The following is a 57671-nucleotide window of genomic DNA, read 5'->3' on the forward strand; positions in this document are numbered from 1 at the left end:
GTCCGGCCCCGTTGCGGGGGGCGGCGGGGGGGGCCCCGGGCCCCGGGTCGCGGGGCCGCGGGCCCGGCCGGACGGGGCCGGGCGTACCGGTCCGGTGCGGCCCGGTCCCGCCGGGCCGGGGCCGGTGCGGGCCGCGCCGCCCGCCGAGCGCGGGCAGGTCGAGCTGGCCTGGTTCGCCGCGGACGACGTGCTGCCGTTCCTCGCGATGATCGCGGCCTTCCTGGGGCGCGGCGCGGGCAAGGGGGCGCGCGGGGCATGGAACGCGCTGAGCGGTGTCCCCGCACGCGGGCGGCGCACGGCGCGTGCGGTGGCCCGCGCGCCCCGTCAGCGCGGCGGCCCCGACCTGCTGTCCCCGGCGTCCGCGCCGGGTCTGCCCGCACCTCCGGGGCCCGATGCCGAGGCCGGCACCACCGAACCGGCCGAATCGGCCGAGCCGGGCGGGCTGGTGACGCGGTGACAGGCCGGACCGGGCGGATGCGCTGACCCGGTGGGCCCGGTGGACCCGGCGGCACCGGAGATCCCGGTCCGCCCCACCTCGCTGTAACCGGCCCCGGGATTCCGGGGCCGGTCGTATGAGCCACGTATGACACCGGTTTGAGACTGGAGGACAGCGGTGACGCGCATGGACGATCTCGTGGTGGTCGGTGCCGGCCCGTACGGGCTGTCGGTCGCCGCCCACGCCGCGGCGGCCGGGCTCGACGTACGGGTGCTCGGCCGCCCGATGGCCTCCTGGCGGGACCACATGCCCGAGGGCATGTACCTGAAGTCGGAGCCGTGGTCCTCGAACCTCTCGGCGCCGGACGGGCGCCACACCCTGGCCGACTACTGCGCCACGCGCGGCACGGTGGCGGAGCACGGCACTCCGCTGCCCATCGGGACGTTCAGTGAGTACGGGCTCTGGTTCGCCCGGAACGCCGCGCCCCCGGTGGAGGAGGTGACGGTCACCGCCGTCACCCCGCAGGGCAGCGGATTCCGGATCACCACGGACGGGGGCGAGCCGCTGCTGGCCCGGACCGTGGTCCTCGCGGTCGGCGTGATGCCCTTCGTGAACCACCCGCCCGCCCTGCGCGAGCTGCCCCCGACCCACTACTCGCACAGCAGCGGCCACCGCGACCTGACGCGTTTCGCGGGCCAGGAGGTCGCGGTGCTCGGCGCGGGCCAGGCCGCGCTGGAGACGGCCGCGCTGCTCGCCGAGGCGGGCGCCCGGCCCTGCCTGGTGGCCCGGCGCTCCCGGCTGAACTGGAACACCCTCCCGCAGCCGCTGGAGCGCCCGCTGCCGCGCGCGCTGCGGGACCCGCACAGCGGGCTCGGCACGGGCTGGCGCAGCTGGGCCTGGTCGGAGCTGCCCTGGGCGGTGCGCCGGCTGCCCGCCGCGACCCGGACGCGGATCGCGGCCACGGAGCTGGGGCCGGCCGGGGCGTGGTGGCTGCGGGACCGCTTCGAGCGGCAGGTGCCCGCGCTGATGGGCCACGCCCTGCACCGGGCGGTGCCGGTCGGCGCGCGGACCCGGCTGGGCCTGACCACCGCCGCCGGGGAATCGGTGGTCCTGGACGTCGCCCATGTGGTCGCGGCCACCGGCTTCCGCCCGGGGCTGGGGCGGCTGGAGCTGCTGGACGCCGGGCTGCGGACGGCGCTGGCCACGGCCGGGGAGGGGGGCACGCCCGAGCTGAGCCCGTTCTTCGAGTCCTCGTGGCCGGGGCTGTTCTTCGCGGGGCTGCTCACGGCTCCCTCATTCGGTCCTTCCATGCGATTCGTGCACGGAGCGGGCTTCACGGCGGGGAGACTGGTGAGAGGAGTCCGCAGGCGCTTGCGCGCCCAGGGCCCGCTGCCCGGCTCCGCCGGTGGCGGCGGTGCCCTGCGGGGCCTCGGCGCCGGGCGGCAGAAGTCCTATCCGGTGTGAGTCCCGTCCGGGGTGAGAGGGGTCCGCGATGAGCCCGGAAAGAGCACAGGGTGGCCGGGGCTGGGTCCGCATTCCCGCGAGCCGCGCGGAACAGCCCGCCGGGCCGGCACAGGCCCCGTACCCGGCACAGGCCGCGTACCCGGCACAGGCCCCGTACCCGGCACAGGCCCCGTACGCGGGGGCAGGCCCGGGCCCGTACCCGCCCCACGGAGCCCACGCGGCCAGGGCGCCGCAATCCGCGCACGCCGATCAGCCGATGATCTACCGCTCCCTCGTCACGCGCTGGCGGGAGGCCGGACGCACCCTTCCGGGGCATCCTGACGAGGAGTGGGAGAGGCTGATCTCCCAGCCGTGCTGGCCCGGCCGATAGGTGGTGTGACGCGTGGCAGCGGCGGAGCACGACGCACCGGGACCGGGCGTGACCAGCGCCTCGGACCGGCTCGCCCTGAACGGCATGGGCAGCTTCGAGTGGGACCTGCGCGCCGGCACCGTCGATCTGGATCCGGCCGCGATGGGGGTCTTCGACCTGGAGCCGGAGGTTTTCGACCACACCCCGGAGGGGCTGGGCGTCCGGATCCCGGCCGATGACAGCGCCCGCCTGCGCGACGCGATCCTGGCGGCCCTGGAGGGCGGCGGGCACACGTACGGCTCGTACTTCACGGTGCAGCGGCGCGACGGCCACGATCAGTGGACCCACACCCAGGGCCGGGTGCTGCGCGATCCGGACGGGCGCGCCCGGCGGATCGTGGGGATCGTCCGCGACGCGACCGCCGAGCTGGCCCACGCCACGCTGCTGCGCAAGCTGGAGTCGGCGCGCGCCCAGCAGGCCACGATCGTCCAGCGGACCACGGAGGCGCTGTCGCGGGCGGTGACGGTGGACGACGTGACGGCGGCCCTGACCGGCGCGGGTGCGCTGGAGCGGCTCGGCGCGGACGGCCTGGCCCTGGGGCTGGTCGAGAACGGCGCCATGAAGATCATCGCGCTGAGCGGGGAGTCGCTGGAGATCCTCAGCGAGCGGAAGTTCACCCGGTTGGACGGATCGCTGCCGCTCTCGCAGACGGTCCTCACCCGCAAGGCGCGCTTCGTCACGGACCTGGGCGCGCTGGCGGCCGAGTTCCCGCTGCTCGCGTCCTACCTCGGGCGGATCAAGTTCAACGCGGCCGCCTACCTGCCCCTGATCGCGCAGGCCCAGGCGATCGGCGGGCTGGTGCTCTTCTACCGGCGGCGCAGCGAGTTCAGCCCCGAGGAGCGGAACCTGTCCCTGGGCCTGGCGGGCATCGTCGCCCAGTCGCTCCAGCGGGCCCTGCTCTTCGACCAGGAGCGGGAGTTCGCCACCGGGCTGCAGGCCGCCATGCTGCCCCGCCGGATCCCGGAGATCACCGGCGGCGAGATCGCGGTGCGCTACCACTCCGCCTGGAGCGGCCGCGAGGTCGGCGGCGACTGGTACGACGTGATCGCGTTGCCCCGGGACCGGGTCGGGATCGTGGTCGGCGACGTCCAGGGCCACGACACGCACGCGGCCGCGATCATGGGCCAGCTGCGGATCGCGCTGCGGGCGTACGCGGGGGAGGGCCACCCGCCCTCCACGGTCCTCGCCCGGGCCTCGCGCTTCCTGGCCGAGCTGGACACGGAACGCTTCGCGACCTGCACCTACGCCCAGGTGGACTTGGAGACGGGCGGCGTACGGGCGGTGCGCGCCGGGCACCTGGGCCCGCTGATCCGGCACACCGACGGCCGGACCGGCTGGCCGAACCTGCGCGGTGGGCTGCCGCTGGGCCTTGCCTCGGTCTTCGAGCAGGAGGACTTCCCCGAGACCCGGCTCGACCTGGTCCCCGGCGAGACCCTGGTGCTCTGCACGGACGGGCTGGTGGAGGAGCCCGGTACGACGATCACCACCGGGATGGACGCGCTGGCACACGCGGTGCGCACCGGACCCCAGGAGTCGGGGGCGCTCGCCGACCACCTGCTGGACCGGCTGTGGGAGCGCTGGGGCTCGGGCGACGACGTGGCCCTGCTGGTGCTGCGCCGGGCACCGGACCCGGGCACGCACCGGGCGCCGCGGATCCACCAGTACGTCCACCAGGCCGACCCCGAGGGTCTCTCCGAGGCCCGCTACGCGCTGCGCCAGGCGCTGCGCGACTGGGGGGTGCCGAGCCTCGCCGACGACGTGGAGCTGGCGGCGGGCGAGCTGCTGGTCAACGCCCTGCTGCACACCGACGGCGGCGCCGTGCTGACCATGGAGGTGCTGCCGGAGCCGGTCCGCCGGATCCGGCTGTGGGTCAAGGACCGTTCCAGCGTCTGGCCGCGCAGGCGCAGTCCCGGGGAGGCGGCGACCACGGGGCGCGGGCTGCTGCTGGTGGACGCGCTGGCCACGCACTGGGGCGTGGAGTCCCGGGGTGACGGCAAGGCGGTGTGGTGCGAGTTCGACGCCCCCGTCCCGATGTGACCGCGAGTGACCAGGTCGTCGCGCCAGGTTGTGGTGCCGGGTGGCCGGGGTGATGATCCGGGCATGGAGAGGATGCGGTCGTGGGGGCTCGTACTGCTGGGGGCGCTGGTGATCGCGGTGATCGCGGCCGGCGCGCCGAGGGTCGCCCACGGGGCGTCGGGGCGCGCGCACGCGGCGCCGGAGTGCCGGTCGGTGGCCTTCATGTCGATGACGGGCGCGGCGCCTGACTGCCGGTAGCGGCGGCTACCGGGCGGACCGGGGCCGTGGGCGGGCCGATGGGGCCCGGGCCCGTCAGTGGCCCTTGATCATGACGTGCTGCTCGTCCTGGGCCAGGGTGGCCTGCGAGACCGCGGTCGGCACCAGGGAAGCGCCGTGGATCCGGGCGACGGTCAGCCGGGACGCGGCCGTGGCCTCGCCGGGGTGGAAGCCGGGCATGACCCCCATCGTGCCGGTCACGGACCACTCGTGGACCGCGCCGTCGCATTCGGCGGTGCCCGCGCTCATGCCGAGCTTGTTGCCGTCCTGGCGGAGCTCGGTCTGGATCTGCACTCCCTCGGGTGACCCGGGCGCGCAGCGGTAGACCCCGGAAAGGGTGACGCGGCCGTCGTGCCGGATCGGCGCCTCGTCCTGCATGGAAATCATATCGCGGCCGGAATCGGCGCTCGCGGGCACCGCGCAGGCGCCGGCGGCGGCCAGTGCGGACAGCGCCGCGACGGCGATTCGGGATCCGGTCGTACTCATCGTTCCTCCAGGTGGATGCAGGCGGTACATTCCGCCGGAACGCATTGTGCAGGTCACCCGGCGGTATCTCGTTCCGCCGAATCGTGTCGGTGTGTGCAATTGCCCGCTCGGGCGCGTGAGACTGGCCGAAATACATCCCCGAAGGGATCCCGCATGCGCCAGTCCGCTCCTGTCCTCGCCCTCGCCCTGCTCCCGCTCCTGCTGTTCGGTTCCACCGGCTGCGAGAGCGCCCATGAGGGGGCGGCCCTCGCGCCGGCCGCCGCCCCGGCCGTCCCGGTCGACGACGGCGCCCCGGGCGGCGCCGACGAGGACGCTCCGGCCCCGGCCCCGGGGCAGGCCGCCGGGGCCGCCGTCAAGGACTCCCGGGTGGGTGACCCCGTACGGGTGCGGGGCCGCCAGGTGGGCCGTCACCTGCAGGCCGTCCTCACCGCGTACGTCGATCCGGCGATCAGCGTGGACGCGGCCTTCGCCCCGGCCGCGGGCAAGCGCTGGGTGGGCGCCGGGATGTCCTTCGTCAACGTGGGCGGGGCGACGTACGGGGCGCTCGGGCGCATGTGGGCGTACGACGGCGCGGGGCAGCGCTATCCGGCGGTGAAGACGGGGGAACTGACGACCGGGAAACCACTCGTCTTCGATTCCCTCTCCGTCGGTGACCGGGCCGAAGGATGGGTCGTGTTCGAAATTCCGGAAAACGCGCGGATCGTACGCCTCCAGTACCAGGACGCGAACACGCAGACGAATTCCGGAGAAGGATTCTGGGCGGTCTGACCCAGCCGGGTGAAGGGCCGGGAAAGGGTGCGGTGAAAGAGCACTAAGGTGCGGCCCATGACTTCGACTCACACCGAAATCGACCGGTCCCACCTCGGCACTCTTTCGGTGCTCGCGTGGATCGGCGATCCCGAGGACGGGCACAACATTCCGTACCTCATCGCCTACACCCTGGGCGACTGCCCGCACGGCCACGAGGCCGGCTCGGCGTCCGCGCGCGGGCTGCTGGAGCACCTGGGGCTGCGGATCGGCGACGAGGTACTGGACGGCACCACTCACCCGCACAAGTTCCCGGTGAAGATCCTCGTCGAGGGCGACCAGGTCGCGCTGACCGTGGAGGGCGAGGAGATCGGCCTCAACGCGCGGTGCACCGCCCCGCCGGAGTGGGTGGCCGCGGCCGCCGACAGCGACCAGGTCTACTTCCTCTTCGCCACCCGCCCCTGGCCCGAGGCCGTGCCCGGCGAGCCGGTCGACGCGGAGACGCTGAAGAAGTTCGTGGGCGACGAAGAGGTCCTGACCAGCAGCGTGCACGCGGTGCTGCGGGTGCAGCGGCTCAAGAAGTAACCACCGGGCGCGGGGCGCCGACCGCCGGGCTCCCAGCCTGCCCGGTGGCCGGCCCGCGCGTGCGGGCGTACGGACGGATCCGCGACGGGAACCGCGACCGCCAGGCCGCCGCGCCCGCGCCGGTCACCGGAGGCCGCCGCGCCCGCGCCGCTCAGGTGTCGAAGGCGAACCGCAGGGCCCGGACCCGGTTGTCGAAGTTCGACCCGGCGAGCTCCGGCAGCCCGACCGCCCGCAGGCCGACCGGCCGGGTCAGCAGCTCGCGGAACAGCGCCTTCATCTCCACCCGGGCCAGATGCGCGCCCAGGCAGAAGTGCGGGCCGCCGCCCCCGAAGCCCAGGTGCGGATTGGGCGAGCGGGTGATGTCGAAGGCGTCCGGAGCGGGGAAGACCGCCTCGTCGCGGTTGGCGGACGCGTAGTACAGCACCACCTTGTCGCCGGGCATGAACAGGTGCCCGCCGAGGGTGTGTTCGGCGACCACCGTCCGGCGGAACTGGATGATCGGCGTCGAGTGCCGGATCATCTCGTCCACCGCACCGTCGGCGTACTTCTCGAAATCCCCCAGCAGCAGCTCGCGCTGCTCCGGGTGATCGGTCAGCAGCGCCAGGCCGTGGGTGATCGCATTGCGGGTGGTCTCCACCCCGGCCACCATCAGCAGCGAGAAGAACGCGCCCAGTTGCCGCACGCCCAGGGCCTCGCCGTCCACGTTCGCGCGGACCAGCGCCGAGATCAGGTCGTCGGTGGGGTTCTTCCGCCGCTCCTCGGCGATCCCCGCGACCATCCGCTGCATCCGGGCCAGCGCCCGCAGCCCGCGCCCCGGCATCCGCAGCCGCGCTGCCAGGCCGCGCTCCACGCCGATGTTCTCCGAGGCGTGGTTGACCCGGTCGGCGATCTCCGCCCGGTACTCCCCGGGGATTCCCATCATGTTGCAGATGACGTCCAGCGGGAGCCGTGAGGAGACCGCCGAGACGAACTCCCCGGGCCGCTCCGCCAGTACGTCGTCCACGATCCGCGCCGCCACCGCGTGGATGTCGGCCTCGGCGGCCGCCAGCAGCCGCGGGGTGAACGCCCGCTGCACGATCTTGCGCAGCTGCGCGTGGTCCGCCCCGTCCAGATTGACCATCGAGTCCCCGAACAGCGCCCGCACCCAGCGGGCCGGCTCGGGCGTGGTCACCCCCGGCGCGCTCGCGAACACCTTCGGGAGCCTGCTCGCCTCCTGCACGTCCGCGTGCCGTACGAGCGCCCAGTGACCGCGCTCGGGACCGCGCCAGGAGGCCGGGCGCTCGGTGAACCAGCGCGGGCCGTCCAGCGCCCGCAGCCGGGCGAAGGCCGCCAGCCGGGCCTGCGGAGGCAGCTGCCAGAACGCCGGGTCGGCGAGATCGATGTCGGACGGATGCCGCTGTGCCGGGACCGTCATGGCCCGCACCTTCTTCCAGATGGTCAGGGTGTCCAGGGCGCCCTGGACCCGCGTGTCCCCCCGCCGCCCCCCACGGCCCCCGCTCACGCTGCTGAACGCGCCCGGTGCGCCAAGGTCACGCCCACCGCGACGGTGGCCGCCGCCACCAGTCCCGCCCACAGCACCGCGTGCTCCCCGGTCCAGGCACAGCCCAGGACCGCCGGCGCCGCCACCGGCAGGGTCAGCTGCTGGGCCGCGCCCCGCTTGAAGTGCCGCGCGTGCAGCAGCCACACCATCGCCAGGAACAGCGCGGCGGGCACGCACACCCCGAGGTTGGCGGCCAGTACGGACACGTGGGCCTTGCCGACCGCCTGCTCCACGGCCACCTCGATGCCCGCCCCGATCGCCGCCGCCGACCCGAGGATCAGGAAGTGCCCGTACCCCCAGGGCAGCGCCGAGCGGTTGCCCGTCACCCGTTCGTGCGCGGGCACCGCGAAGTAGATCCACCAGGCGGCGAACACCAGCAGCAGGCCGCCCGCGGCGATCGGCAGCAGCTCGCCCAGCGCGTCGTGCTCGTCCAGCGCCGACTGCACCGCGATCGTGCTGGCGGAGATCGTCTCGCCGAGCACGATCAGCGTGAACAGCCCGTACCGCTCCACGATGTGGTGGGCGTGCCACGGGGTCTGGTACGAGCGCTCGGCGATCAGCGGCACCGACAGCTCGGCCACCACCATCACCAGGAACAGCCAGCGCCGCATCCCCTCCGGAGCCAGCAGCAGCGCCACCCAGCCCGCCTGGCACACCACGAGCCCGGCCGCGTACGTCAGGGCCGACGTCCGGCCCGCACCGCTCTCCCCGGCGGCGGCCCGCAGCCACTGCACGGTCAGCGCCACCCGCATCACGAGGTAGCCGATGACCGCGATGGTCCAGTCGTCGGCGTCGAAGGCCCGCGGCACCCCGGCCGCGTAGATCAGCACGCCGGAGATCTGCACCAGCACCGCGATCCGGTACGGCACGTCGTCGGTGTCGTAGGCGGACGCGAACCACGAGAAGTTGACCCAGGCCCAGAACACGCCGAAGAACACGAACAGATAGCCGCTGATCCCGGCGGCCACGTGCCCCTCGGCGAGCGCGTGCACCAGGCGGGCCCCCGCCTGCGCCACCGCGACGACGAAACACAGGTCGAAGAACAGTTCCAGCGGGGTCGCGGCCCGGTGGCCCTCGTCGGGGCTGCGCGCGGTCATCGGTACGTATGCCATACCGGCCAGCACAGCAGCGCCCGGCCCCCTAACAGGCCAGGCGCGCGGCCCGCAGCGCCCGGGTACCCCGGGCGGACTCGTACCGGTCGACCACCAGGCGGGCGACGCCCGGATCGTCGGCCAGCGGCTCCGACACCGTCCAGGCCCCGGCCCCCGCGAGGGCGCGGCTGAACCGGCCCGGGGCCAGCAGGTGCGCGCCGAGCGCCACCCGCCGGTAGCCGGCGCCCCGCAGCGAGGCCAGCGCCTCGGCGACGGTGGGCCCGGCCGAGGTCAGACAGGCGGGCACGACCGGGACCGGCTCGGGGCCCGCATCGCCGTCGCGGTCCAGCAGCGCGGCCAGCTGGGCCGCGCAGGTCCGGGTCCCGTCGTTGCCGCCGGGGCGGGAGGAGCCCGCCCTGGCCACGACCACCGCGTCCGCCCGGGTGTAGGGGCCGCGGCGCCGCTCCGCCTCGCGCAGCCTGCTCCGCAGGGCCCGGGCCACCTCCCACGCGCCGCTCAGCCCCTCGGTGAGGACGCAGCCGGTGCCCTCCAGGACGGCGGGGAGGTCGACGCGGCGGTGGTAGCCGTCGCCGAGCAGCAGCGGGACCACCACCGCGCGCGGGTGCGCCCGTACCGCGTCGGCGAGCGAGGGGCGCTGCACGTCGAGGTGGCCCACGGCCGCGTGGACCCCGCTCAGCGCCTCGATCGTCGCCACCAGCCGGGAGACCGTCCGCGCGGCGGCCGGGACGGCGCTGCCGTGCACGGCGAGTACGAGCATGGCGCTGCCCTCCAAGGAATCCCGCATCGGTGCCTTCGCCCCCCGGCTTCCACGCTAGGCGCGGGCCGCGCCCGCCACACGCACCCCAAAGGCCTTCGCCGCAGGTCACAGGTCCCGCGCGGAAGAGGTCCGGCGACCCGCGCCGACGGGCCCTTCACCGCCGTCGGGGGCCGCGGCGCGGACCTACCGTCAGAAGGCCGCCAGTGGTGGCGGCAGGCGCGCGACGCGGCGCGCCGCCCCGGGAACGGACGGAGTGGGACCATGGCGCAGACGCTGGTCGTCATCGGCCACGGCATGGTGGGACACCGCCTACTGGAGGCACTCGCCGAGCGCGGCGCGCTGGCGGGCCCCGGCGCGGGCGGCGCGGGCGGCTGGCACGTCGTCGTCCTCGCCGAGGAACGGCGGCCCGCCTACGACCGCGTGCACCTGTCCGCCGCCTTCACCGGAGCGAGCGGCGCGGAACTGGCCCTGGCCGAGCCCGGCTTCGTCGCACGGCACGCCATCGACCTGCGCCTCGGCGACCCCGCCACGCAGATCGACCCCGCCGCCCGTACGGTGACCAGCGCCTCCGGCGCGGTGATCGGCTACGACGCCCTGGTGCTCGCCACCGGCTCCTCCCCCTTCGTGCCCCCGATCGACGGCGCCGACGCCGGGGGCTGCTTCACGTACCGCACCCTCGACGACGTCGAAGCGCTCACCGCCTACGCGGCGGGACCCGGCGTCCGTACGGGCGTGGTCATCGGCGGCGGACTGCTCGGCCTGGAGGCGGCGGGCGCGCTGCGCACCCTCGGACTGACCACGCACGTCGTGGAGTTCGCGCCGCGGCTGATGCCCCTCCAGGTCGACGACGGCGGCGCGGCCGCGCTGCGCGCCACCATCGAGTCGATGGGCGTCGCGGTGCACACGGGCGTCGGCGCGGGCGGGGTGCGGGTCCACGCGGACGGGCGGGCGCGGGCGCTGCGGCTGACCAACGGCGAGGAGATCGGCGCGGACGTCGTGGTGTTCTCCGCCGGAGTGCGCCCGCGCGACCGCCTGGCCCGCGCGTGCGGGCTCGCCGTCGGCGACCGCGGCGGTGTGGTCGTCGACGCGCACTGCCGCACCAGCGACCCGTGCGTCTACGCGATCGGCGAGTGCGCGCAGACCGTCGACGGCAGGGTCTACGGGCTGGTCGCCCCCGGCTACCAGATGGCGGAGACGGTCGCCGAGGCGCTGGCCGGCGCCGGGAAGCTGACCTTCACCGGGGCCGACACCTCCACCAAGCTCAAGCTGATGGGCGCCGACGTGGCCTCCTTCGGGGACCCCTTCGCCCCCGAGGGGCAGGGCGCCGCGGTCTCCGTGGTCTTCTCCAACGCCCGCGAGGGCGTGTACAAGAAGCTGCTGCTCGGCCCCGACGGGGCGCTGCTCGGCGGGATCCTGGTCGGCGACGCGCAGGCGTACGGGTCGCTCAAGCCGCACGCCGGCCGCCTGCTGCCCGGCCCGGCGGAAGCCTTCATCCTGCCGTCCGCGGAGGGCGCCGGACCGCCCGGAGCGGACGCCCTGCCCGACGACGCGGTGGTGTGCAGCTGCCACAACGTCACCAAGGGCCAGGTCCGTACGGCCGTGACCGCACAGTCGCCGGCCGACCTCGGCGGGATCAAGAAGTGCACCAAGGCGGGCACCGGCTGTGGCGGCTGCCTCGGCACGCTGCAGGGCGTACTGGACGCCGAGCTGGCGGCGGCGGGCGTCGAGAAGGCGCGCGGCCTGTGCGAACACTTCGCGCTGACCCGCGCCGAGATCTACGCGAAGGTGGCCGCCGAGCACATCCGCAGCTTCACCGAGCTCCTGGAGCGGTACGGCGCGGGCGGCGAGGGCTGCGCGGTCTGCAAGCCGGTCGTGGCGAACGTACTGGGCACCCTCGCCCCGGACCTCGGGCTCGGGCACGTCCTGGAGGGCGAGCAGGCGGCGCTCCAGGACTCCAACGACCTCTTCCTCGCCAACCTCCAGAAGGACGGCACCTACTCGGTCGTCCCGCGGGTCGCGGGCGGCGAGATCACCGCCGACCAGGTCATCGCGATCGGCGAGGTCGCCCGGGACTACGGCCTCTACACGAAGATCACCGGGGCCCAGCGGATCGGCCTCTTCGGCGCCCGCGCGGAGCAGCTCCCCGACATCTGGCGGCGCCTCGGCGGGGCAGGCTTCGAGTCCGGCCAGGCGTATGGAAAGTCCCTGCGCGCGGTCAAGTCCTGTGTGGGCGCCCGCTTCTGCCGCTTCGGGCAGGGCGATTCGATCCAGCTCGCCATCGACCTGGAGCTGCGCTACCGGGGCCTGCGGACGCCCCACAAGTTCAAGGGCGGGGTGTCGGGCTGCGTGCGCGAATGCGCGGAGGCCCGCGGCAAGGACGTCGGGATCATCGCCACCAGCAAGGGGTGGAACCTGTACGTCGGCGGCAACGGCGGGGCCGTCCCGCGCCACGCGGACCTGCTGGCCGCGGACCTGACGAGCGGGGAACTCTTCGCGCTGGTGGACCGGTTCCTCATGTACTACGTCCGCACCGGGGAGCGGCTGGAGCGGACGGCGGCCTGGGTCGAGCGCCTGGGCGGCGGTTCGGCGGGGCTGGAGCACCTCCGGGCGGTGCTGATCGGGGATTCGCTGGGGATCTGCGCGGAGCTGGAGGCGCAGATGGAGCGGCATGTGGCGGCGTACCAGGACGAGTGGCAGGCGGTGCTGGAGGACCCGGTGGCGCTGGCGCGCTTCGGGGGCGTGGGTTCCGGGGGCGTCGGCTCCGGTGGCGTGGGCTTCGATGGCGTCGGCTCCGGTGGCGTCGGCTTCGGCGCGGCGGAGGCCTTGGAGCCGGGCCGCGGGCGCGCGGTGGTGCTGCCCGACGGCAGCCGGGCGGCGCTCTTCAAGGACCGCTCGGGCGAGGTCTACGCGGTCGGCGACCGGGACCCCTTCTCGGGGGCCGACGTGATGGCGAACGGCATCATGGGTACCCGCGACGGCGTCCCGGTGGTGACCTCGCCGATGCACAAGCAGGTCTTCGACCTGCGGACCGGCGTCTGCCTCGACGACCCGGAGGTCTCGCTGCCGGTCCTGGAGATCCAGCGGCGGCCGTAGCGGCAGCCGGAAGCGGAGGCCGTAGCGGCATCCGGAAGCGGCGGCGGCCGTAGCGGCAGCCTCAAGGCACCGCGGGAGCGCGACCAACGCCCTGTGGGCGGCAGGACCTTGTCCTGTCGCCCACACGACGTTCTCCCCTGACGCGCGGCGGGTCCGCGGGCGGAACCTGAAGGGGTCAGGACCCTCAGCACCCGTTCTCAACGTTCAGGACACGCCATGAGTTCCGTCATCCAGGACGCGCCCCCGGCGACAGGCCGTGCGCAGGCGCCCGACCCGGCGCAGCACCGGCCCGGCCGCACCATCACCGAATGGACCCCGGAGGATCCGTCCTTCTGGAGCTCCACGGGTAAGAAGGTCGCCACCCGCAACCTCTGGATCGCGGTTCCGGCGCTGCTGGTCGCCTTCGTCGTCTGGCAGGTGTGGAGCATCACGGCCACCAACCTCAAGGACGTCGGCTTCGGCTTCAGCCAGTCGCAGCTGTTCTGGCTGACGGCCGTCCCGGGCATCACCGGCGGCACGGCCCGCATCTTCTACACCTTCCTCGGCCCGATGGTCGGCCAGCGCCGCTTCACCGCGGTCTCCACGCTCGTCCTGATCGTGCCGCTGCTCTGGCTGGGCTTCGCGGTCCAGGACCCGCGGACCTCGTACACGACGATGGCCCTGATCGCCGCCCTCTGCGGCATCGGCGGCGCCAACTTCTCCTCCTCGCTGGCCAACATCGGCTTCTTCTACCCGAAGCGCGAGAAGGGCAACGCGACCGGCATCAACGGCGGCCTGGGCAACCTGGGCGTGTCCGTGGTGCAGCTGCTGACCCCGATCCTGATCACCTCCTCGGTGCTGGCGATCGGCGCGGGGCAGCGGAAGGCGAACGGATCGGAGATCTACCTCCAGAACGCCGCCTTCGTCTGGGTGCCGGTGCTCGTGGTGCTGGCCGTGGTGGCCTGGTTCGGCCAGAACGACCTGAAGGTCGCCTCCACCCCGTTCAGCCAGCAGAAGGTCATCTTCAAGCGCAAGCACAACTGGGTGATGACCTGGCTCTACGTCGGCACCTTCGGCTCCTTCATCGGCTTCGCGGCGGCCCTGCCGCTGCTGATCAAGACGACCTTCCCGGCGTACTCCGTCGCCACCTACGCCTGGATGGGCCCGGCGCTGGGCGCGCTGGCCCGGTGGGCGGGCGGCTGGATCGCCGACAAGCTGGGCGGCGCGCGGGTCACGATCCTGTCGTTCGTGGGCATGGCCGCGTCGATCATCGGCGTGATCACCTTCCTGCCCGCGGGCTCCGGCTCCGGGTCCTTCTACGGCTTCTTCTGCTGCTTCCTGTCGGCGTTCTTCTTCTCCGGCATCGGCAACGGCTCGACCTTCCGCCAGATCCCGGTCATCTTCCGCGGCCTGCACCTGAAGGGCCTGGAGGAGGGCACCCCGCGGTACGCGGCCGCGCTGAAGGAGGCGGAGATCGAGTCGGGCGCGGTCACCGGTTTCACCGCCGCGATCGCCGCATATGGCTTCTTCTTCATCCCGGCGATGTTCGCGAACTTCGCGGTCACCAGCGCGATGTGGGGCTTCGTGGCCTTCTACGCGAGCTGCGTGGTCGTGGCCTGGTACTTCTACGCCCGCAAGGGCGCCGAGGCCCCCAGCTAGGTCCCTTCCGCGCGGATATTTGTGAATGGTTTCACAAGCGCGCGAAGGGCTTAAGGCCTGCTCGAAATGCCAGGTCAGCGGGTGTGTGGGGCGACCCGGGCCGGAAGCGGGGGGACCTTCGGGCCCCGGTTCGGGACCAACGCGGCCGCAAATGATCGATCAAATGGCGTGCAATGGATACAAGCAATGAGGCGACTCGGAAGGTGCGGGCGATGACTGTCACCCCTGCGGACACCACGAAGAACGGCGGAGCCTGGAACGGCTTCAAGGGCGGCCTGTGGCGCGACGCCATCGACGTCCGCGACTTCATCCAGCAGAACTACACGCCGTACGAGGGCGACGACTCCTTCCTCGCCGGCCCGACCGAGCGCACCACCGCCGTGTGGAAGGCGATCACGGACAGGTTCCCCGAGGAGCGCGCGAAGGGCGTCTACGACGTCGCCCACGACATCCCCTCCACGATCACCGCGCACGCCCCCGGCTACATCGACCGCGACAAGGACCTGATCGTCGGCCTCCAGACGGACGCCCCGCTCAAGCGCGCGATCATGCCGTACGGCGGCTGGCGCATGGTCGCCGGCGCCCTGGAGACGTACGGCTACCCGGTCTCCGAGGACCTGGAGCAGGTCTTCACGCAGTACCGCAAGACCCACAACGCCGGTGTCTTCGACGCCTACACCCCCGAGATCCGCGCCGCCCGCAAGGCGGGCATCGTCACCGGTCTGCCCGACGCCTACGGCCGCGGCCGCATCATCGGCGACTACCGCCGCGTGGCCCTCTACGGTGTCGACCGCCTCATCGCCGTGAAGAAGGAGGAGAAGGAGGAGCTGAACGCCCTCCCCGCGGGCAACCGCTCGCTGGAGGAGACGATCCGCCTGCGCGAGGAGCTCGCCGAGCAGATCCGCGCCCTCGCCGAACTGAAGGCGATGGCGGCCTCCTACGGCCACGACATCTCCGGGCCGGCCACCACCGGCCGCGAGGCCGTCCAGTGGCTGTACTTCGCCTACCTCGCCGCCGTGAAGGAGCAGAACGGCGCGGCCATGTCGCTCGGCCGCACCTCCACCTTCATCGACGTCTACCTCCAGCGCGACATCGACGCCGATCTCCTGACGGAGGAGCAGGCGCAGGAGCTGATCGACGACTTCATCATCAAGCTCCGCATCGTGCGCTTCCTGCGCACCCCGGACTACGACGAGCTGTTCTCCGGCGACCCGACCTGGGTCACCGAGTCGATCGCGGGCATGGGCGAGGACGGCCGGCCGCTGGTCACCAAGTCCTCCTTCCGCTACCTCCAGACCCTGTACAACCTCGGCCCGGCGCCCGAGCCGAACATGACGGTCTTCTGGTCGCCCCGGCTGCCGCAGGGCTTCAAGGAGTTCTGCGCGCGGGTCTCCATCGACACCTCGTCGGTCCAGTACGAGTCGGACGAGCTGATGCGCCCGCGCTTCGGCGACGACACCGCCATCGCGTGCTGCGTCTCGGCGATGCCCGTCGGCAAGCAGATGCAGTACTTCGGCGCCCGCGTGAACGTCGCCAAGACCCTGCTCTACGCGATCAACGGCGGCCGGGACGAGAAGTCCGGCGCCCAGGTCGGGCCCGCGACCGGCGCGCTGACCTCCGAGGTGCTCGACTACGACGAGGTCATGGCCAAGTTCGGCGAGCAGATGGAATGGCTGGCGGACACCTACGTCCACGCGCTGAACGTCATCCACTACATGCACGACAAGTACGCCTACGAGCGCATCGAGATGGCGCTCCACGACCGCGACGTGCGCCGCACGATGGCCTGCGGGATCGCCGGACTCTCGGTCGCAGCGGACTCGCTGGCCGCGATCAAGTACGCGAGGGTCACCCCGGTGCGCGACGAGACCGGCCTGGTCACGGACTACGTGATCGAGGGCGAGTACCCGGCGTACGGCAACAACGACGACCGGGTCGACGACATCGCGGTGTGGCTGGTCGAGGAGTTCATGAAGAAGGTGCGCAGGCACCCGACCTACCGCGGCGCCGAGCACACCCAGTCGGTGCTGACCATCACCTCGAACGTCGTCTACGGCAAGAAGACCGGCAACACGCCGGACGGACGCCGCGCGGGCGAGCCGTTCTCCCCGGGTGCCAACCCGATGAACGGCCGTGACACCCACGGGTACGTGACCTCCGCGCTGTCGGTCGCGAAGCTGCCGTACGAGGACGCCGAGGACGGCATCTCGCTGACCAACACGGTCACCCCCGACGGCCTGGGCCGCACCCCCGAGGAGCGGATCAGGAACCTGGCGGGCGTGCTCGACGGGTACATGGCCAGCGACGGCTTCCACATGAACGTGAACGTGCTCAACCGCGACACGCTCATGGACGCCATGGAGCACCCGGAGAACTACCCGCAGCTCACCATCCGCGTCAGCGGGTACGCGGTGAACTTCGTCCGGCTGACCCGCGCACAGCAGATGGACGTGCTGAACCGCACGTTCCACGGCTCCCTCTAGAGGCGGGGGGCCGCCCGGATCCCTCCGCGCTCCGGGCGGCCCCCGTCCCGGCCCCCGTCCCGGCCTCCCACCAGATCAGCCCCTCGCATCTGGAGCACCTGCCATGACCGTCCTGTTCGGTACGACCATCCCCGTCGGCGCCGCCCACGCCGTCCCCGTGGGCCCGGGGCGGAGCCCCCGGACCCCCGCCGCCGCCGCGACCCAGCGGCCGAGCGAGGGCTCCGTGCACTCCTGGGACCTGTCGACGGGCGTGGACGGTCCCGGCACCCGGTTCGTCACCTTCCTCGCGGGCTGCCCGCTGAGCTGCCTGTACTGCCACAACCCCGACACCATGCGAATGCGCAGCGGCAAGCGGACCTCGGCCGATGACGTGATCGCCGAGGCGCGCAAGTACACCCGCTTCATCACCGCCTCCGGCGGCGGCGCCACGGTCTCCGGCGGCGAGCCGCTGCTCCAGCCGGTCTTCGCGGGCGAGCTGCTGCACCGGATGAAGCACGACCTCGGGCTGCACACCGCCCTGGACACCTCCGGGTTCCTCGGGGCCCGCGCCACCGACGCGCTGCTGCGCGATGTGGACCTGGTGCTGCTGGACATCAAGTCCTGGGACCGGGAGACGTACCAGAAGGTCACCGGCCGCCCGCTGGAGCCCACCCTCGACTTCGCCCGCCGCCTGGCCGGCCTCGGCAACGACGTGCACCTGCGCTTCGTGCTGGTGCCGGGGCTGACCGACGCCCGGGAGAACATCGAGGGCGTCGCCGACTTCGCGGCCGGGCTCGGCAACGTCTCGCGGGTCGACGTACTGCCCTTCCACAAGCTAGGGGAGAGCAAGTGGGAGGCCCTGGACATGGAGTTCTCCCTGCATGACACGCCGTCGCCGACCGCCGGGCAGATCGCGGAGGCCAAGGCGGTCTTCGCGGCGCGGGGCCTGACGGCGGTCTGAGACGTGCTTCCCTTTCGTACGCGCCTTCAGTACTTCCCCCTCGCTTCCCTCCAATGGCCTAGCGACAATGCCCGCGTAGCAGGCTGAAACGGGACATAAGACCTAGCGTGGTCCTGTGCCCGAGCCCTCAGAAGTACTCGACGCAGCGCCACCCCCCGACGAGGCGCCCCCGCCGCGGACGCGGCCGGGGACGCGGCCGGGGGCGCGGCCGGGGGCGGGGCGGTCCGTCACCGCCCGGGCCAGCCTGGCGGGCGCCGTGGTCTCCCTGCTCCTGATCGCCGCGATCGTGCTCGGCAGCAGGCTGCTGCGCGACTTCGACTCCGCCCTGCTCCCGTACGCCGTCGCCACCGTCTTCCTGGCCTTCGGCGTCGCCTACCGCTACACGGTCTGGGTCTCGGCCCCCGGCGCGCGCCGCCTTTTCAAGAAGGGCTTCGGCAGCCTCTTCTCGGGCGCCAACTTCCGCAAGGCCCCCACCGCCCTGCCGAAGATGATCGCCACCTACCTGGGCTTCCAGAAGTTCCTGGGCGCCCGCTCGCACGCCCGCTGGGCCGCCCACCAGCTGATCTTCTGGGGCTGCGTCCTGGCCGCGCTGATCACCTTCCCGCTGACCTGGGGATGGTTCACCTTCACCTCGGGCAGCGCCTCGGGACCCGGCTACGAGATGCGGATCTGGGGCATCAAGGTGCTCGGCTTCGACGCGCTGAGCATCCCGGGCTGGCTGATGTTCCACGGCCTGGACATCGCCGCCGTCCTCGTCATCCCCGGCGCCTCGTACTTCCTGTGGCGGCGGATGAAGGACCGCGGAGCCATCACCGGGCAGCGCTTCGCCTACGACCTGCTCCCGCTGATCCTGCTGATCGTCATCTCCGTGACCGGGCTGCTGCTCACCTTCTCCTCGATCTTCCTGCACGGCGGCGGGTACGAGTTCCTGGCGATCCTGCACATGGTCTCGGTGGTCTTCACCCTCATCTACATCCCCTTCGGGAAGTTCTTCCACATCGTGCAGCGGCCGGCCGCCGTCGGGATGCAGCTCTTCAAGTACACCGCCCGCCAGGACGAGCAGGTCTTCGCCTGCAAGCGGTGCGGGGAGCCCGTGGACACGGCCCCGTACGTCGAGAACCTGCGCGGCACCATGCGCGACCTGAAGCTCGACTTCGACGCCTGGGCGGAGTACTGCCCGCGCTGCAAGCGGGTGCTGCGCGGCGGCGCGTACCTCGACCACGTCAAGAAGGGCTTCAAGTGAGCCGGCAGCCCCTCCCCCTCGACCCTTCGCTCTCCCCGCCCGGCACCCGCGACTTCCGGGACGCGGGCGGGATCCCGGCGGACCAGTGGCATGCGGACCAGAACGGCGAGACGCTCGTCCCCACCCACTGCTGCTTCTGCGGGGTGCAGTGCGGGATGTACCTGCGCGTCGACAAGGGCGGCAAGGTCTTCGGCGTCGAACCGCGCAACCACGACATCAACCGGATGCGCCTGTGCCCCAAGGGCATCAACGCCTACCAGCAGGTCAACCACCCCGACCGGCTGACCGCGCCGCTGCTGCGCCGCTCCCGGGACGAGCCCTTCAAGGAGGTCTCCTGGGACGAGGCGCTGGACCACACCGTCGCCGAGATCCGGCGCATCCAGGGCGCCCACGGCAACGACGCCTTCGGCCTGCTCGGCGGCGCGAGCCTGTACTCCGAGAAGACCTACCTGGTCGGCAAGTTCGCCCGGGTCGCGCTCAAGACCCGGCACGTCGACTACAACGGGCGGCTGTGCATGGTCAGCGCCGCCGGGGCCAACAAGCTGGCCTTCGGCATCGACCGGGCGGGCAACCCCTTCTCCGACATCCTCCTCACCGACTGCCTGCTGATCGCCGGGTCGAACGTGGGGGAGTGCTTCCCCGTGATGACCCAGTACGTGTGGGGCGCCCGCGACCGGGGCGCGAGCCTGATCGTGGTCGACCCGCGCGAGACGGCGATCGCGCGCACCGCCGACGTCCACGTCGCCCTCAAGCCCGGCACCGACTCGGCCTTCTTCAACGCCGTCCTCGGCGTGGTGATCGAGGAAGGGCTGACCGACGAGGCCTTCCTCGCCGAGCACACCACCGGCTGGGAGGAGGTCAAGGCGACCGCCGCGCAGTACTCCCCGGTCCGCGCCGCCGAGATCTGCGGGATCCCCTCCTCCCAGGTCGTCCAGGTCGCCCGGATGTTCGCGGGCGCCGGGAACGCCATGGCGATGCACGCGCGGGGCGTGGAACACCACTCCCAGGGCGTCGAGAACTGCCTGTCGATCATCAACCTCTGCACCGCCACCGGAAACCTCGGCAAGCCGGGCGCCGGATACGGCACCATCACCGGCCAGGGCAACGGTCAGGGCGGCCGCGAACACGGCCAGAAGTCCGACCTCCTCCCCGGCGGCCGCTCCATCCTGAACGAGGAACACCGCCGCCAGATCTGCGAGATCTGGGGCATCGAGGAGTCCGAGCTCCCGCTCGCCGGCACCTCCATGATGGAGATGGTCTGGCAGATGCAGCGGCGCGAGATCCGCGGTCTGATCGGCATCTGCAACAACCCCTTCGTCTCGCTCCCGAACTACGGCACGGTCAAGGAGGGCTACGACACCCTCGAGTTCCACGCACAGTTCGACTTCTTCCTCTCCGAGACCGCCACCAACGCGCATGTGGTCTTCCCGGTCACCGTCTGGGCCGAGGACGAGGGCGTCATGGCCAACACCGAGGCCCGCGTCGTCAAGCACAACAAGGCCCAGGAGCCGCCCGCCGGGGTCCGCACCGACACCTGGGTGATGTGCGAGCTGGCGCGGCGCCTCGGAGTGGGCGACAAATTCGACTTCCCCGGCTCCCGCGAGGTGTTCGAGGAGCTGCGCGTCGCCTCAGCGGGCACGGTCAACGACTACTACGGGATCACCTACGAACGCCTGGAGGAGACCGGCGGCATCGCCTGGCCCTGTCCCTCCACCGACCACCCGGGCACCCCCCGGCTGTTCGAGGGCGGCACGACCTTCCACCCCGACGGGAAGGTCCACCTGCAGGTCGTCGAATGGCATCCGCCGATGGACGCCTACACCGAGGAGTACCCCCTCTCCCTCACCACCGGGCGCACCGTCGCGCACTTCCTCTCCGGCAACCAGACCCGCCGTCTGGGCGCCCTGGTCGAGCAGACCCCGCGCCCGTGGGTGGAGGTCCACCCCTCGCACGGCTTCCGCAACGGCGATCCGGTCCGGGTGGTCACCCGCCGGGGCAGCGAGGTCTTCCCGGCCCTGGTCACCGAGGCGATCCGCCCGGACACCGTCTTCATCCCCTACCACTGGCCCGTCCCGACGGCAGCGAACGCCCTGACCATCGACGCCCTGGACCCGCGCTCCAAGATCCCCGAGTACAAGGTCTGCGCCGCCCGGATCGAGGCCGCCGAGCGCGTCGACGAGGTGCCCGCCCCGCCCACGGCCCCCGGCCACGAGGCCTATCCGGAAACCCAGGTGTCCCGCACCGACCCCCTGCCCCCCACGTCCCCCCAGGGCCGCGGCACGGCGGAGAGGAGCTGATCGCGCCATGATGGGCAGAACGATCTTCATCGACCCGGGACGCTGCATCGGCTGCCAGGCCTGTGTCTCCGCCTGCCGCGAATGCGACTCGCACCGCGGCAAATCGATGATCCACCTGGACTACACCGATCCCGGCATGTCCGTCGCCTCCCTTCCCACGGTCTGCATGCACTGCGAGGACCCGGTCGCGCCCTGCGCCGAGGTGTGTCCCGCCGACGCGATCCTGGTGACCGCCGACGGCGTGGTGCAGCAGGCCGACACCACCCGCTGCATCGGCTGCTCCAACTGCGTCAACGCCTGCCCCTTCGGCGTCCCGAAGATCGACCTTCAGGCGAAGCTGCAGATGAAGTGCAACCTCTGCTACGACCGCACCTCCTACGGCCTGGCCCCCATGTGCGCCACGGTCTGCCCCACCGGCGCCCTGTTCTACGGCACCCTCGAGGAACTCCAGGCCGAGCGCCCCGGCGTCCAGGTCGCCGACTCCTTCGTCTTCGGCGACGTGGTCGTGCAGACCGGTGTGGCGATGGTCGTTCCCGCCGACAAGGTGCAGTGGCCCGTCCCGGGCGGGCTCCCCGTCGTCGAGATCAACGGAGTGGATGTCCGATGAGCGTCACCGAACAGCCCGCTCCCGGCCCGGGCGGCGAACACGGCCCCGGCCCGGACGCGGACACGGGGGTGGGCGCGGGCGCCGACACGGGGGTGGACGCCGCCGCCGTGCAGCTCAGGGACCGGATCAGCGCCGATTCCCTGACCACCCGGCGCGACTACCTGCGGATCGTCGCCACGGTCTCCGGCGGGCTGGCCATCGGAGGCGTGGGCGTGGCCGCCGGCATCCTGCACCGGCACGGGGACAACGAGACCCTGCCCAAGCCCAAGAAGGTCGCCGACCTGCTCCCTCCGGGGCACTCCGTGGCCTTCCGGTTCCCCGGCGAGGAGGACCGCGCCCTGGCCGTACGCCTCCAGGACGGCTCCCTCGTCGGCTACTCCGCCGTCTGCACCCACCTGGCCTGCGCGGTGCTCTGGCGCGAGGACCGCGGCCCGGACGGGGAGCTGTACTGCCCCTGCCACGAGGGAGTCTTCGACGCCCGCACCGGCGAGGTCACCGCGGGCCCGCCACCCCGCCCGCTCCCCAAGGTCTTCCTGAGCGAGCAGGTGGACGGAAGCGTCTGGGCCGTGGCCACCGCCCGGTCCGGAGAGCCGGCCAAGGAAGCCCTGTGCCGGCAGTTCAGCGACGCCCGCCCCGAGATGGCCGCCCGCCTGGGCTGCCCGGGCGCGGCCCGCGCCACCGAGAGCAGGCGGACATGAGCGACCCCCGGGTTCCTCCCCGGCCCGCCTACCGGCCGGGCAGCGCCCAGCCCCGGCTGAACCGGCCGGTCCGGGAGCGCTACCCCCAGATCCGCCCGACCAGCGGCTACGGCGACCCCCGGATCCGGCACACGGGCCCCGGCCCGGGGGCCGGTACCGAGCAGGAACCGGAGCGTTCCTCGAAGCTCAACGCCCGTCTGGCCCTGGCCCTCACCGTCGTGATCGGCCAGCTCTGGGCGCTGACCGTGACCGTCAACGAGTGGATGAAGGGCAATGCCCACACGGCCTGGTGGGGGGCGGGATTCCTCTTCCTGTCCTTCCTCGTCGTGCTGGCTCTGTGGTTCCTCGACCCGAAGGACCGGTGACCATGTCGATACCCACCCCCACCCCCACCCCCACGTCCACGAAGCCGCGATCGCACCGCGCCGAGACCTACAAACCCGGCGCCACCATCGGGGACTGGCGCCCCGAGGACGACGGTTTCTGGCAGTCCACCGGCCGCACGGTGGCCCAGCGCAACCTCTGGATCTCGATCCCCGCGCTGATGCTCGGCTTCGTGGTCTGGCAGGTCTGGTCCGTCACCGTGGTCAAACTGAACGACGTCGGCTTCGGCTTCTCCAAGTCGCAGCTGTTCTGGCTGACCGCCATCCCGGGCATCACCGGCGGCACCTTCCGGATCCTGTACACCTTCATCGGGCCGATCTTCGGCGAGCGGAAGTTCACCGCGCTCAGCACCCTGGTCCTGGTGGCGCCGATGCTCTGGCTGGGCTTCGCCCTCCAGGACACGGGCACGCCGTACTGGGAGCTGGCCCTGATCGCGGCCGTCTGCGGGATCGGCGGCGCCAACTTCGCCTCCTCGATGGCCAACATCGGCTTCTTCTTCCCCAAACGGGAGAAGGGCAGCGCCAACGGCCTCAACGGCGGTCTCGGCAACCTCGGCGTCAGCGTGGTCCAGCTGGTCGCGCCGCTGGTGGTCACCGCGGCCGTCCTCGGCGCGCCGGCGGGCGGTCCGCAGCACGACGCCAAGAAGAACACCGACATCTGGCTCCAGAACGGCGCGTTCCTCTGGGTGCCGCTGCTGGTCATCATGGCGCTGCTCGCGTGGTTCCTGATGAACGACCTCAAGGTGGCCGCGGCCCCCTTCAGCGAGCAGAAGATCATCTTCAAGCGCAAGCACAACTGGCTGATGACCTGGCTCTACGTCGGCACCTTCGGCTCCTTCATCGGCTTCGCCGCGGGTCTGCCGCTGCTCATCAAGAACAACTTCGAGACCCAGGGCTACCAGGCCACCACATATGCCTGGATCGGCCCCTTCATCGGCGCGCTCATGCGCTGGGCCGGCGGCTGGCTCTCCGACAAGATCGGCGGGGCCAGGGTCACCATGCTGTCCTTCGTGGGCATGGCGGCCGCACTGGTCGTGGTGATCTTCGCGCTGCCGTCCGGCGGTGACCGGGGAAGCTTCTGGACCTTCTTCATCGGCTTCCTGGCGGCCTTCTTCTTCTCCGGTCTCGGCAACGGCTCGACCTTCCGGCAGATTCCGGTGATCTTCCGGGACCAGCACGCGAAGCGCGCCGAGGGCCAGGGACCCGAGGCGCAGGCCGCCGCCCTCAAGCAGTCCGAGATGGAGGCGGGCGCCGTCACCGGCTTCTCCTCGGCGATCGCCGCCTACGGCTTCTTCTTCATCCCGGCGATGTTCGCCGCGATGGCGGTCACCAACGCGCTGTGGATGTTCATCGGCTTCTATGCGACCTGCCTGGCCGTCTGCTGGTGGTTCTACGCCCGCAAGGGCGCCGAGGCTCCCAGCTGATCCGCCGCGGGGGCGGCCGTACCCTTGAGGCATGAGTACCGCCCCCGCCTCCGGACCGCAGTCACCCCAGCCCGCCGGGCCCCGGCCGAAGCCGAAGCTGGACTTCGACGACCCGCTGGACCGGCAGTCCACGGACGACACGGACCGGGGCTGGGGAGAACGGCCGCCCGCCGCGGACAGCGCGGCCGACCTGGCCCGCTTCCTCGACGAGAAGCCGCCGCACCACGTCTGAGTCAGGCCGAGGCGTCCCGCCCCTGGCCGCCCGGGCCCGCGTTGCGCTGGGCGACGAGGGTGTCGCGGATCTCCTTGAGGACCTCCAGCTCGGTGATCTCCATCGTCTCCTGGACGCCTTCCCTGGCCCTGCGCCGCTGCTCCACCTTGGCCAGGTACTTCGCCATCGGCAGCACCATCAGGAAGTAGACGACGGCGGCGGTGATCACGAAGCTCAGCGTCGCGTTCAGCACCGTGCCCCACATGATCGGGATGCCGGAAACGACCTCGCCCGTCGCGTTCGTCTCGCACGGGCTCTTCAGGCAGGACGAGTACCTGTCCAGGTCCTTCGTGCCGATCGCGCCGACCAGCGGGCTGATGATCCCCTTGACCACCGAGTTCACGATGTTCGTGAACGCCGCGCCGATGACCACGGCCACCGCGAGGTCGACCACGTTGCCCCGCATCAGGAAGGCCTTGAAGCCTGCCAGCAGGCCGGTCTTCTTCTCGCTCACCACTGCATCTCATTTCGCTCGTACTGCACTCGGAGTCAACGGTTCCGAAAACTACGGCAGTCCGGGCACGGCGTGTCCAATCGAGGCCCACCTTCAGGTGACTTGTCCGCGCGCGCGTACGGCTCAGCACAACGTCACCGCCAAGCGCGTCACGCTACCCGCCCCCACCAGAGCCCGCGCGGTGTCCCGGGGCACCGACAGGACCACCAGCGCCCCACCGTCCCCGACACCCTTGTCCGCGACGGGCACTTCGGCAACCCGGGCCCCCTCGGCCAGCACCCGCGGCGGGCCGTCCCGCTCGGCCGCCACCACGTCCACCCGGTCCCCGGGCCGCAGCAGCCGGACCGTCGCCGGGTCGGCGATCCGCACCGGCGCCGACACCATCGGGACGGGCGCCGCGCGCCCGGCCGCCGCGGTCACCGGGGGAGGCGGCGGGGGCGGCGCGCCCCGCGAGGCCTGCGCCTCCGTCCCGGCGGCCGCGGCCAGCGCGGCGGCCGCCACCGCGAGCCCCGCACCGACCGCCCGCCGCCTGCGCCGCACGGCCCTGCGCAGCCGGTCCCCGCTGCGCCCCACCCGGAGCGGGGCGAAAGCCGGAACCACGTGCACCGGCCCACACGTAACGGCAGGCCCGGAAGCGGGGCGAGAGGAGCCGGCCGAGGAGGAACCGGCCGAGGAGGAACCGGCCGTGGACGAGCTGGACATGGCAACCACACCCTTCGTCAGGTGAACCCCGGGCGATCTGCCCGGGCTTCCCTCACGATCCCGCGGTCCCGCGGATCCCGCTCCGGGCTGTGGACGATCCCCAGGTTGTGGATAACTTCCTCACCCACACGGCCCCCACACGGCCCCCGCACGGCCCCCGTACGGCACCCGCACGGCGCCGACCGATGAGTTCCTCCGCCGCCCGCAGTCCTTCCTGTGACCGGACCCGCCTCCACGACCCCGTGGCGGCCCAGCCCAGCGAAGGACCCGCCATGACCCGCACCGACCGCAGCCCCCGGGCCCACACCCTCCAGGTGCCGGGCGTACGCCTGTACTACGAAGTGCGCGGCGCCGGACCGTTGCTCCTGCTCCTGGGGGCGCCGATGGACGCAGCCGCCTTCGGCGCGCTCGCCGACGCACTCGCCGCCGACCGCACCGTCGTCACCCTCGACCCCCGGGGGATCTCCGGCAGCGTCCTCGACGACCCGCGACAGGACTCCACCCCGGACCTGCGGGCCGACGACGTCACGGCCGTCCTGGACGCGCTGGGCGCCGACCGGGCCGACCGCGCGGCCCGCGCCGACGTGTTCGGCAGCAGCGGCGGCGCCGTCACCGGGCTCGCGCTCATCGCCCGCCACCCCGGCCGGGTACGCACCCTCGTCGCGCACGAACCGCCCTTGCTGGAGCTGCTCCCGGACGCCGCCGAGCGCCGTGCCGAGGCCGAGGAGGTCATCGAGGTCTTCCACCGTGCGGGAGCGGGCGCGGCCTTCGGCCGGTTCCTCGCCATGGCGGGCATCGCGGGCCCGGCGGACGGCGACGGCCCGGCGGACGGCGACGCCCCGGCACCCGGCAACGGCCCGGCGGACGGCGACGCCCCGGCGGGCATCGCCGGCCCGGCACCCGGCAACGGCCCGGACATCGCCCCCGGCCCGGAATCCGTCCCCGGCCCGGAAACCGGCGACCGCCCGACGCCCCAGGCCCCCGCGGCCCCGCCCTTCGAGCCCTCCGCCCAGGACCTGGCCAACAGCGCCCGCTTCTTCACCCACGAGCTGCGCGACACCATCGCCTACCGGCCCGACTTCCCGGCCCTGGCCGCGGGCGCCGACCGGATCGTCGTCGGCGTCGGCGCGGACTCCCGGGGCCAGCTGGCGCACCGCACGGCCGTCACCCTGGCCGCCCGCCTCGGCTCCACCCCGCCGACCGAATTCCCGGGCGACCACGGCGGCTTCCTCGCTCACCCCGAGGAGTTCGCGGCCCGCCTGCGCGCGGCCCTCACCGCCGGGTAAGGCCCCGGCTCCGGGCAGGGAGCACCCCGGCGCAGGCGCCCGACAGCCCCCGGCAGGCCTACGGCAGTTCGATGCCCAGGTCCCAGCCGTCGTGGGCGTGGGTGCACAGGCAGTCGCGGGACTCCGTCGGCGGGAGGGCGGTGACCGCGTCGAAGAGGACCTCGCGCAGGCGGCCGACGTTCTCGCCGAAGACGCGGAGCACCTCGGTGTGGGAGACGCCCTCGCCCGTCTCCGCGCCCGCGTCCAGGTCCGTGACCAGGGCGATCGAGGAGTAGCAGAGGCCCAGCTCGCGGGCGAGGACGGCCTCGGGGTGGCCCGTCATGCCGACCACGGACCAGCCCGCCGCCGCGTGCCAGCGGGATTCGGCGCGGGTCGAGAAGCGCGGCCCCTCGATGACGACCATGGTGCCGCCGTCCACCGGTTCCCAGTCGCGGCCCCGCGCCGCGGCCAGGGCGGCCGCGCGGCCCACCGGGCAGTAGGGGTCGGCGAAGGTGGTGTGCACGACGTTCGGGACGGATCCGTCCGGCAGGGGCTCGCCGTCGAAGTACGTCTGGGCGCGCGCCTTCGTACGGTCGACCAGCTGGTCCGGGACGAGCAGGGTGCCCGGGCCGTACTCGGGGCGCAGGCCGCCCACCGCGCAGGGGCCGAGCACCTGGCGGACGCCGACCGAGCGCAGCGCCCAGAGGTTGGCCCGGTAGTTGATCTTGTGCGGCGGGACCTTGTGGTCGCGGCCGTGACGCGGCAGGAACGCGACCTGGCGGCCGCCCAGCTCACCGAGGAAGAGGGAGTCGCTGGGCCTGCCGTACGGGGTGTCGACCTCGATCTCCGAGACGTCCTCCAGGAAGGAGTAGAAGCCCGAGCCGCCGATGACACCGATCTCTGCGTTCGCCATGGACCCCACCCTAACCGGGCATGCGAAAGGCCCCGCTGCCGGTGTGAGCGGCGCGGGGCCCTTCGCGTGGCGTGGGGCGCGCGGTGTGAACCGCGGAACGCGAAAGCGTGGAACGAGGAGCGTCAGGCGGCCGAGGTGCTGCCGCCGCTGCTCGACGAACCGCTCGACGACGAGGCCGAGGCCGACGACGAAGAGGACGAGGTCGAAGACGACGACGAGGCTGCCGGAGCGGACGCGGTCGCCGTCGACGCGGGCTTGGAGGCCGGCGTGCTGCTCGACGAGGAGCCGCGGCTGTCGTTCCGGTAGAAACCGGAGCCCTTGAAGACGATGCCGACCGCGGAGAACACCTTCTTCAGGCGTCCGTCACAGCTCGGGCAGACGGTCAGCGCGTCATCGGTGAACTTCTGCACGGCCTCAAGGCCCTCACCGCACTCGGTGCACTGGTACTGGTAGGTCGGCACGAATTTCCTCCTGGCACTCTCACTCAATGAGTGCTAACGACGTTCCATGGTGACGTATTCCGGCCGATCAGTCCACCGTCACCGGTACGCGGTGACCCACGACACGCTCATTCACACGGACGGAAGCCGTCGGCTTGGAGGTGTTGATGATCCGGCTCGGGGCCTTCGGCGCGTTCGCCGCCAGCTTGGAGCGCAGCGCCAGCAGGGTGACCAGCGCCAGCGCGGTGGCCACCGCCGGGACCAGGAAGCCGTACGACGACCCGTGGGCGTCGGTCAGCTGGCCCGCGATGGTGACCGCGGCGGCCTGCCCGAAGGCGACCGCTCCGGTCAGCGCGGTGAAGGCCTCGGTCCGCGCGGCGGCCGGGACCAGCTGCTCGATCATCGTGTAGCCGGTGATCAGGGCCGGGGCGATGCACAGGCCGACGACCAGACCGAGCGCGCCGAGGACGAACACGGAGTTCACGGTCCACAGCACGGACGCGGCGGCGGTCAGGCCGACGTAGCCGAGGATCAGGCGGCGGCGCGGGCCGATCTTCCAGGCGATGGTGCCGCAGGCGATGCCCGCGATCATGTTGCCGCCCGCGAAGATGCCGTAGAGCAGGCCGTTCGCGCCCGGGTTGCCGATCTCGTCGGAGAACGCGGCGAGCGAGATCAGCATGCCGCCGAAGACGGCGCCGATGCCGACGAAGGCGACGATCAGGACGCGCAGGCCGGGGAAGGACAGCGCCGAGACGTGCTTCGCGTCGCCCGCGAGCCGGGGCACCGGCTTGGGCTGGGTGCCGCGCTGGGCGGCGAAGAGCAGGCCGCCGATGAGGGTCAGGCCCGCCTCGGTGAGCAGACCGGCCGAGGGGTGGACGGTCGTGCACAGGAAGGTCGCGAGCACCGGGCCGACGACGAAGGTCAGCTCGTCGGTGACGGACTCCCACGCGGCGGCGGTCGACAGCAGCGGCGAGCCTTCGAGCTTGGCGGCCCAGCGGGCCCGGACCATCGGTCCGACCTGCGGCACCGAGGCGCCGGCCGGGACGGCGGCCAGCGCGAGGGCCCACAGCGGAGCGCCCGCGAGGGCGAGCAGGGTCAGCCCGACGACGGACGCGGCGTGCACGATGACGGTGGGGATCAGGACGGCGCTCTGGCCGCGGCGGTCGGCGAGCTTGCCGATCTGCGGGGCGAACAGGGCCATCGAGATGCCGGTGACGGTGGCGACGACGCCCGCGTCACCGAAGGATCCGGTGGTGTTCTGGACGAGCAGGACGATGCCGATGGTCAGCATCGCGAAGGGCTGCCGGGCGGCGAAGCCGGGGATCAGGAAGCTGAGGGCACCGGGCGTGCGCAGCAGCTGCCCGTAGCCGGGGCGGGACGTGTCGGTCGTGACCGCGGATGTCACGGCCTTGCCTTTCCGCTGCCTGGTAGAACTCCCCGACTGCGGACGGTGCACCGCCTTGTGAGCGAGTCGCACCCGTACATGTGGGAGCCCCGAGAGCTGTCCTCTTGCGCCGAACCGAGTGATACCTGGGCGCCCACTGCGGGGGGTGCCACGGCCGCCGAGCGGTCGCGCCAGCTCTGCGTCAGACAGAGTTGGTTCGATATGGTGTGCCTTCATGCTACAGGCCCGCCGCCCGTTGCGCCCTGTGATTGTGGCGACATCGCATGACTTCACCTGCGATTAACGGGAACTTCGTCTTCCGGTACCCCCGAAAACAGGGCAGAACGAGCCACTCGGCATCGAATCTGTCTTGTTTTCCGCTACTTGGGACGCGGCCCGCGCGGCGTGACGGCGGTGGCCCCGCCGCCCGTCCCCAGCCAGCCCGCCAGCTTGCCGCCCCGGGCCACCGCCCGCAGCCGGGCCTCGGTGGCGTCCCGTACCGGATCCGTCGTCACCACCAGCAGCTCGTCCCCGCGCCGCAGCACGGTCGCCGGGAGCGGTACGAAGCTCTTCTCGTCCCGCACCACCAGCGTGACGGCGGCTCCGGCCGGCAGCCGCAGCTCGCTGACCTCGACCCCGCTCATCCGCGAGCCGTCGGGTATCCCGAAGGACAGCAGGTGTCCGCGCAGCCGCTCCAGCGGCGCCGATTCGATCCCGAGGTCCGCGGGCCCCGGCGCCTGGTCGCCGAGCTCGAGCTTGCGCGCCAGCCACGGCAGCGTCGGTCCCTGCACCAGGGTGTAGACGACGACCAGCACGAAGACGATGTTGAAGACCCGGTCGCTGCCCTCGATCCCGGTCACCATCGGGATGGTGGCCAGGATGATGGGGACGGCGCCGCGCAGGCCAGCCCAGGACATCAGGGCCTGCTCCTGCCACGGCACCCGGAAGGGCAGCAGGCTCAGGAAGACCTCCAGGGGTCGCGCCACCATCGTCAGCACCAGGCCGATGATCACAGCGGGCCAGAAGTCGTGGACCAGGTCGTGCGGGGTGACCAGCAGGCCGAGCAGGACGAACATGCCGATCTGCGCGATCCAGCCGAGCCCGTCCGCGAACCCCCGGGTCGCGGGCCAGTGCGGGAGCTTCGCGTTCCCCAGCACCATGGCCGCCAGGTACACGGCCAGGAAGCCGGAGCCGTGGGCCATCGCGCCCGCCGCGTACGCCGTCACGGCGATCGCCATCACGGCGATCGGGTAGAGGCCGGAGGCGGGCAGGGCCACGTGCCGCAGGCCGTACGCCCCCATGAAGCCGACGGAGAGGCCGATCGCGACGCCGATGGCGAGTTCCAGGGCGATCTTGCCGAGCAGTACGTACCAGTCGTCCACCGGGCCGACCGTGGCGAAGGCCACGACCAGGATCACCACGGGAGCGTCGTTGAAACCGGATTCGGCTTCCAGCACACCGGTGATGCGCGAGGGGAGCGGCACCTTGCGCAGTACGGAGAAGACGGCGGCGGCGTCCGTCGAGGAGACGACGGCTCCGATCAGCAGCGCCTGGCGCCACTCCAGCCCCACCAGATAGTGGGCCCCGGCGGCCGTGACGCTCACGCTGACCGCGACGCCGACCAGCGACAGCACGATCGCGGCGGGCAGGGCCGGCCTGATCTCTTTCCACTTCGTGCCCAGACCACCCTCGGCGAGGATCACCACGAGGGCCGCGTAGCCGATGACCTGCGTCAGTTCGGCGTTGTCGAAGACGACGTTGCCGATGCCGTCCTGGCCTATCGCGATGCCTATGCCGAGGTAAATGAGCAGACTGGGGAGCCCGCTGCGCGAGGAGACGCGCACCGCCGCGACGGCGATGAGCAGCACGAGCGAGCAGACCAGCAGAAGCTCATTGAGCTGGTGGACAGTCAGCGGGCGATCCTTCCCTCGGAGCGCCTGCCGGATCGTTCCTCCGGCGGCAAGTACTTCGTTACCTTACCTAATATTTGACGATTTCTTGACGCTCTCCTCACATTGTGAAACGGCCATCGCCCCTGCTGCCAGCCGCCGGGACCCCTCGCGGATCACTCCCGGGCGCCCTGCGCCTATGGTTGCTCCAGCACTCCAGGACCACCCTGCCCCGCGAAGGACAGCGATGCCCGCCAACGAATCCGCCCCTTCCGTCAAGAAGAAGGGACGACGCGCCCGTCTGATCGTGCTCATGCTGGTGCTGGCGCTCGTCGCGGGCCTTGGCTACGGGGCGTACTGGAGCGCGGACAGTCTGCGCGCCTCCTACCCGCAGACCACCGGAACCCTCAAGCTCGCCGGGCTCACCGCGCCCGTAGAGGTGAAGCGCGATGCCAAGGGCATCCCCCAGCTCTACGCCGACACCGACCAGGACCTCTTCCGCGCGCAGGGCTTCGTGCACGCGCAGGACCGGTTCTGGGAGATGGACGTACGCCGTCACATGACCTCCGGCCGTCTCTCCGAGATGTTCGGAGCCGGCCAGGTCGAGACCGACGCCTTCCTGCGCACGCTGGGCTGGCGTCAGGTCGCGCAGACCGAGTACGACACCAAGCTCTCACCCGAGACGAAGAAGTACCTCCAGGCCTACGCCGACGGGGTCAACGAGTACCTCAAGGGCAAGTCCGGCAAGGACCTCTCCGTCGAGCACGCGGCCCTCAAGCTCAGCGCCGACTACAAGCCCGAGCAGTGGACCCCGGTCGACTCCGTGGCCTGGCTCAAGGCGATGGCCTGGGACCTGCGCGGCAACATGCAGGACGAGATCGACCGCTCGCTGATGACCGGCAAGCTCACCCAGGCCCAGATCGACGAGCTGTACCCGCCGTACCCCTTCGACCGGAACAAGCCGGTGATCGACGGCGGCAAGATCGAGGGCGGCAAGTACGTCGCCCAGGGCGCGCCGGGCTCCGGCTCGGGCACCTCCGGATCCAACACCTCCGGTTCCGCCACGGGCTCCGGCACCGCCTCGGGCGCCGCTTCGGGTTCCAGCACCACCACCGGGTCCGGCGGCGCCGCCACCGGATCCAGTGCCTCCGCCAACTCCAGCGCCGTGGACAACACCACCGTCCAGGGCGCCAGCGCGGGCCTGCGCTCCCAGCTCACCTCGCTGGCCTCCACCCTGGACCAGATCCCCGCCCTCCTCGGCCCCAACGGCAGCGGCATCGGATCGAACTCCTGGGTCATCGCGGGCAAGTACACGACCACCGGCAAGCCGCTGCTCGCGAACGACCCGCACCTGGCCCCGCAGCTGCCCTCGGTCTGGTACCAGATGGGCCTGCACTGCCGGACCGCCTCGGCGTCCTGCCAGTACGACGTCGCCGGCTTCTCCTTCTCCGGCATGCCCGGCGTGGTCATCGGCCACAACGCCGACATCGCCTGGGGCATGACGAACCTCGGCGCCGACGTCACCGACCTGTACCTGGAGCAGATCAAGCCCGAGGGCTACGTCTACGACGGCAAGGTGCTCCCCTTCACCAGCCGTGAAGAGGTCATCAAGGTCGCGGGCGGTGCCTCGAAGAAGATCACCGTGCGGACCACGAACAACGGTCCGCTGGTCTCCGACCGCAGCGACGAGCTGGGCACGGTCGGCGCCCGCGCCCCGGTCGGCAGCACGGCCCCCGACCGCGGCAACGGCTACGCCGTCGCCCTGCGCTGGACGGCCCTGGACCCGGGCAAGTCCATGGACGCGGTCTTCAAGATGAACCGGGCGAAGGACTGGACGAGCTTCCGGGCCGCCGCCGCCGACTTCGAGGTCCCGTCCCAGAACCTGATCTACGCCGACAACAAGGGCGCGACGGGCAACATCGGCTACCAGGCCCCGGGCCGGATCCCGCTGCGCACCACGGGCGACGGCCGGATGCCCGCGCCCGGCTGGGACTCGAAGTACGGCTGGAAGGGCTACATCGCCCAGGCCGAGCTGCCCTCCGAGTTCAACCCGCAGCGCGGCTACGTCGTCACCGCCAACCAGGCGGTCGTCGAGAGCGGCGCCGGCGCGGGCAAGTACCCGTACACGCTGACCACCGACTGGGGCTACGGCGCCCGCAGCCAGCGGATCAACGACCTCATCGAGGCGAAGATCAAGGACAGCGGCAAGATCTCCACCGACGACATGCGCACCATGCAGATGGACAACAGCAGCGAGATCGCCGCGCTGCTGGCGCCCATGCTGACCAAGATCCGCGTCTCGGACCCGGACGTGCGCTCGGCCCAGAAGCTGCTCGAGGGCTGGAACTACACGCAGGAGCCCGACTCGGCGGCCGCCGCCTACTTCAACGCGGTCTGGCGCAACATCCTCAAGCTGTCCTTCGGCGACAAGATGCCGAAGGAGCTGCGGGTCAAGGACAGCTGCATGAACGTCAAGGGCAACGGCACCGGCCCGGCCGACGACCTCGCCGAGGTCGTCCGCGAATGCGGCCAGCGCGGCGCCGACTCGGCGCAGCCCGACGGCGGCGACCGCTGGTTCGAGGTGGTCCGCAAGCTGGTCAAGGACGAGAAGTCGGCCTGGTGGCAGTCGCCCGCCCTGTACTCGGACAAGGCGACCACCACCCGCGACGAGCTGTTCGCGCGGGCCATGAAGGACGCCCGCTGGGAGCTGACCGCCAAGCTCGGCAAGGACCAGTCCAGCTGGAGCTGGGGCCGTCTGCACCAGCTGACGCTGAAGAACCAGACGATCGGCACCGAGGGCCCCGGCTTCATGAAGTGGCTGCTCAACCGCGGTCCGTGGAACCTGGGCGGCGGCGAGGCCACCGTCAACGCCACCGGCTGGAACGCCTCCAGCGGCTACGACGTCACCTGGGTCCCCTCGATGCGCATGGTCGTGAACCTCAACGACCTCGACAAGTCCCGGTGGATCAACCTGACCGGCGCCTCGGGCCACGCGTACGCCGATCACTACACGGACCAGACGGACATGTGGGCCAAGGGTGAGCTGCTGGACTGGCCGTTCGGCAAGGAGGCGGTCGCCAAGGCGACGGTCGAGACGCTGACGCTCAAGCCCTAGGGCTCACGCGTCGGGCCGGAAGCGGCGCACCCCCGACGGGGTGACCACGGCGTGCACGGGGTGGTCGTGCGGTTCCTCCGGGACCCGCGCGACCACCTCTTCGTCGTAGAGGAGCACCACCAGCGCCGGATGGGCGTCCGCGCGCTCCAGCCGGGCGAGCACCCGGTCGTACGAGCCCCCGCCGCGCCCGAGCCGCATCCCGCGCCCGTCCACCGCGAGCCCGGGCAGCAGCACCGCGCCCGCGCCGGTGACCGCGTCCGGGCCCAGCCGCGGACCGGCCGGTTCCAGCAGGGTCATCTTCCCGGCGCGGGCGGCCTCGGCCAGGCTCGCGGGGCCCTCGTACGCGGCCCAGTCGAGGTCGTTGTCGGGGAGCAAAACGGGCAGCAGGACGCGGACCCCGCGGCCGCGCAGGGCGTCGAGCAGGTGGCGGGTGCCGGGTTCGGCGCCGATGGAGACGTACGCGGCGACCGTGTCCGCGTCGGCCAGTTCGGGCAGGCCGAGGGCCTCGCGGGCGAGCGCGCGGGCCGACGTACGGGCGGATTCGGCGGACCGGGCACGGCGGGCGGCGAGAAGTGAGCGCCGCAATTCCGCTTTGTTGGAACGGTTCTGTACCACAGCTGGCTTGAAAACCCTTCTATTTCGGGACGAAGTCGGAGCAAATTACCCCGGTTCTGGCAGGGCGGTCCAGGCCACCGACTATCGTTCTGCCCATGACTCAGTTGCACCCCGTGATCAAGAAGGCCGTCATCCCGGCCGCGGGCCTCGGCACTCGCTTCCTCCCGGCGACGAAGGCCACCCCGAAGGAAATGCTCCCGGTTGTGGACAAGCCGGCCATCCAATACGTCGTCGAAGAGGCCGTCGCGGCCGGACTCGACGACGTCCTCATGATCACTGGGCGTAACAAGCGGCCCCTCGAGGACCACTTCGACCGGAACTACGAGCTGGAGTCGGCCCTCATCGCCAAGGGCGACGACGACCGCCTGAAGAAGGTCCAGGAGTCCAGCGACCTGGCCACCATGCACTACGTCCGCCAGGGCGACCCGCGCGGACTCGGCCACGCCGTGCTGTGCGCCGCCCCGCACGTGGGCGACGAGCCCTTCGCCGTCCTCCTCGGCGACGACCTGATCGACCCGCGCGACCCGCTCCTCCAGCAGATGGTCGACCTGCAGCAGCGCACCGGCGGCACCGTCATCGCGCTGATGGAGGTGGACCCCAAGTCCATCCACCTCTACGGCTGCGCCGCCGTCGAGGAGACCGGCGAGGACTCGATCGTCAAGATCACCGGCCTCGTGGAGAAGCCGGACGCGGACGAGGCGCCCAGCAACTACGCCATCATCGGACGCTACGTCCTCAGCCCCGCGATCTTCGACATACTGCGGGAGACCGAGCCGGGCCGCGGTGGGGAGATCCAGCTCACCGACGCCCTGCAGAAGCTGGCCGCCGACGAGTCCATCGGCGGCCCGGTGCACGGCGTGGTCTTCCGAGGCCGCCGCTACGACACCGGGGACCGCGGGGACTACCTGCGGGCCATCGTCCGCCTCGCGTGCGAACGCGAGGACCTGGGCCCGGAGTTCCGCACCTGGCTTCACAGTTACGTCACGGAGGAGATGTAGCACCTTGACCAGTCCCGCACCGCAGGATCCTCAACCGGCGGGCGCCCACCAGCGCCTGTGGTCGGTCGACGAGCACCTCGCGGACGTTCTCGCCGCCATCCGGCCGCTGGAGCCCATCGAGCTCCAACTGCTGGACGCCCAGGGCTGTGTCCTGGTCGAGGACGTCACCGTGCCCGTCGCCCTCCCGCCCTTCGACAACAGCTCCATGGACGGCTATGCCGTCCGCGTCGCCGACGTCCAGGGTGCGAGCGAGGAGTTCCCCGCGGTGCTGACGGTCATCGGGGACGTCGCGGCGGGCAGCGGAGGGCTCCCCGGTGGCGGCGCGGTCGGCCCCGGCGAGGCCGCCCGCATCATGACCGGTGCCCCACTGCCCCCGGGCGCGGAGGCCGTCGTACCGGTCGAGTGGACCGACGGAGGTACGGGCGGCGGCGCGGCCGCGGGGATGACCCCGGCCAGCGCGGCCCCCGAGGGCGCGAGCGGCGAGGTCCGGGTGCACCGGGCCGCCGAGGCGCGCGCCCACGTCCGCGCGCGGGGCAGCGACGTCCAGGCGGGCGATCTCGCGCTGAGCGCCGGCACCGTGCTCGGCCCGCCGCAGATCGCCCTGCTCGCGGCCATCGGGCGCGGCACCGTCCGGGTGCGCCCGCGCGCCCGGGTCGTCGTCATGTCCACCGGCAGCGAGCTGGTCCAGCCCGGCGAACCGCTGACCGAGGGCCGGATCTTCGACTCCAACAGCTTCGCGCTGGCCGCCGCGGCCCGCGACGCCGGAGCCATCGCCTACCGGGTCGGCGCGGTCGCCGACGACGCCGACACGCTGCGCTCGGCCATCGAGGACCAGCTCATCCGGGCCGACCTGATCGTCACCACGGGCGGCGTCAGCGTCGGCGCCTACGACGTGGTCAAGGAAGCCCTCACCAGCGTGTCCAGCGGTGAGGAGGACATCGACTCCGCGGGCGTCGACTTCCGCAAGCTGGCCATGCAGCCCGGCAAGCCGCAGGGCTTCGGCACGGTCGGCCCCGACCGGACCCCGCTGCTCGCCCTGCCCGGCAACCCGGTGTCCTCGTACGTCTCCTTCGAACTCTTCGTCCGTCCGGCCATCCGGGCCCTGATGGGCCTGCCCGACGGGGACCTGCACCGCCCGGTGGTCCGCGCGGCGCTGAAGGCCGACAAGGCGCTGCGCTCACCGGCCGGGCGCCGCCAGTTCCTGCGCGGCAAGCACGACGCGGCGAGCGGGACGGTGAGCCCGGTCGGCGGATCCGGCTCGCACCTGATCGCGGCCCTGGCGCACGCGGACTCGCTGATGGTGGTGCCGGAGGACGTCACCTCGGTGGAGCCCGGCACCGAGCTGGAAGTGGTCCTGCTCGGCTGAACCCCGCCCGGTGCGGGTAGCGTGTTGCACCACACAGGCCCTTGCGGGGCCCGGACGGGAGCGGCACGCACTTATGAGCACGCAGAGCAGGCTGACGCACATCGACGAGGCCGGCGCGGCCCGGATGGTCGACGTCTCCGACAAGGACGTCACGACGCGGACGGCCCGCGCCAGCGGCCGGGTGCTCGTCTCGTCCCGGGTGATCGAACTGCTGCGGGGCGAGGGCGTGCCCAAGGGCGACGCCCTCGCCACCGCGCGGATCGCCGGGATCATGGGCGCGAAGCGGACCCCGGACCTGATTCCGCTCTGCCACCCGCTCGCCGTCTCGGGCGTCACGGTCGACCTGTCGGTGACGGACGACGCCGTGGAGATCCGCGCCACCGTCAAGACCACCGACCGCACGGGCGTCGAGATGGAGGCGCTGACCGCCGTCGCGGTCGCCGGACTCACCGTGATCGACATGGTCAAGGCGGTCGACAAGGGCGCGGTCATCACCGACGTCCGGGTCGAGGAGAAGACCGGCGGCAAGTCCGGCGACTGGAACCGCGCGTGAACGCCCCGCGCGGCGGCGAGGTCCACAGTCACAGCCACGGACCGGGCCACAGCGATGGCCCGGGCGATGGCCCGGGCGACGGTGTGTCCGCCGGTCCGGAGGGCGGGCGGGCGCCGCTGCGCGGCCTGGTCGTGACGGCCTCCAACCGCGCCTCGCAGGGCGTGTACGCCGACAAGGGCGGTCCACTGCTCGCGGACGCCCTCGCCCGGCTCGGCTTCACGGTCGACGGCCCGCGCGTGGTGCCGGACGGCGACCCCGTCGAGCAGGCCCTGCGCGAGGGTGTGGCCGCCGGCTACGACGTCATTCTGACCACCGGCGGGACCGGGATCTCGCCCACGGACCGGACCCCGGACGCCACCGCGAGGGTCCTGGACTACGAGATCCCCGGCATCCCGCAGGCGATCCGCGCCGAGGGCCTGGCGAAGGTGCCGACCGCGGCCCTGTCCCGGGGCCTGGCGGGCGTGGCCGGGCACACCCTGATCGTCAATCTGCCGGGTTCGACCGGCGGCGTACGGGACGGCCTGTCCGTCCTGGACCGCATCCTGCTCCACGCCGTCGACCAGATCCGGGGCGGCGACCATCCCAGACCCGGGAGCCCGAGCTGAACGGACCCACCTGGCCGGTGGTGCTGGCGGACGGCGATGTCACGCTCCGGCCGATAAGAGTCCGTGACCAGCGTGCCTGGCGCGAGGTGAACCGGCGCAACCGCGACTGGCTGCGCCCGTGGGAGGCGACCATTCCGCCGGCCGCGCCCTGGGGCCCGGTCGTGCACCGGCCGACGTACCGCCAGATGGTCCGCCACCTGCGGACGGAGGCGAACGCGGGCCGGATGCTGCCCTTCGTCATCGAGTACCAGGGCCGGCTCGTCGGGCAGCTGACGGTCGCCGGGATCACCTGGGGCTCCATGTGCGCGGGTCACGTGGGCTACTGGGTGGACCGTGACGTGGCCGGACGGGGCGTCATGCCGACGGCGGTCGCGCTGGCGGTGGACCACTGTTTCCGCCAGGTCGGGCTGCACCGCATCGAGGTGTGCATCCGGCCGGAGAACGGGCCGAGCCGGCGCGTCGTGGAGAAGCTGGGCTTCCGCGAGGAGGGGATGCGACCGCGCTACCTGCACATCGACGGCGCGTGGCGGGACCACCTCGTGTACGCGCTGACGGCCGAGGAAGTACGGGAAGGCCTGTTGAGCCGCTGGCAGCGGGAGCGGCACGGGCACGCTCCGCCGCAGAAATAGGGGGCGGCGAGATAGGCGGCCCGGGCTACTAACGGTCCAGGCTACTAATCCGGGCCGCTAACGCCGTTATTCGAATAAAGGTTCGAGCGGCGCGCCGGGGATCCATAACCTGATCCGAAGAATCACAAAAAAAGTCCGTGATATCAGCCGGATCGCGCGACACACCGGCCCAATTGGCGGATTCCCGCGGCCGTACCCCTCTACGGTGTGGGGTGTGAGCAGCAGCGGCCTCATCTACGCAGTCATTGTCGGGGCCTGGGCCGCCTACTTGGTGCCCATGTGGCTCCGGAGGCAGGACGAGCTGAACGAAGCCCGTCCGACGGAACGCTTCTCCACCGCCATCCGGCTGCTTTCCGGCCGGGCGGGAATGGAGCGCCGTTACGCCAAGGGACTGCGTGAGCGCGGTGACGAGGAGGCGGAACCCCAGCCCCACGCGGACCCGGACGCCGCGACGGAGAAAGTGAATTCCGTCGACGCCGACGCCCGGGTCAATGCCGTGCCCAGAACCAGGGCGGAACCCCGCGCCGCGAGCGCCGAACGAGCGGACCGCGCCGAGCGCGCCCGGCGCGAACAGCGCCTCCAGGTCCTCGCCCGGCGCCGTCGCACCACCGCGATGCTGTTCCTCGTCTTCACCCTCGGCGCCGTCGTCGCGGCCGTCGGGGGACTGCGCTACCTCTGGGCTCCCGCCGTCCCCGCCGTCCTGCTGAGCGCGTACATCGTGCACCTGCGGATCCAGGAGCGCCGGCGGTTCGTCTTCACCATGGACCGGCGCCGCGCCGAGGCCGCCGCCAGGCGGCTGCGCGAGAACCGGCCCCGGCGCCGCGAGGCCGAGGCCGACGCGGGCTCCGAACCGGACCCCGCACCACCGGTCTCCCCGCAGGAGGCCGGCCGGCGCGCCCTGGTCGAGCAGACCGACCACGCGGAGTGGGTGGACCAGCAGCGCGAGCGGGAGCGCGGTCCGGCGCGCGGCGACAGCTGGGAGCCGGTCCCGGTCCCGCTGCCGACGTACGTGACGGCCCCCGTCGCCCCCCGGGCCACCGGTCAGGCGGCTCCGGACGCCTGGAGCTCGGCGCGCTCGAGCGCGGCGGAACCGACGGAACCCCGCCTGCGCGCGCAGCAGCCGGGCCAGTACGCGGCCCCGCACGCGGGCGGCCACCCGAGCGTCCCGGACCCGCGGGCGGACCAGAAGCCGTCGCCCCCGACCCCCCGCCGCAGCCGCGACCGCGGCCGCACTCCGCTCTTCGACCAGTACGAGGGCGACGACCGGCCGCGCGCCGCGAACGAGTGACGTGACCTGCGGGACAACGGATTTCCGTGCACCCCGGATGGGATGCTAATGTTTCACACGTCGCAAGGGCCTGTGGCGCAGTCTGGTAGCGCACCTCGTTCGCATCGAGGGGGTCTGGGGTTCAAATCCCCACAGGTCCACAGACGACAGTTCGCGGGTTGCTCCCGAGAACGTCACAAGATCCCGTCCGGTCGGAAGACCGGGCGGGATCTTGGCGTTTGAGGGGTGTGCGGGAACACGCGCCCCACCTCCGCCGCTGCTCCCTCTGTTGCTGGTGTTCGGGGGCCACGGGTGGGCAGGGTGGGGGGCGTTCGGCGGGGAGGGTCAGCCGCACTGCCAGGTGAACTTGGCGCGGTCGAAGCGGTGGGCCGTGAGGTCTTCCGGGCGGATCAGCCAGTACAGGGCGCCGCAGTCGCCCCACATCATGTCGGCGGCTTCCTCGCTGTCGAACTGGGCCAGCAGGACCCAGCGGCCGACCTCGTCGCGCATCCGGGGATCGTCCCACGCGGGGGCGCCGTCCAGCGCGGCGTGGGCGATCTCCAGTTCCACCGGGTTCTGGACGGGGTGGGCGTGGCCGCCGAGCTGGTGGCCGACGTCGCCGTCGAAGTCCCAGACGGCGTCCAGGAAGGGCTGCGCGCACACCGGGTGGTCGTAGCGGTGGCCGAAGGGGGCCTGCGGGGCGAAGGTCTGCTGGATCCGGGGGTGCCAGGGTTCGGCGGCGGTCATCGTCGGGCGGGCCGTCAGGTGCACGACGGGGTACGGGGTCAGGCCCGGCGGGGTGGCGCGCTCCTCCGGGTCGGTGCCGGCGGGGACGTGGAGTACGCGCGCGCCGGCCTGGCTGTCCGGGTCGTCGGCCAGGACCAGGGCGTCCCCGTCGTCCAGTTGGCCGTCGAAGTAGAAGAAGAGCAGGGTGCCGTTGGTGGGGAGCGCGATGTCGAGGCTGTCGGCGGGCAGCGCCGCGCAGTCGACGGAGGCGATGAACGAGAGCGGGCCGTGCCCCTCCCAGGTGGGCCACTCCACCCCGGCCGGCAGCCGCGGCAGCCCGCCGAGGCGCCCGGCGGTCCCGCCCGTGCCGACTCCGACTTCGAGGCGCACCCCGGGGCGCAGCAGGCCGACCCACTGCTCGGCCGCCTGGGCGGGCAGGTGCTGCTGGGCGAGGCCGCGGAAGGCGGCGGTGGTTCCGTGCGTCATGGTCCGATCATGCCGGAGAGCACTGACACGGCGGGCCGGGCCGGGCGCGGGCAGAATGGGGGGATGGCGATCAGTGCGCGCGAGGACCGGGCAACGGCGTTGGCCTGGGCGTCGGTTGGGGGCGCCGAGGGGGCCGCTGCGCGGGTCGGGTACCGCGGGGCCGGGGCGCTCGGGGGCGGGCGGCTGCCGGTGCGGGAGCTGGCGCGGGCCACGGTGGGAGCGTGTTCGCTGGCCGCCGCGGAGCTGGCCGCGGTGCGGGCGGGGGGCGGGGTGGACGATGTGGCTCCGCTCGTGGTGGACGAGGGGGCGGTGTCCGCGGCCTTCGTGAGCGAGCGGCACCTGCTGGTGAACGGGCGGGCCCCGGTGGTCTTCGCGCCGTTGTCCGGGTTCTGGCGGACGGCGGACGGGTGGGTGCGCACGCATGCGAACTATCCGCACCACCGGGAGGCGTTGGTGCGGGCGCTGGGGCTGCCGTCCGGGGGCTCGCGGGAGGCGACGCCGGAGGAGTTGCGGGCGGCGCTGGCCGCGCGGGGCGCGGTCGAGGTGCAGGAGGCGGTGTACGCGGCGGGCGGGCTGGCGGTGGCGGTGACGCGGACGTACGGGGATCCGTTGCCGCTGGTGGAGCGCTGGGACGGGGCCGCGCGCGGGCGCCGGCTCGGGCCGGGGGCGCTGCCGGCTTCGGGGGTACGGGTGCTCGACCTGACCCGGGTCATCGCCGGTCCGGTGGCGACGCGGACGCTGGGTCTGCTCGGGGCGGACGTCCTGCGGATCGACTCGCCGCGGCTGGCGGAGGCGGACGACGCGCACGCGGACACCGGCTTCGGGAAGCGGTCGGCGCTGCTGGACCTCGGGGCGGCGGGGGACCGGGCGGTGTTCGAGAGACTGCTGGCGGAGGCCGACGTGGTGGTGACGGGGTACCGGCCGGGGGCGCTGGACCGGTACGGGCTCTCGGCCGAGGAGCTGATGCAACGGCGGCCAGGGGTGGTGGTGGCGCAGCTGTGCGCGTGGGGGTGGAGCGGGGCGTGGGCCGGGCGGCGGGGGTTCGATTCGCTGGTGCAGGCCGGGTACGGGATCGCTGCGCGCGAGGCGGGGGCGGACGGGGTGCCGGGGGCGCTGCCGGCGCAGGCGCTGGACCACGGGACGGGGTATCTGGTGGCGGCGGGGGTGCTGAGGGCGTTGGCGGACGGGGGTGGGCGGGGGCTGAGGTATTCGCTGGCGGGGACGGGGTCCTGGCTGGTGCGGGATGTGGGGGGCGGCTCGGGGGACGGTGTGGGGGGCTCGGGGGAAGGCTCGGGGTATGACGCCGGGGCTTGGCTGCGGGAAGGGGGGTCCGGGTACGGGTGGCTGCGCCATGCCGTGTCGCCCGTCGGCGAGGCCTTGGGTGTGGCGGGTGGGTGGGGGCGGGGGCCGTCGCGGTGGGGGGCCGATGGGGCGGCGTGGGTGAGGTGACGTGGCCGGTGTGCGGGGCTCTGGCCCTGGCCCCGCGCCTCAATCGCCGGCGGGGCTGGATGTGGGCTCGGCCGGGCTGGGTTTGGCCCCCGCGAGGCTGGGTTGGGGCTCGGCCGGGCTCGGTTTGGCCCCCGGCGGGGGTGGAATTGCCTCGGTCGGGCTGGGGTGGGGCCGGGGCTCAGTGGGTCAGGGGTTTGGCCATGCAGCGGCTTGAGTCGTAGTCGCGGTAGTGGCCGAACTTCGAGGGGGCCGGGGTGTAGTTCTCCGACAGGTAGAGGGCTATGGCTTCCGGCTGCTGGTCGCCCGTTTCCAGGACCATGCGGACGCGGCCCGCGATCCGGGCGTCCGATTCCAGTTCCGCCAGGATGCGGCGGGCCAGGCCCAGGCCGCGGGCCTCCGGGATGACGTACATGCGCTTCAGTTCGGCGTCGCCGTCGGCGTAGCCCTCGTCGTTCGCGTCCTGGGCGCGCCAGCCGCCGCTCGCGACGGGGGCGCCGTGGGCGTCGTAGGCGAGGAGGTACAGGCCGTTCGGCGGGGCGAACATGGCCGGGTCGAGGGGGGTGACGTCGCCCTCGCCCTCGTAGCGCGCCTGGTACTCGAGCTGGACCTGGTCGTTGAGTTTGACCGCGTCCGGGTGGTCGTACGGTACGGCGCGGAGCTGGATCCCGTGAGGCATTCGAACATCGTACGGCCGTCACCCGCGGGGGTACGCTGGTCGACGTTTTGTGGGTCGTGGGGGCGCGATGTTTGGAGCCAAGTCTTGATCACTGTGACGTCCGTGAATGTGAACGGGATCCGCGCCGCCGCGAAGAAGGGGTTCGGGGCCTGGCTCGCCGGGTCCGACGCCGATGTGGTCTGCCTCCAGGAGGTCCGCGCCGAGGAGGGCCAGATTCCGGAGGAGGTGCGCCGGCCCGAGGGCTGGCACACCGTCTTCGCCCCGGCCGCCGCCAAGGGGCGGGCCGGGGTCGCGCTGTACACCCGGCGCGCGCCCGAGCGCGTACAGGTCGGCTTCGGGAGCGCGGAATTCGACGCCGCCGGGCGGTACCTGGAGATCGACCTCCCCGGGATCACCGTCGCCAGCCTCTACCTGCCCTCCGGTGAGGCCGGGACCGAGAAGCAGGACGAGAAGTACCGCTTCATGGCGGAGTTCGACGCCTACCTCGTCGCGCTCAAGGCTCGCGCCGCCGCCGACGGGCGCGAGGTGCTGGTCTGCGGGGACTGGAACATCTGCCACCGCGAGGCCGACCTGAAGAATTGGAAGACCAACCGGAAGAACGCGGGCTTCCTCCCCGAGGAGCGCGAGTGGCTCGGGCAGGTCTACGACCGGGCCGGGTACGTCGACGTGGTGCGCGCGCTTCAGCCCGAGGGCGAGGGGCCGTACTCCTGGTGGTCCTACCGCGGACGGGCCTTCGACAACGACGCCGGGTGGCGCATCGACCTGCACGTGGCCACGCCGGGGCTGGCGGAGCGGGCCGTGAAGGCGTACGTCGAGCGCGCCGAGACCCACCCCGAGCGGTGGTCCGACCACGCTCCCGTGACGGTCGTCTACGGTCCCTGACCGGGCCGGTCCGCGGGGGCGGCCGAGGCCCGCGCCGCCAGCAGGCGGTCCATCGCCATCGACAGCTCCGCCTCCACCACGCTCTTGGCGAGCGGGCGCAGGCGGGGCACGGCCCCCTCGGGCAGGTGGGTCTCCATCAGCTCGGTGAACAGCGCGGCCAGGGCGTCCGCGTGGGCGCGGACCCGGCGGCCCGTCTCCAGGACGGCGGCCAGCGGGACGCCCTCGCGGACCAGCGCCGAGGACACGTCGAGGAGGTTGCGGCTGACGTGGACGATCTCGTCCCCGTCGGTGGCGAGGTACCCGAGGTCGAGGGAGGCCGCCAGGTTCTCCGGGGTGACCTCGCCCTCGAAGTAGTCGGCCAGCGCCTGCGGGGTGAGCCGGACCGGGGTCTCCTGTGACCAGCCGATGCCGAGGAGCTCGCCGAGCTGGCCGACGTCGCGGCCGTTCTCGAAGGCGGCCGTCAGCTCCGCGATGCCGCCCAGGGTGTGGCCGCGCTCCAGCAGGGCGGCGATGGTGCGCAGCCGGGCCAGGTGGTGGTCGTCGTACCAGGCGATGCGGCCCTCGCGGCGCGGTGGCGGGAGCAGCTTGCGCTCGCGGTAGAAGCGCAGGGTGCGCACGGTGATGCCGGCCGCCTCGGCCAGCTCCTCCGTGCGGTACTCGCGCACCGGGTCCGCGGAGCCCGCCGGCCCTGCCGGGTCCGCCGGGTCTGCCTCTCGCACCTCTTTGTCCACCACAGCCGCACCCTATGGCGTACCGCGGGTAACTTTCCCTTCGCGCCCCCTACCCATGAGTACGGAGCTGCTCTACGCTCCAACCGTGCCAGTGATTGCTGGCGCGATTGGGGAGTGCAGGCTGTGAGCCAGGCTGTGAGTGAAGCGGAAGCGGAAGCGGAGGCGGCGGGCATGGGCGGACACGCGGATGAGCGTGAGCACGTACGGGTGGCGGTGATCGGGTCCGGGTTCGGCGGACTCGGGGCGGCCGTCCGGCTCCGGCGCGAGGGGATCACGGACTTCGTGGTCCTGGAGCGCGCGGACTCGGTGGGCGGGACCTGGCGCGACAACGACTACCCGGGGTGCGCCTGCGATGTGCCCTCGCACCTCTACTCCTTCTCCTTCGCCCCCAACCCCGACTGGCCGCGCACCTTCTCCGGACAGCCGCACATCCGCGCCTACCTGGAGCACGTCGCCGACACCTTCGGCCTGCGCCCGCACCTCCGGCTGAACACCGAGGTCGAGATGATGCGCTGGGACGCGGACGGGCTGCGCTGGGAGATCGAGACCTCGAAGGGCTCCTTCACCGCCGACGTCGTGGTCTCCGCGACCGGGCCGCTCTCCGACCCGAAGACGCCGGAGATCCCCGGCATCGCCGGCTTCCCCGGGAAGGTCTTCCACTCGGCGCGCTGGGACCACGACTACGACCTGCGCGGCAAGCGCGTCGCGATGATCGGGACCGGCGCCTCGGCCATCCAGATCGTCCCCGCCATCGCGCCCGACGTGGACCGCCTGACCCTCTTCCAGCGCACCCCGCCGTGGGTGATGCCGCGCACCGACCGCGCCATCAGCACGGGGGAGCGCTGGCTGCACCGCCAGCTGCCCTTCACCCGCGCCGCGCGCCGCGGGCTGCTCTGGGGCATCCGCGAACTCCAGGTCGGCGCCTTCACCAAGCACCCGAACCGGCTCGGCCTGATCGAATCCCTGGCCAAGGCCAATATGGCGCGCTCCATCAAGGACCCGGCGCTGCGGGACAAGCTGACGCCGTCGTACCGCATCGGCTGCAAGCGGATCCTGCTGTCGAGCGAGTACTACCCGGCGCTCGCCCGGCCGAACGTGGACCTCGTGGCCTCCGGGCTCAAGGAGATCCGCGGCTCGGTGCTGGTCGCCGCCGACGGCACGGAGACCGAGGCCGACGCGATCGTCTTCGGTACGGGCTTCCACGTCACGGACATGCCGATCGCGGACCGGGTGGTCGGCGCCGAGGGCAAGACCCTCGCGGAGGAGTGGAAGGACGGGATGCAGTCGCTGCGCGGGGCGACCGCGGCGGGCTTCCCGAACTGGATGACGATCATCGGGCCCAACACCGGGCTCGGGAACAGCTCGATGATCCTGATGATCGAGTCACAGCTGAACTACATGGCCGATTACGTCCGCCAGCTCGGTGTGCTCGGCGGGCGCGCGGCGCTCGCCGCGCGCCCCTCCGCCGTGCACGCCTGGAACCGGCGCGTGCAGGACCGGATGAAGCGGACCGTGTGGAACACCGGCGGCTGCACCAGCTGGTACCTCGACGCGAACGGGCGCAACACCACCGTGTGGCCGGGCACGACGGGCGAGTTCCGGCGCGAGACCCGGGGGGTGGACCTCGCCGAGTACGAGGTGCTGCGCGGCCGGGAGCGGGCGCGGACCGCCGTGACGGCCACCGCCACCGTCTCCGCCACCGTCTCCGCCGCCGACTCCGCCCCCAAGGTCGTGCCCGCGGGCGCCGAGGAGGGCGCCGCGTGAGCGCCCGGCGCACGCACCACGTGACCACCGGCCCCTACGCGCCCCCCACCGCGCGGCGCACCCTGGAGGCGGTCTCGGCCGACGGCTCCCGGCTGCACGTGGAGGTGCACGGCGAGGAGGGCGCCCCCGCCGTGGTCCTGGCCCACGGATGGACCTGCTCGACCGCGTTCTGGGCGGCGCAGATCCGGGCCCTGGCCCCCACCCACCGGGTGATCGCCTACGACCAGCGGGGCCACGGCCGCAGCCCCGCCGCCCACGCCTACGGCACCGAGGGCCTCGCCGACGACCTGGTCGCCGTCCTCGAGGCGACCCTCGCCCCGGGGGAGCGCGCGGTGGTCGCCGGACACTCCATGGGCGGGATGACGGTCATGGCCGCCGCCGGGCGCCCCGCCTTCGACGAGCGGGTGGCCGCCGTCCTGCTGTGCAGCACGGGCAGCTCCCGGCTGGTCGAGGAGGCGCTCGTGCTGCCACTGCGCGCCGGGCGCGTACGGACCCGGATGACCAGCGCGGTCCTCGGCTCGCGCGCCCCCCTGGGACCGGTCACGCCGGTGGCCCGCAGGGTGCTGAAGTACGCCACGATGGGCCCGGGTTCGGCGCCCGACCGGGTCGAGGCGTGCGCCCGTATCGTGCACGGCTGCCCCACCGGGGTGCGGCACGGGTGGTCGCGGGTCCTGTCCGGGCTGGACCTGGACGCCGGGCTCGCCCGGATCACCGTGCCCACCGCCGTCATCGGCGGCACGGCGGACCGGCTGACGCCGATCGTGCTCGCCCGCGGGCTCGCCGCCGCGCTGCCGCACTGCGTCGGGCTCACCGAGCTGACCGGCATGGGCCACATGACCCCGATCGAGGCTCCCGAGGCCGTCACCGGCGTCATCCGGGACCTGGCCGCGCGCCACCTCGCGCCGAGCGGAACCGGCACGGCCGCCGGCGCCGCGGACACCGCCCCGGCCGCGGACACCGCCCCGGCCGCGGCCGTGGCCCCGGCCACCATCCCGACCACGAAGGAGAAGACGCCGTGAGCGCGCACAGGAGTCTGGAAGGCCAGGTCGCCGTCGTCACCGGCGCCGCCCGCGGCGTCGGCGAGCTGCTCGCCCGCAAGCTGTCCGCGCGCGGCGCGCGGGTCGCGCTGGTGGGCCTGGAAGCGGAGGCGCTCAAGGAGGTCTCCGAGCGGCTGCACACCGACAGCGACCACTGGTACGCCGACGTCACCGACCACGAGGCGATGGCCCGGGTGGCCCAGGAGGTCAAGCAGCGCTTCGGCAAGGTGGACATCGTCGTCGCCAACGCCGGGGTCGCGGCGGGCGGTCCGTTCGCCGACTCCGACCCGGAGGCCTGGCGCCGGGTGATCGAGGTCAACCTGATCGGCGGGGCCGTCACCGCCCGCGCGTTCCTGCCGGTGCTGACGGAGAGCCGGGGGTACTTCCTCCAGATCGCTTCCCTCGCCGCGATCACCCCGGCGCCCATGATGACGGCGTACTGCGCCTCCAAGTCCGGGGTGGAGGCCTTCGCACACTGCCTGCGCGCCGAGGTCGGGTACAAGGGCGTCAAGGTGGGCGTCGGATACCTCTCCTGGACCGACACCGACATGGTGCGCGGGGCCGACGAGAACGAGGTCATGCGGGAGCTGCGCCAGCGGCTGCCGTGGCCGTCGAACCGTACGTACCCGCTCGGGCCCGCCGTCGACCGGATCGTCGCGGGGATCGAGCGGCGCTCGGCGCACGTGTACGCGCAGTGGTGGCTGCGCGGGATGCAGGGCGTGCGGGGCTACCTGCCGGGGATGATCGCCGCGGTCGGGCAGCGCGAGATGAAGCGGTTCGAGCCGCGGCTGGCCGGTGTGTCCAAGGGCCTGGTCGGCGCGGGCGGGGCCGCGGACGAGCAGGAACGCACCAAGCGCGCCTGAGCGAGCCGGCCCGGGCGCGTGGCCCGGGCGCGCGGCCGCGAGCCGCCGCCGGCCCCGGCACGTGAAAGGGGCGCGACCCGTGGACGGACGGGGCGCGCCCCTCAGCCGGTGAGGGCTGCGGTCATCTCTCGGAGGCTTCTTCACAGGGCTGGTCGAACGCGGTGCGCGCCCGTTCCTTCACCTGGTCGGAGCGCTGTCCCGGTCGCTCGGGGGCACCATCCCGCTGCCCCTCCGCGGCCGTTGCGGCTCGCTCCGCCAGCTCTCTGGCCTTGGCCTGGAACTGCTCTCGGATTCCCATGCGAACAGACTTCCATGACCGGACACATGGCGCATTTCGATCAAGTTCCAGTCAGGTTCCGGTCAGTTGCCGGTCTGTTGCCGGTCTGTTGCCGGTCGGCTTCCGCCCGGTTTCCGCTCAGTCCTCCGCCCGGGGCGGCAGCTTCGGGCGGCGCCGGTCCGGGACGTCCGCGTAGCCGGGCGGCACCGCCGCCGGGTCCTGTTCCAGCAGCTCCAGCGCCAGGTGCACCGCGTCGTCGAGCTCCGCGTACCGCCCCTCCGCCCAGTCGAGCGGGGTGCGCAGCATCGCCAGGTCCGGCTCCACGCCGTGGTTCTCCACCGACCACCCGTACTCCGGGAACCAGGCGGCGTTCATCGGGACCGTGATGACCGTGCCGTCCCCCAGGGTGTGGCGGCCGGTCATCCCGACCACCCCGCCCCAGGTGCGCTGGCCCACCACCGGGCCCAGCCCCAGCAGTTTGAAGGCGGCGGTGATCATGTCCCCGTCCGAGGAGGTGGCCTCGTCGGCCAGCGCCACGATCGGGCCGCGCGGCGCGTTCGAGGCGTACGAGACGGGCTGGGCGTTGCGGGTCAGGTCCCAGCCCAGGATCGAGCGGGTCAGCTTCTCCACCACCAGCTCGCTGATGTGCCCGCCCGCGTTGCCGCGGACGTCCACGATCAGGGCGGGACGCGACACCTCCAGGCGCAGGTCCCGGTTGAACTGGGCCCACCCGGAGCCGCCCATGTCGGGGATGTGCAGGTACCCGCACTTGCCGCCGCTGAGCTCGCGGACCACCGAGCGGCGCTTGGCCACCCAGTCCTGGTAGCGCAGCGGCCGCTCGTCGACGAGCGGGACGATCGCCACCCGGCGGGAGGGACCCTCGCCCTCGGCGGGCCGGAAGGTCAGCTCCACCGTGGTCCCGCCCGCCGCCGCCAGCAGCGGATAGGGGCCCGCGACCGGGTCCACCGGCCGCCCGTCCACATGGGTGAGCACCGCGCCCTCGCGGATCCCGGTGCCGGCCAGGGGCGAGCGGGCCTTGGAGTCGGAGGAGTCGCCGGGCAGGATCCGCGAGAGCACCCAGGCGCCGTCCCGGGGCACGAGGTTGGCGCCCAGCAGCCCGATCGCGCGCTGGTAGTGCGGCGGGCCCTCGTTGCGGCGCGCGGGGGAGACATAGGCGTGGGAGGTGCCCAGCTCGCCGAGGACCTCGCGCATCAGGTCGGCGAACTCGTCGGGGGACGCGACCCGTTCGACCAGGGAGCGGTACTGGCGCAGGATGCCGTCCCAGTCGATCCCGCACATGTTCGGTTCCCAGAAGTAGGCGCGGATGATCCGCCCGGCCTCCTCGAACGCCTGGCGCCACTCGGCCGCCGGGTCCACCTCGTGATGGATCCGGCGCAGGTCGAGGTAGACCGTCGAGTCGCTGTCGCCCGACTCGGTCGCCGGTACGGCGCGCAGGTCCCCGTCGTCATTGACGACGAGGCGGGTCCCGTCGCCGCTGACCGCGAACCAGTCGAGCCCGGAGGCCAGCTCGGTCTTGCGCGCCTTGGTGATGTCGAAGTACTCCAGCGTGGGCTTGCCGCTGGTGTCGGCCGGGTTGGCGAAGGTCTCGCCGAGCGCGCCGGAGATGGGCCAGCGCAGCCACACCAGCCCGCCACCGCTCACCGGGTACAGGGCGGAGTACTTGGAGGCGGTCACCGGGAAGGGCGTGACCCGGCTCTCCAAGCCTTCCACCTCCACCGTCACGGCCCCGTCACCCGCGTCGGCGTCGCCCTCCACCGGGTCGAGCCCGCCCGCCGCCGGGCGCCCGTCCGGCGACAGGGCGAACGGCGAGGGGGTCGCCGAGGACAGCGGCACCAGGTACGGGCGGCAGCCCAGCGGGAAGGACAGGTCCCCGGTGTGCACGTCGTAGACCGGGTCGAAGCCGCGCCAGGACAGGAACGCCAGATAGCGCCCGTCCCGCGTGAAGACCGGGTTCTCGTCCTCGAACCGGCCGTTGGTGACGTCGACGATGGTCCGCCCGCCGGGCCCGGAGATCCGCGCCATCTTGATCTGCCGCAGCGAGCGCCCGATCCCCGGGTGCGACCAGGTCAGCCAGCACCCGTCGGGCGAGAAGGCCAGGTCGGTCACCGGCCCGTTGACCGACCGGATCAGCTCGGTGACCTCGCCGTCGGACTCCTCCGTGCCCGCGCCGGCAGCCGCTTCTTCGGACACCGTGATGAGCAGGACCCGCCCGTCGTGGGAGGCGATCGCGAGCCGCTCCCCGTCCGGGTCCGACAGCAGCTCCAGTACGCGCCCCAGCCGGCCCGAGGCCAGGCGCCGCGGCTCCCGCTCCCCGCTGGCCCGGGGCAGGTAGGCGATCTCGATCGCGTCCTCGCCCTCCGCGTCCGTCACGTAGGCGATCTGGCCGCCGCTGCCCAGCATCTCCGGCATCCGCGCCCGCACGCCCGGGGTGTCGGCGATGGTCCGCGCGGGCCCGTCGCGGTGGGTGAGCCAGTACAGGCTGCCGCGCACCACGACGGCGCTGGCCCGCCCGGTGGTGTCCACGGAGAGGGAGTCCACATGGCTGGCCGCCGGGACCTGGTACGTACGCCGTCCCGCGCGCGGGCCGCCGAGACGCACCTCGAGCTTGCGCGGTGCGGCGCCCGGCGCGAGGGAGTCGACGAGCCACAGGTCGCCCGCGCACTGGTAGACCACCCGGGTCCCGTCGCTGGAGGCGTGGCGGGCGTAGAAATCCGCGTGGTCCGTGTGGCGGCGCAGCCCGGTGCCGTCGGGCAGGCAGGAGTAGAGGTTGCCGATGCCCTCGTGGTCGGAGAGGAAGGCGATCCGGCCGTCCACGAACATCGGGGAGTCGAGGTGGCCCTCGAGGCCCTCCAGCAGCCGCTCGCCGTGCAGCCAGAGCCGCCCGGTGGCGCCGCCGCGGTAGCGCTTCCAGGCGGCGGGCTCGTGCGGGGGCTTGCCGCTCAGCAGCAGGGTCCGGCGCTCGCCGCCCTCCGTGTCCTGCACGGCGATGTCGGAGACCGGCCCCCAGGGCAGGCGGCCGCCGGGGCTGCCGTCGGTGGGCAGGCTGTAGGCCCAGGAGAAGTAGGAGAAGGGCTGGCCGTGCGAGGAGACGGCCAGGATGTCGCTGCGGCCGTCCTTGTCGGGCGGGGTCCAGCCGCAGACGCGGGTGTCGGTGGAGCCCCAGTGGGTCAGGCGCCGGGCGGGGCCGCCGTCGACCGGGGCGAGGTGGATCTCGGGGTCGAGGCTGCGCCAGGTGGTGTAGGCGATGTGGCGGCCGTCCGGGGAGAAGCGGGGGTGGCCGACCCGGGTCCGGTCGACGGTGATCCGCCAGGCCCGGCCCACCGGGCCTCCAGGAGGAACCAAGGGCGCCACCCAAAGATCGTCCTCAGTGGCGAAACACAGCATGTCGTCGTGCAGGTGCGGGAACCGGAGGTACGCGACGTCGTGACTCACCCCCCAATGCTTTCCGCGCCGAGAGGGGCTGGCAACTCGTACATGTGATCCACGCGTGACACACGCCACTGCCATAAGCGAAACGGAACGGTTTCGTTTCGTTAGGAGCGCGGGTATCTTGTGTGGAGTACGAGCTGTATCCGTTCGGGACGCGACCGGTGGAAGGAGCGTGGAGATGACCGAAGAGGTCTTGTCGCGACGCAGCCGGATCACCCCCGAGCGGGAGGCCGAGCTGCACGGAGCGGTCCTGGACCTGCTGCGCGAGGTCGGCTACGAAGCGCTCACGATGGACGCCGTCGCGGCGCGCACCAAGTCCAGCAAGGCCACCCTCTACCGCCAGTGGGGGAGCAAGCCGGAGCTGGTCGCCAAGGCCCTGCGATGTACCCAGCCGGTCTCGCTGCGGGACATCGACACGGGCAGCCTGCGCGGCGACTTCGCGCTGATGGTCGAGCACTCCGACGACGACCAGATGGCGAAGGACACCGCGCTGATGCGCGGGCTCGCGCACGCCGTCCACGAAAGCCCCGAACTCCACAAGGCGCTGCGCGACCTGCTGGTCGACCCGGAGCTCAACGGTCTCCAGGTCATGCTGCAGCGCTCGGTGGACCGGGGTGAGATCGCTCCCGACTGTCCGGCGCTCGACTTCGTCCCGCACATGCTCATCGGGGCGTTCATCGCGCTTCCGCTGATCGAGGACCGGTCGGTGGACCGGACCTTCCTCGCCGACTTCATCGATGCCGTGGTCTTCCCCGCCCTCGGCGTCTGAGTCACCGCTCCAGGCCCTTACGACTCCTTCCCGCTGCTCCTGACACGCCGCTCTCGTCGTCGGGCCGGCTCTTCACGCCCTGATCCATCCCGGATCCATCCCACGACCCGAACGGGAGAACCGCCGACGTGGCCACCTTCCTCTACCGGCTCGGCCGGGGCGCCTTCCGGCGCCGCCGCTTCGTCGCCCTCGCCTGGGTGGCGCTGCTCTTCCTCGCCATATTCGGCGCGGCCACTGCCGCCACGCCGACCTCCGGATCGTTCTCGATCCCCGGCACGGAGGCCCAGAAGGCCTTCGACCTGCTCGACAAGCGCTTCCCGGGCATGGCCGCCGACGGCGCCACCGCCCGCATCGTGATCAAGGCCCCGGCGGGCCAGAAGGTCGGCGACCCGGCCAACAAGGCCGAGGTCGAGAAGATCGTCTCGGGCCTGAAGAACGGCCCGGGCGCCGACCAGATCGCCTCGGTCACCGACCCGTACCAGGCGCAGGCCGTCAGCCAGGACGGCTCCACCGCCTACATCAGCACGAAGTACAAGGTCAGCGGTATGGAGCTGACCGACAAGACCCGTGACGCGCTGAAGGCGTCCGGCACGGACGCCCAGGGCCACGGGCTGACCGTCGAGATCGGCGGCGACGCCCTGATGACGGCGCCCGAGACCGGCTCCGGCGAGATCGTCGGCATCGTGATCGCGGCGATCGTCCTGGTCATCACCTTCGGCTCGCTGATCGCGGCCGGGCTGCCGCTGCTGACCGCGCTGATCGGCGTGGGCATCGGTGTCTCCTCGATCACCGCGCTCGCCAACGTGCTGGACCTCGGCACCACCACCTCCACGCTCGCGATGATGATCGGCCTCGCGGTCGGCATCGACTACGCGCTCTTCATCGTCTCCCGCTACCGCGCGGAGCTGGCCGAGGGCCACGCGCGCGACGAGGCGGCCGGACGGGCCGCCGGAACCGCGGGCTCCGCGGTCGTCTTCGCCGGTCTGACCGTGGTCATCGCCCTGGTGGGCCTGGCCGTCGTCAACATCCCGATGCTCACCAAGATGGGCTTCGCGGCCGCCGGCACCGTGGTCATCGCGGTCCTCGTGGCGCTCACCCTGGTCCCGGCCATCCTCGGCTTCGCGGGCCGCAAGGTGCTGCCCGCCGGTACGAAGAGCAAGCTCTTCGGCAAGGGCAAGCCGGCCCGCACGGACAAGGACGGGAACGTCGAGGCGCGGCCGAACGGCGGCACCCGCTGGGCCCGCTTCGTCCTGCGCCGCCCGGTCATGGTGCTGCTGGTCGGTGTGATCGGCCTCGGCGCGATCGCGATCCCGGCGAGCAAGCTGGAGATGGGCCTGCCGGACGACGGCGCCCAGCCGGTCTCCACCACCCAGCGCAAGGCCTACGACCTGCTCTCCGACGGCTTCGGGCCGGGCTTCAACGGCCCGCTGATGGTCGTCGTCAACGGCGGCCAGAGCCTCGCCGACAGCACGGCCGAGCGGATCAAGAAGGTCCACGGGGTCGTCGCCGTCACCAAGCCGGCCCTGAACGAGGCCGGCGACGCCGCGGTCATCACGGTCATCCCGGAGGACCGCCCGTCCTCCAAGAGGACCGAGGACCTGGTCCACGAGATCCGCGCGGGCAACGGCGACGACGTCTACGTCACCGGCGCGACCGCGATGAACATCGACTTCTCGCAGAAGATGAACGACGCGCTGCTGCCGTACCTGGCGCTCGTCGTCGGCCTCGCGTTCCTGCTGCTGATGCTGGTCTTCCGCTCGGTCCTGGTCCCGCTCAAGGCGGCCCTCGGCTTCCTGCTGTCGGTCGTCGCGGCCCTCGGCGCGGTCGTCGCGGTCTTCCAGTGGGGCTGGCTCGGCTCGCTCTTCGGGGTGGAGCAGACCGGTCCGATCATGTCGATGATGCCGATCTTCATGGTGGGCGTGGTCTTCGGTCTGGCGATGGACTACGAGGTCTTCCTGGTCACCCGCATGCGGGAGGCGTACGTCCACGGCGAGCGCCCGGGCCAGGCCGTCGTGACCGGCTTCCAGTACAGCGCGCGGGTCGTCGTGGCCGCCGCCGTCATCATGATCGCCGTGTTCTCGGGCTTCATCGGGGCCAGCGAGCAGATGATCAAGATGATCGGCTTCGGCCTCGCGGTCGCGGTGTTCTTCGACGCGTTCGTGGTCCGCATGGCCATCGTGCCGGCGGTCCTGGCCCTGCTCGGCCACAAGGCCTGGTGGCTGCCGCGCTGGCTGGACCGGATCCTGCCCAACGTAGACGTGGAGGGCGAGAGCCTGCGCAAGCACCTCGCCGCGACCGCCGCCGAGGGCCCGGACGCGGACCGCGAGCTGGTCAAGGTCTGAGCACGGAGCGGTAGGACGCGGTAGTCCCTGTCCTACACGTCGTACACGGCGTACACGGCGTACACGTCGTACACGGCGTACGGGCCCGGCCCCGCCCCCCTCACAGGGGTGCGGGGCCGGGCCTTCGCGTCATCCGTGCGGTGCCGTTACCGCTAACGGGTGAAGGAGCCGTACGTACGGCGCAGGAAGCGGCGCAGCGCCGCGATGTCGAACTGGATCACCGCGACCCCTTCGGGCGAGTGGAACTCGACGACCGCCTGCACCCGACCGCACGGCCACACGCGGACGTCGCCGGTCCCGGTCGGGGCCTGGAGCCCGGCCTCGAGCAGGGCCCGGGGGAAGACCCATTCGTTGTCGGTGCCCTCGGGGGACAGGTCCGCGGGGAAGACGATCCGTACGGCCAGGGGCTCGTCGGGGACGAAGCGCAGGGCGACCGGGATCTTGCGGTAGAGGGGATCGTCGGTGATCACGCGGGCGGTGACCCGCACCTCGACGCCGGTGGCGACAGCGGTCGCGGGGGGATTCTCGGCGGTGGCAGACATCGACCGGTCTCCTCAAAAGCGGAACAAATGCGTCCGTATTCACCCCAGCGTCGCATATTCCGACGAACTTGCGACACGCTTTTTGTGTCCCGGACGCTCTTGCCAACCATTTGCAACTGGGCACTATTCTTGAACGGTTAAAGGCTTCGACAGTTCACGCAAGATCACCGCAGGAAGCGGAGCAACGCCCATGCATGTGCCCGACGGCTTCATCAACGCCCCCGTCTCGATAGCCGCCGGAGTCGTCGCCGCGGGCGCCGTCGCCGTCAGCCTGCGCGGAGCCCGCCGGGAGCTGGACGAGCGCACCGCGCCGCTCGCCGGTCTCGTCGCGGCCTTCATCTTCTCGGTGCAGATGCTCAACTTCCCGGTCGCCGCCGGGACCAGTGGCCACCTCCTGGGCGGGGCGCTCGCCGCGGTCCTCGTCGGCCCCTGCACCGGGGTGCTCTGCGTCTCGGTGGTCCTGCTCATGCAGGGCCTCCTCTTCGCCGACGGCGGCCTCACCGCCCTCGGCGTCAACGTCATGAACATGGCCGTGGTGACCGTGATCGTGGCCTACGCCGTCTTCCGCGGTCTGCTC

48 protein-coding genes, 1 tRNA gene and 1 pseudogene (1 of these 50 running past the window's edge) are annotated in these 57671 nt (G+C 72.5%); 34 read left to right on the plus strand and 16 right to left on the minus strand.

The annotated features are described in order from the left end of the window. The 4 genes and pseudogenes from ABT084_RS25505 to ABT084_RS25520 all read left to right on the plus strand — a co-directional run. Positions 1-457, plus strand: a pseudogene (locus ABT084_RS25505) (hypothetical protein); the annotation flags it as partial. A gap of 165 nt (positions 458-622) precedes the next feature. Continuing rightward, complete coding sequence (locus ABT084_RS25510; RefSeq protein WP_351048206.1) at positions 623-1900, plus strand: NAD(P)-binding domain-containing protein; 1278 nt, start codon at positions 623-625, stop codon at positions 1898-1900. Between the two features lie 382 nt (positions 1901-2282). Beyond that, positions 2283-4346 (plus strand): SpoIIE family protein phosphatase, encoded by a 2064-nt coding sequence (locus ABT084_RS25515; RefSeq protein WP_351048208.1) that lies wholly within the window; start codon positions 2283-2285, stop codon positions 4344-4346. 63 nt (positions 4347-4409) lie between these two features. After that, positions 4410-4583, plus strand: a complete 174-nt coding sequence (locus tag ABT084_RS25520) for a hypothetical protein (RefSeq protein ID WP_351048211.1) — start codon at positions 4410-4412, stop codon at positions 4581-4583. A 54-nt stretch (positions 4584-4637) separates the two neighbouring features. Here ABT084_RS25520 and ABT084_RS25525 read toward each other — a convergent pair whose 3' ends face one another. Continuing rightward, on the minus strand, positions 4638-5087 hold the full coding sequence (locus ABT084_RS25525; protein WP_351048213.1) for a DUF6299 family protein: 450 nt from the start codon (positions 5085-5087) through the stop codon (positions 4638-4640). A 153-nt stretch (positions 5088-5240) separates the two neighbouring features. On the opposite strand from ABT084_RS25525, the gene ABT084_RS25530 reads away from it, so the two are divergent. Beyond that, positions 5241-5855: a DUF4352 domain-containing protein gene (locus ABT084_RS25530; protein ID WP_351048215.1), complete on the plus strand. Its 615-nt coding sequence runs from the start codon at positions 5241-5243 to the stop codon at positions 5853-5855. Positions 5856-5912: 57 nt separating this feature from the next. After that, positions 5913-6419 carry a DUF5949 family protein gene (locus tag ABT084_RS25535; RefSeq protein ID WP_351048217.1) on the plus strand — a complete coding sequence of 169 codons (507 nt, stop codon included), beginning with the start codon at positions 5913-5915 and terminating at the stop codon, positions 6417-6419. 151 nt (positions 6420-6570) lie between these two features. Here ABT084_RS25535 and ABT084_RS25540 read toward each other — a convergent pair whose 3' ends face one another. The 3 genes from ABT084_RS25540 to ABT084_RS25550 form a co-directional block, all read right to left on the minus strand. Next, positions 6571-7833 (minus strand): cytochrome P450, encoded by a 1263-nt coding sequence (locus ABT084_RS25540; protein ID WP_351048220.1) that lies wholly within the window; start codon positions 7831-7833, stop codon positions 6571-6573. Positions 7834-7916: 83 nt separating this feature from the next. After that, the gene (locus ABT084_RS25545) at positions 7917-9071 is read right to left on the minus strand and encodes a low temperature requirement protein A (RefSeq protein WP_351048223.1); all 1155 of its coding nucleotides are present in this window, start codon (positions 9069-9071) and stop codon (positions 7917-7919) included. Positions 9072-9099: 28 nt separating this feature from the next. Continuing rightward, positions 9100-9855 (minus strand): sirohydrochlorin chelatase, encoded by a 756-nt coding sequence (locus ABT084_RS25550; protein WP_351048225.1) that lies wholly within the window; start codon positions 9853-9855, stop codon positions 9100-9102. Positions 9856-10089: 234 nt separating this feature from the next. Here ABT084_RS25550 and nirB point away from each other — a divergent pair, with 234 nt between their 5' ends. From nirB to ABT084_RS25605, 11 genes are all read left to right on the plus strand, one after another. Continuing rightward, entirely contained in the window at positions 10090-12921 is a 2832-nt protein-coding gene (nirB, locus tag ABT084_RS25555) for a nitrite reductase large subunit NirB (RefSeq protein ID WP_351048228.1), read from the plus strand. Between the two features lie 216 nt (positions 12922-13137). Continuing rightward, on the plus strand, positions 13138-14559 hold the full coding sequence (locus tag ABT084_RS25560) for a NarK family nitrate/nitrite MFS transporter (RefSeq protein ID WP_351048231.1): 1422 nt from the start codon (positions 13138-13140) through the stop codon (positions 14557-14559). A 212-nt stretch (positions 14560-14771) separates the two neighbouring features. Next, positions 14772-17042 carry a formate C-acetyltransferase gene (gene pflB, locus ABT084_RS25565; RefSeq protein WP_351048233.1) on the plus strand — a complete coding sequence of 757 codons (2271 nt, stop codon included), beginning with the start codon at positions 14772-14774 and terminating at the stop codon, positions 17040-17042. Positions 17043-17145: 103 nt separating this feature from the next. Further along, the gene (pflA, locus tag ABT084_RS25570; protein WP_351048236.1) at positions 17146-17982 is read left to right on the plus strand and encodes a pyruvate formate-lyase-activating protein; all 837 of its coding nucleotides are present in this window, start codon (positions 17146-17148) and stop codon (positions 17980-17982) included. 115 nt (positions 17983-18097) lie between these two features. Next, a complete protein-coding gene (locus ABT084_RS25575) occupies positions 18098-19225 on the plus strand; it encodes an MFS transporter (RefSeq protein WP_351048238.1) in 1128 nt (375 codons plus the stop codon). Further along, positions 19222-21522, plus strand: a complete 2301-nt coding sequence (locus ABT084_RS25580) for a molybdopterin oxidoreductase family protein (protein WP_351048240.1) — start codon at positions 19222-19224, stop codon at positions 21520-21522. The genes ABT084_RS25575 and ABT084_RS25580 overlap by 4 nt, the downstream gene beginning before the upstream one ends. 7 nt (positions 21523-21529) lie before the next feature. Then, on the plus strand, positions 21530-22129 hold the full coding sequence (locus ABT084_RS25585; RefSeq protein WP_351048243.1) for a 4Fe-4S dicluster domain-containing protein: 600 nt from the start codon (positions 21530-21532) through the stop codon (positions 22127-22129). Further along, positions 22126-22827: a QcrA and Rieske domain-containing protein gene (locus tag ABT084_RS25590; protein ID WP_351048246.1), complete on the plus strand. Its 702-nt coding sequence runs from the start codon at positions 22126-22128 to the stop codon at positions 22825-22827. Before ABT084_RS25585 ends, ABT084_RS25590 begins: the two co-directional genes overlap by 4 nt. After that, positions 22824-23192: a hypothetical protein gene (locus tag ABT084_RS25595; RefSeq protein ID WP_351048249.1), complete on the plus strand. Its 369-nt coding sequence runs from the start codon at positions 22824-22826 to the stop codon at positions 23190-23192. Before ABT084_RS25590 ends, ABT084_RS25595 begins: the two co-directional genes overlap by 4 nt. A 2-nt stretch (positions 23193-23194) precedes the next feature. Then, on the plus strand, positions 23195-24634 hold the full coding sequence (locus ABT084_RS25600) for a NarK family nitrate/nitrite MFS transporter (RefSeq protein WP_351048252.1): 1440 nt from the start codon (positions 23195-23197) through the stop codon (positions 24632-24634). 31 nt (positions 24635-24665) lie between these two features. Next, positions 24666-24866, plus strand: a complete 201-nt coding sequence (locus ABT084_RS25605; protein ID WP_351048254.1) for a hypothetical protein — start codon at positions 24666-24668, stop codon at positions 24864-24866. Between the two features lies 1 nt (position 24867). Here ABT084_RS25605 and mscL read toward each other — a convergent pair whose 3' ends face one another. Beyond that, positions 24868-25359, minus strand: coding sequence for a large conductance mechanosensitive channel protein MscL (gene mscL / locus ABT084_RS25610; protein ID WP_351048257.1), 492 nt, complete (start codon positions 25357-25359; stop codon positions 24868-24870). A 123-nt stretch (positions 25360-25482) separates the two neighbouring features. Further along, on the minus strand, positions 25483-25965 hold the full coding sequence (locus ABT084_RS25615) for a hypothetical protein (RefSeq protein WP_351048259.1): 483 nt from the start codon (positions 25963-25965) through the stop codon (positions 25483-25485). A 368-nt stretch (positions 25966-26333) separates the two neighbouring features. On the opposite strand from ABT084_RS25615, the gene ABT084_RS25620 reads away from it, so the two are divergent. Beyond that, positions 26334-27347, plus strand: coding sequence for an alpha/beta fold hydrolase (locus ABT084_RS25620; RefSeq protein WP_351048262.1), 1014 nt, complete (start codon positions 26334-26336; stop codon positions 27345-27347). Between the two features lie 58 nt (positions 27348-27405). Here ABT084_RS25620 and ABT084_RS25625 read toward each other — a convergent pair whose 3' ends face one another. The 4 genes from ABT084_RS25625 to ABT084_RS25640 all read right to left on the minus strand — a co-directional run bounded on the left by ABT084_RS25625 (position 27406) and on the right by ABT084_RS25640 (position 31976). Beyond that, entirely contained in the window at positions 27406-28239 is an 834-nt protein-coding gene (locus tag ABT084_RS25625; RefSeq protein ID WP_351048265.1) for an S-methyl-5'-thioadenosine phosphorylase, read from the minus strand. A 122-nt stretch (positions 28240-28361) separates the two neighbouring features. After that, entirely contained in the window at positions 28362-28700 is a 339-nt protein-coding gene (locus ABT084_RS25630) for an FmdB family zinc ribbon protein (protein WP_351048268.1), read from the minus strand. A gap of 67 nt (positions 28701-28767) precedes the next feature. Further along, positions 28768-30084, minus strand: a complete 1317-nt coding sequence (locus ABT084_RS25635; protein WP_351048271.1) for an MFS transporter — start codon at positions 30082-30084, stop codon at positions 28768-28770. Between the two features lie 359 nt (positions 30085-30443). Continuing rightward, entirely contained in the window at positions 30444-31976 is a 1533-nt protein-coding gene (locus ABT084_RS25640; RefSeq protein WP_351048343.1) for a potassium/proton antiporter, read from the minus strand. A 223-nt stretch (positions 31977-32199) separates the two neighbouring features. On the opposite strand from ABT084_RS25640, the gene ABT084_RS25645 reads away from it, so the two are divergent. Continuing rightward, entirely contained in the window at positions 32200-35067 is a 2868-nt protein-coding gene (locus tag ABT084_RS25645; protein WP_351048273.1) for a penicillin acylase family protein, read from the plus strand. 3 nt (positions 35068-35070) lie between these two features. Here ABT084_RS25645 and ABT084_RS25650 read toward each other — a convergent pair whose 3' ends face one another. Then, positions 35071-35682, minus strand: a complete 612-nt coding sequence (locus ABT084_RS25650; RefSeq protein ID WP_502969189.1) for a 5-formyltetrahydrofolate cyclo-ligase — start codon at positions 35680-35682, stop codon at positions 35071-35073. 95 nt (positions 35683-35777) lie between these two features. On the opposite strand from ABT084_RS25650, the gene galU reads away from it, so the two are divergent. From galU to ABT084_RS25685, 7 genes are all read left to right on the plus strand, one after another. Next, positions 35778-36680, plus strand: a complete 903-nt coding sequence (galU, locus tag ABT084_RS25655) for a UTP--glucose-1-phosphate uridylyltransferase GalU (protein WP_351048277.1) — start codon at positions 35778-35780, stop codon at positions 36678-36680. A gap of 4 nt (positions 36681-36684) precedes the next feature. Continuing rightward, positions 36685-38046 carry a molybdotransferase-like divisome protein Glp gene (gene glp / locus ABT084_RS25660; protein ID WP_351048280.1) on the plus strand — a complete coding sequence of 454 codons (1362 nt, stop codon included), beginning with the start codon at positions 36685-36687 and terminating at the stop codon, positions 38044-38046. A 73-nt stretch (positions 38047-38119) separates the two neighbouring features. Continuing rightward, a complete protein-coding gene (gene moaC / locus ABT084_RS25665; protein WP_351048283.1) occupies positions 38120-38599 on the plus strand; it encodes a cyclic pyranopterin monophosphate synthase MoaC in 480 nt (159 codons plus the stop codon). An 83-nt stretch (positions 38600-38682) separates the two neighbouring features. Next, entirely contained in the window at positions 38683-39204 is a 522-nt protein-coding gene (locus tag ABT084_RS25670) for a MogA/MoaB family molybdenum cofactor biosynthesis protein (RefSeq protein WP_351048346.1), read from the plus strand. A 17-nt stretch (positions 39205-39221) separates the two neighbouring features. Next, the gene (locus ABT084_RS25675) at positions 39222-39833 is read left to right on the plus strand and encodes a GNAT family N-acetyltransferase (protein ID WP_351048286.1); all 612 of its coding nucleotides are present in this window, start codon (positions 39222-39224) and stop codon (positions 39831-39833) included. A gap of 214 nt (positions 39834-40047) precedes the next feature. Beyond that, on the plus strand, positions 40048-41121 hold the full coding sequence (gene sepX / locus ABT084_RS25680) for a divisome protein SepX/GlpR (protein ID WP_351048289.1): 1074 nt from the start codon (positions 40048-40050) through the stop codon (positions 41119-41121). Between the two features lie 66 nt (positions 41122-41187). Beyond that, positions 41188-41261: transfer RNA gene (locus tag ABT084_RS25685), tRNA-Ala, on the plus strand. A 184-nt stretch (positions 41262-41445) separates the two neighbouring features. On the opposite strand, the gene ABT084_RS25690 is transcribed toward ABT084_RS25685, so the two are convergent. Then, positions 41446-42312, minus strand: coding sequence for a YwqG family protein (locus ABT084_RS25690; protein ID WP_351048292.1), 867 nt, complete (start codon positions 42310-42312; stop codon positions 41446-41448). A gap of 63 nt (positions 42313-42375) precedes the next feature. On the opposite strand from ABT084_RS25690, the gene ABT084_RS25695 reads away from it, so the two are divergent. After that, positions 42376-43761, plus strand: coding sequence for a CoA transferase (locus tag ABT084_RS25695; protein WP_351048294.1), 1386 nt, complete (start codon positions 42376-42378; stop codon positions 43759-43761). A gap of 178 nt (positions 43762-43939) precedes the next feature. Here the strand turns inward: ABT084_RS25695 and ABT084_RS25700 are convergent, their stop codons facing one another. Beyond that, a complete protein-coding gene (locus tag ABT084_RS25700) occupies positions 43940-44437 on the minus strand; it encodes a GNAT family N-acetyltransferase (RefSeq protein ID WP_351048297.1) in 498 nt (165 codons plus the stop codon). Between the two features lie 84 nt (positions 44438-44521). Here ABT084_RS25700 and ABT084_RS25705 point away from each other — a divergent pair, with 84 nt between their 5' ends. After that, a complete protein-coding gene (locus ABT084_RS25705) occupies positions 44522-45319 on the plus strand; it encodes an exodeoxyribonuclease III (protein ID WP_351048300.1) in 798 nt (265 codons plus the stop codon). On the opposite strand, the gene ABT084_RS25710 is transcribed toward ABT084_RS25705, so the two are convergent. Next, positions 45307-46038: a MerR family transcriptional regulator gene (locus ABT084_RS25710; RefSeq protein ID WP_351048303.1), complete on the minus strand. Its 732-nt coding sequence runs from the start codon at positions 46036-46038 to the stop codon at positions 45307-45309. The two genes, ABT084_RS25705 and ABT084_RS25710, sit on opposite strands and share 13 nt — an antisense overlap. A gap of 183 nt (positions 46039-46221) precedes the next feature. Here ABT084_RS25710 and ABT084_RS25715 point away from each other — a divergent pair, with 183 nt between their 5' ends. From ABT084_RS25715 to ABT084_RS25725, 3 genes are read left to right on the plus strand one after another with little or no spacing between them, the layout of a single operon-like run. Then, entirely contained in the window at positions 46222-47814 is a 1593-nt protein-coding gene (locus tag ABT084_RS25715; protein ID WP_351048349.1) for a flavin-containing monooxygenase, read from the plus strand. After that, the gene (locus tag ABT084_RS25720) at positions 47811-48833 is read left to right on the plus strand and encodes an alpha/beta fold hydrolase (protein WP_502969194.1); all 1023 of its coding nucleotides are present in this window, start codon (positions 47811-47813) and stop codon (positions 48831-48833) included. The genes ABT084_RS25715 and ABT084_RS25720 overlap by 4 nt, the downstream gene beginning before the upstream one ends. After that, entirely contained in the window at positions 48830-49714 is an 885-nt protein-coding gene (locus tag ABT084_RS25725) for an SDR family oxidoreductase (protein ID WP_351048306.1), read from the plus strand. Before ABT084_RS25720 ends, ABT084_RS25725 begins: the two co-directional genes overlap by 4 nt. A gap of 415 nt (positions 49715-50129) precedes the next feature. On the opposite strand, the gene ABT084_RS25730 is transcribed toward ABT084_RS25725, so the two are convergent. After that, positions 50130-53444, minus strand: a complete 3315-nt coding sequence (locus tag ABT084_RS25730) for a S41 family peptidase (protein ID WP_351048309.1) — start codon at positions 53442-53444, stop codon at positions 50130-50132. A gap of 175 nt (positions 53445-53619) precedes the next feature. Between ABT084_RS25730 and ABT084_RS25735 the strand changes: the two genes are divergently transcribed. Together ABT084_RS25735 and ABT084_RS25740 are read left to right on the plus strand one after the other, a co-directional pair. After that, positions 53620-54210: a TetR/AcrR family transcriptional regulator gene (locus tag ABT084_RS25735; protein ID WP_351048312.1), complete on the plus strand. Its 591-nt coding sequence runs from the start codon at positions 53620-53622 to the stop codon at positions 54208-54210. A gap of 128 nt (positions 54211-54338) precedes the next feature. Then, the gene (locus ABT084_RS25740) at positions 54339-56552 is read left to right on the plus strand and encodes an MMPL family transporter (protein ID WP_351048315.1); all 2214 of its coding nucleotides are present in this window, start codon (positions 54339-54341) and stop codon (positions 56550-56552) included. Positions 56553-56704: 152 nt separating this feature from the next. On the opposite strand, the gene ABT084_RS25745 is transcribed toward ABT084_RS25740, so the two are convergent. Further along, positions 56705-57094, minus strand: coding sequence for an SsgA family sporulation/cell division regulator (locus ABT084_RS25745; RefSeq protein ID WP_351048318.1), 390 nt, complete (start codon positions 57092-57094; stop codon positions 56705-56707). Positions 57095-57284: 190 nt separating this feature from the next. Between ABT084_RS25745 and ABT084_RS25750 the strand changes: the two genes are divergently transcribed. Then, on the plus strand, positions 57285-57671 hold the start of the coding sequence (locus ABT084_RS25750; protein WP_351048321.1) for an energy-coupling factor ABC transporter permease. It continues 675 nt past the right edge of the window; the window shows 387 of its 1062 coding nt (coding positions 1-387); it begins with the start codon at positions 57285-57287; its stop codon lies beyond the right edge, outside the window.

Origin of the sequence: Streptomyces sp. NPDC002138, from assembly GCF_040296485.1 — a bacterium.
Classification (GTDB): domain Bacteria; phylum Actinomycetota; class Actinomycetes; order Streptomycetales; family Streptomycetaceae; genus Streptomyces.

What these genes read in the sequence shown, in the direction of transcription:
- ABT084_RS25695 (WP_351048294.1), top strand. Translation starts at nt 42,376, where the DNA reads ATGGCGATCAGTGCGCGCGAGGACCGGGCAACGGCGTTGGCCTGGGCG.
- ABT084_RS25700 (WP_351048297.1), bottom strand. Translation starts at nt 44,437, where the DNA reads ATGCCTCACGGGATCCAGCTCCGCGCCGTACCGTACGACCACCCGGAC.
- ABT084_RS25550 (WP_351048225.1), bottom strand. Translation starts at nt 9,855, where the DNA reads ATGCGGGATTCCTTGGAGGGCAGCGCCATGCTCGTACTCGCCGTGCAC.
- pflA (WP_351048236.1), top strand. Translation starts at nt 17,146, where the DNA reads ATGACCGTCCTGTTCGGTACGACCATCCCCGTCGGCGCCGCCCACGCC.
- ABT084_RS25715 (WP_351048349.1), top strand. Translation starts at nt 46,222, where the DNA reads ATGGGCGGACACGCGGATGAGCGTGAGCACGTACGGGTGGCGGTGATC.
- ABT084_RS25595 (WP_351048249.1), top strand. Translation starts at nt 22,824, where the DNA reads ATGAGCGACCCCCGGGTTCCTCCCCGGCCCGCCTACCGGCCGGGCAGC.
- ABT084_RS25620 (WP_351048262.1), top strand. Translation starts at nt 26,334, where the DNA reads ATGACCCGCACCGACCGCAGCCCCCGGGCCCACACCCTCCAGGTGCCG.
- ABT084_RS25690 (WP_351048292.1), bottom strand. Translation starts at nt 42,312, where the DNA reads ATGACGCACGGAACCACCGCCGCCTTCCGCGGCCTCGCCCAGCAGCAC.
- nirB (WP_351048228.1), top strand. Translation starts at nt 10,090, where the DNA reads ATGGCGCAGACGCTGGTCGTCATCGGCCACGGCATGGTGGGACACCGC.
- ABT084_RS25605 (WP_351048254.1), top strand. Translation starts at nt 24,666, where the DNA reads ATGAGTACCGCCCCCGCCTCCGGACCGCAGTCACCCCAGCCCGCCGGG.
- ABT084_RS25585 (WP_351048243.1), top strand. Translation starts at nt 21,530, where the DNA reads ATGATGGGCAGAACGATCTTCATCGACCCGGGACGCTGCATCGGCTGC.
- ABT084_RS25735 (WP_351048312.1), top strand. Translation starts at nt 53,620, where the DNA reads ATGACCGAAGAGGTCTTGTCGCGACGCAGCCGGATCACCCCCGAGCGG.
- ABT084_RS25535 (WP_351048217.1), top strand. Translation starts at nt 5,913, where the DNA reads ATGACTTCGACTCACACCGAAATCGACCGGTCCCACCTCGGCACTCTT.
- ABT084_RS25530 (WP_351048215.1), top strand. Translation starts at nt 5,241, where the DNA reads ATGCGCCAGTCCGCTCCTGTCCTCGCCCTCGCCCTGCTCCCGCTCCTG.
- ABT084_RS25525 (WP_351048213.1), bottom strand. Translation starts at nt 5,087, where the DNA reads ATGAGTACGACCGGATCCCGAATCGCCGTCGCGGCGCTGTCCGCACTG.
- ABT084_RS25520 (WP_351048211.1), top strand. Translation starts at nt 4,410, where the DNA reads ATGGAGAGGATGCGGTCGTGGGGGCTCGTACTGCTGGGGGCGCTGGTG.
- ABT084_RS25745 (WP_351048318.1), bottom strand. Translation starts at nt 57,094, where the DNA reads ATGTCTGCCACCGCCGAGAATCCCCCCGCGACCGCTGTCGCCACCGGC.
- galU (WP_351048277.1), top strand. Translation starts at nt 35,778, where the DNA reads ATGACTCAGTTGCACCCCGTGATCAAGAAGGCCGTCATCCCGGCCGCG.
- pflB (WP_351048233.1), top strand. Translation starts at nt 14,772, where the DNA reads ATGACTGTCACCCCTGCGGACACCACGAAGAACGGCGGAGCCTGGAAC.
- ABT084_RS25645 (WP_351048273.1), top strand. Translation starts at nt 32,200, where the DNA reads ATGCCCGCCAACGAATCCGCCCCTTCCGTCAAGAAGAAGGGACGACGC.
- ABT084_RS25540 (WP_351048220.1), bottom strand. Translation starts at nt 7,833, where the DNA reads ATGACGGTCCCGGCACAGCGGCATCCGTCCGACATCGATCTCGCCGAC.
- ABT084_RS25590 (WP_351048246.1), top strand. Translation starts at nt 22,126, where the DNA reads ATGAGCGTCACCGAACAGCCCGCTCCCGGCCCGGGCGGCGAACACGGC.
- ABT084_RS25510 (WP_351048206.1), top strand. Translation starts at nt 623, where the DNA reads ATGGACGATCTCGTGGTGGTCGGTGCCGGCCCGTACGGGCTGTCGGTC.
- ABT084_RS25545 (WP_351048223.1), bottom strand. Translation starts at nt 9,071, where the DNA reads ATGGCATACGTACCGATGACCGCGCGCAGCCCCGACGAGGGCCACCGG.
- ABT084_RS25560 (WP_351048231.1), top strand. Translation starts at nt 13,138, where the DNA reads ATGAGTTCCGTCATCCAGGACGCGCCCCCGGCGACAGGCCGTGCGCAG.
- ABT084_RS25600 (WP_351048252.1), top strand. Translation starts at nt 23,195, where the DNA reads ATGTCGATACCCACCCCCACCCCCACCCCCACGTCCACGAAGCCGCGA.
- ABT084_RS25625 (WP_351048265.1), bottom strand. Translation starts at nt 28,239, where the DNA reads ATGGCGAACGCAGAGATCGGTGTCATCGGCGGCTCGGGCTTCTACTCC.
- moaC (WP_351048283.1), top strand. Translation starts at nt 38,120, where the DNA reads ATGAGCACGCAGAGCAGGCTGACGCACATCGACGAGGCCGGCGCGGCC.